This window comes from Hymenobacter sp. BT188, from assembly GCF_014333585.1.
Taxonomy (GTDB): domain Bacteria; phylum Bacteroidota; class Bacteroidia; order Cytophagales; family Hymenobacteraceae; genus Hymenobacter.
This window is the reverse complement of the sequence record NZ_JACSCW010000005.1, coordinates 1-57,671: the sequence shown is the minus strand read 5'-3', so window position 1 is coordinate 57,671 and position 57,671 is coordinate 1. Positions and strand designations below refer to the sequence as shown.

Annotated in this window: 50 protein-coding genes and 1 tRNA gene (1 of these 51 running past the window's edge); 24 read left to right on the top strand and 27 right to left on the bottom strand. The window is 54.6% G+C overall.

Annotated elements, in window-relative coordinates; translation table 11 throughout:
* Nucleotides 1-446, bottom strand: the 5' portion of a protein-coding gene (locus H8B13_RS15015) for a glycoside hydrolase family 25 protein (RefSeq protein ID WP_222841441.1). The gene continues 406 nt to the left of window position 1, outside the view; the window shows 446 of its 852 coding nt (coding positions 1-446); it begins with the start codon at nucleotides 444-446; its stop codon lies off the left edge, out of view.
* A gap of 117 nt (nucleotides 447-563) precedes the next feature.
* Here H8B13_RS15015 and H8B13_RS15010 point away from each other — a divergent pair, with 117 nt between their 5' ends.
* Nucleotides 564-839: a VF530 family DNA-binding protein gene (locus tag H8B13_RS15010; protein ID WP_187311645.1), complete on the top strand. Its 276-nt coding sequence runs from the start codon at nucleotides 564-566 to the stop codon at nucleotides 837-839.
* Between the two features lie 47 nt (nucleotides 840-886).
* The gene (locus tag H8B13_RS15005) at nucleotides 887-1,210 is read left to right on the top strand and encodes a hypothetical protein (RefSeq protein WP_187311644.1); all 324 of its coding nucleotides are present in this window, start codon (nucleotides 887-889) and stop codon (nucleotides 1,208-1,210) included.
* Nucleotides 1,211-1,293: 83 nt separating this feature from the next.
* Here H8B13_RS15005 and H8B13_RS15000 read toward each other — a convergent pair whose 3' ends face one another.
* Nucleotides 1,294-1,677, bottom strand: coding sequence for an Hsp20/alpha crystallin family protein (locus H8B13_RS15000; RefSeq protein WP_187311643.1), 384 nt, complete (start codon nucleotides 1,675-1,677; stop codon nucleotides 1,294-1,296).
* 239 nt (nucleotides 1,678-1,916) lie between these two features.
* On the opposite strand from H8B13_RS15000, the gene H8B13_RS14995 reads away from it, so the two are divergent.
* The gene (locus tag H8B13_RS14995) at nucleotides 1,917-2,600 is read left to right on the top strand and encodes an alpha/beta hydrolase (protein WP_187311642.1); all 684 of its coding nucleotides are present in this window, start codon (nucleotides 1,917-1,919) and stop codon (nucleotides 2,598-2,600) included.
* 61 nt (nucleotides 2,601-2,661) lie between these two features.
* Here the strand turns inward: H8B13_RS14995 and H8B13_RS14990 are convergent, their stop codons facing one another.
* Nucleotides 2,662-3,294: an Hsp20/alpha crystallin family protein gene (locus H8B13_RS14990; protein ID WP_187311641.1), complete on the bottom strand. Its 633-nt coding sequence runs from the start codon at nucleotides 3,292-3,294 to the stop codon at nucleotides 2,662-2,664.
* 236 nt (nucleotides 3,295-3,530) lie between these two features.
* On the bottom strand, nucleotides 3,531-4,556 hold the full coding sequence (locus tag H8B13_RS14985) for a Gfo/Idh/MocA family oxidoreductase (RefSeq protein WP_222841440.1): 1,026 nt from the start codon (nucleotides 4,554-4,556) through the stop codon (nucleotides 3,531-3,533).
* A gap of 623 nt (nucleotides 4,557-5,179) precedes the next feature.
* Between H8B13_RS14985 and H8B13_RS14980 the strand changes: the two genes are divergently transcribed.
* The 8 genes from H8B13_RS14980 to H8B13_RS14945 all read left to right on the top strand — a co-directional run bounded on the left by H8B13_RS14980 (nucleotide 5,180) and on the right by H8B13_RS14945 (nucleotide 16,422).
* Complete coding sequence (locus H8B13_RS14980) at nucleotides 5,180-6,784, top strand: family 43 glycosylhydrolase (RefSeq protein ID WP_187311639.1); 1,605 nt, start codon at nucleotides 5,180-5,182, stop codon at nucleotides 6,782-6,784.
* Nucleotides 6,785-7,031: 247 nt separating this feature from the next.
* Complete coding sequence (locus tag H8B13_RS14975) at nucleotides 7,032-7,538, top strand: GNAT family N-acetyltransferase (RefSeq protein WP_187311638.1); 507 nt, start codon at nucleotides 7,032-7,034, stop codon at nucleotides 7,536-7,538.
* Nucleotides 7,539-7,904: 366 nt separating this feature from the next.
* Nucleotides 7,905-9,251, top strand: coding sequence for a DNA/RNA non-specific endonuclease (locus tag H8B13_RS14970; protein WP_261990404.1), 1,347 nt, complete (start codon nucleotides 7,905-7,907; stop codon nucleotides 9,249-9,251).
* 609 nt (nucleotides 9,252-9,860) lie between these two features.
* Entirely contained in the window at nucleotides 9,861-13,583 is a 3,723-nt protein-coding gene (locus H8B13_RS21595) for a T9SS type A sorting domain-containing protein (protein ID WP_187311637.1), read from the top strand.
* A 160-nt stretch (nucleotides 13,584-13,743) separates the two neighbouring features.
* On the top strand, nucleotides 13,744-14,112 hold the full coding sequence (locus tag H8B13_RS14960) for a BlaI/MecI/CopY family transcriptional regulator (RefSeq protein WP_187311636.1): 369 nt from the start codon (nucleotides 13,744-13,746) through the stop codon (nucleotides 14,110-14,112).
* The gene (locus H8B13_RS14955; RefSeq protein WP_187311635.1) at nucleotides 14,112-15,491 is read left to right on the top strand and encodes a M56 family metallopeptidase; all 1,380 of its coding nucleotides are present in this window, start codon (nucleotides 14,112-14,114) and stop codon (nucleotides 15,489-15,491) included. The genes H8B13_RS14960 and H8B13_RS14955 overlap by 1 nt, the downstream gene beginning before the upstream one ends.
* Before the next feature lie 136 nt (nucleotides 15,492-15,627).
* Complete coding sequence (locus tag H8B13_RS14950) at nucleotides 15,628-16,101, top strand: hypothetical protein (RefSeq protein WP_187311634.1); 474 nt, start codon at nucleotides 15,628-15,630, stop codon at nucleotides 16,099-16,101.
* A 63-nt stretch (nucleotides 16,102-16,164) separates the two neighbouring features.
* Nucleotides 16,165-16,422 (top strand): hypothetical protein, encoded by a 258-nt coding sequence (locus H8B13_RS14945; protein ID WP_187311633.1) that lies wholly within the window; start codon nucleotides 16,165-16,167, stop codon nucleotides 16,420-16,422.
* Nucleotides 16,423-16,591: 169 nt separating this feature from the next.
* Here the strand turns inward: H8B13_RS14945 and H8B13_RS14940 are convergent, their stop codons facing one another.
* On the bottom strand, nucleotides 16,592-17,446 hold the full coding sequence (locus H8B13_RS14940; protein ID WP_187311632.1) for a pirin family protein: 855 nt from the start codon (nucleotides 17,444-17,446) through the stop codon (nucleotides 16,592-16,594).
* Between the two features lie 342 nt (nucleotides 17,447-17,788).
* Between H8B13_RS14940 and H8B13_RS14935 the strand changes: the two genes are divergently transcribed.
* Nucleotides 17,789-19,903 (top strand): M13 family metallopeptidase, encoded by a 2,115-nt coding sequence (locus H8B13_RS14935; RefSeq protein ID WP_187311631.1) that lies wholly within the window; start codon nucleotides 17,789-17,791, stop codon nucleotides 19,901-19,903.
* A gap of 315 nt (nucleotides 19,904-20,218) precedes the next feature.
* A complete protein-coding gene (locus tag H8B13_RS14930; RefSeq protein ID WP_187311630.1) occupies nucleotides 20,219-20,656 on the top strand; it encodes a hypothetical protein in 438 nt (145 codons plus the stop codon).
* A gap of 5 nt (nucleotides 20,657-20,661) precedes the next feature.
* Here H8B13_RS14930 and H8B13_RS14925 read toward each other — a convergent pair whose 3' ends face one another.
* The 4 genes from H8B13_RS14925 to H8B13_RS14910 all read right to left on the bottom strand — a co-directional run bounded on the left by H8B13_RS14925 (nucleotide 20,662) and on the right by H8B13_RS14910 (nucleotide 23,913).
* Nucleotides 20,662-21,372, bottom strand: coding sequence for a haloacid dehalogenase type II (locus tag H8B13_RS14925; RefSeq protein WP_187311629.1), 711 nt, complete (start codon nucleotides 21,370-21,372; stop codon nucleotides 20,662-20,664).
* Nucleotides 21,373-21,479: 107 nt separating this feature from the next.
* A complete protein-coding gene (locus tag H8B13_RS14920) occupies nucleotides 21,480-22,418 on the bottom strand; it encodes a proline iminopeptidase-family hydrolase (protein WP_187311628.1) in 939 nt (312 codons plus the stop codon).
* Between the two features lie 75 nt (nucleotides 22,419-22,493).
* Nucleotides 22,494-23,261 (bottom strand): creatininase family protein, encoded by a 768-nt coding sequence (locus H8B13_RS14915; protein WP_187311627.1) that lies wholly within the window; start codon nucleotides 23,259-23,261, stop codon nucleotides 22,494-22,496.
* Between the two features lie 61 nt (nucleotides 23,262-23,322).
* The gene (locus tag H8B13_RS14910) at nucleotides 23,323-23,913 is read right to left on the bottom strand and encodes a DUF4269 domain-containing protein (RefSeq protein ID WP_187311626.1); all 591 of its coding nucleotides are present in this window, start codon (nucleotides 23,911-23,913) and stop codon (nucleotides 23,323-23,325) included.
* Nucleotides 23,914-24,048: 135 nt separating this feature from the next.
* Here H8B13_RS14910 and aspA point away from each other — a divergent pair, with 135 nt between their 5' ends.
* Nucleotides 24,049-25,455, top strand: a complete 1,407-nt coding sequence (aspA, locus tag H8B13_RS14905; protein ID WP_187311625.1) for an aspartate ammonia-lyase — start codon at nucleotides 24,049-24,051, stop codon at nucleotides 25,453-25,455.
* A 58-nt stretch (nucleotides 25,456-25,513) separates the two neighbouring features.
* Here aspA and H8B13_RS14900 read toward each other — a convergent pair whose 3' ends face one another.
* From H8B13_RS14900 to H8B13_RS14885, 4 genes are all read right to left on the bottom strand, one after another.
* Nucleotides 25,514-26,437, bottom strand: coding sequence for an alpha/beta fold hydrolase (locus H8B13_RS14900; protein WP_187311624.1), 924 nt, complete (start codon nucleotides 26,435-26,437; stop codon nucleotides 25,514-25,516).
* Nucleotides 26,438-26,648: 211 nt separating this feature from the next.
* Nucleotides 26,649-27,365 (bottom strand): 3-ketoacyl-ACP reductase, encoded by a 717-nt coding sequence (locus tag H8B13_RS14895; RefSeq protein WP_187311623.1) that lies wholly within the window; start codon nucleotides 27,363-27,365, stop codon nucleotides 26,649-26,651.
* 178 nt (nucleotides 27,366-27,543) lie between these two features.
* Entirely contained in the window at nucleotides 27,544-27,810 is a 267-nt protein-coding gene (locus H8B13_RS14890; RefSeq protein ID WP_187311622.1) for an acyl carrier protein, read from the bottom strand.
* A 310-nt stretch (nucleotides 27,811-28,120) separates the two neighbouring features.
* Nucleotides 28,121-28,687 (bottom strand): GNAT family N-acetyltransferase, encoded by a 567-nt coding sequence (locus tag H8B13_RS14885; RefSeq protein ID WP_187311621.1) that lies wholly within the window; start codon nucleotides 28,685-28,687, stop codon nucleotides 28,121-28,123.
* Nucleotides 28,688-29,124: 437 nt separating this feature from the next.
* Between H8B13_RS14885 and H8B13_RS14880 the strand changes: the two genes are divergently transcribed.
* Nucleotides 29,125-29,670: a hypothetical protein gene (locus tag H8B13_RS14880; RefSeq protein ID WP_187311620.1), complete on the top strand. Its 546-nt coding sequence runs from the start codon at nucleotides 29,125-29,127 to the stop codon at nucleotides 29,668-29,670.
* A gap of 84 nt (nucleotides 29,671-29,754) precedes the next feature.
* Here the strand turns inward: H8B13_RS14880 and H8B13_RS14875 are convergent, their stop codons facing one another.
* The 4 genes from H8B13_RS14875 to H8B13_RS14860 all read right to left on the bottom strand — a co-directional run bounded on the left by H8B13_RS14875 (nucleotide 29,755) and on the right by H8B13_RS14860 (nucleotide 33,554).
* Nucleotides 29,755-31,110 (bottom strand): TPM domain-containing protein, encoded by a 1,356-nt coding sequence (locus H8B13_RS14875; RefSeq protein WP_187311619.1) that lies wholly within the window; start codon nucleotides 31,108-31,110, stop codon nucleotides 29,755-29,757.
* 197 nt (nucleotides 31,111-31,307) lie between these two features.
* Complete coding sequence (locus H8B13_RS14870) at nucleotides 31,308-31,595, bottom strand: hypothetical protein (protein ID WP_187311618.1); 288 nt, start codon at nucleotides 31,593-31,595, stop codon at nucleotides 31,308-31,310.
* A 14-nt stretch (nucleotides 31,596-31,609) separates the two neighbouring features.
* A complete protein-coding gene (locus tag H8B13_RS14865) occupies nucleotides 31,610-32,881 on the bottom strand; it encodes a M48 family metallopeptidase (RefSeq protein WP_187311617.1) in 1,272 nt (423 codons plus the stop codon).
* Between the two features lie 91 nt (nucleotides 32,882-32,972).
* On the bottom strand, nucleotides 32,973-33,554 hold the full coding sequence (locus tag H8B13_RS14860; protein WP_187311616.1) for a hypothetical protein: 582 nt from the start codon (nucleotides 33,552-33,554) through the stop codon (nucleotides 32,973-32,975).
* A 338-nt stretch (nucleotides 33,555-33,892) separates the two neighbouring features.
* Between H8B13_RS14860 and H8B13_RS14855 the strand changes: the two genes are divergently transcribed.
* The gene (locus H8B13_RS14855; protein WP_187311615.1) at nucleotides 33,893-34,888 is read left to right on the top strand and encodes a ScyD/ScyE family protein; all 996 of its coding nucleotides are present in this window, start codon (nucleotides 33,893-33,895) and stop codon (nucleotides 34,886-34,888) included.
* 262 nt (nucleotides 34,889-35,150) lie between these two features.
* Nucleotides 35,151-36,602, top strand: coding sequence for a Gfo/Idh/MocA family protein (locus H8B13_RS14850; protein WP_187311614.1), 1,452 nt, complete (start codon nucleotides 35,151-35,153; stop codon nucleotides 36,600-36,602).
* A 310-nt stretch (nucleotides 36,603-36,912) separates the two neighbouring features.
* Here the strand turns inward: H8B13_RS14850 and H8B13_RS14845 are convergent, their stop codons facing one another.
* From H8B13_RS14845 to H8B13_RS14825, 5 genes are all read right to left on the bottom strand, one after another.
* Nucleotides 36,913-37,596, bottom strand: coding sequence for a RibD family protein (locus tag H8B13_RS14845; protein WP_187311613.1), 684 nt, complete (start codon nucleotides 37,594-37,596; stop codon nucleotides 36,913-36,915).
* A 58-nt stretch (nucleotides 37,597-37,654) separates the two neighbouring features.
* Complete coding sequence (locus H8B13_RS14840; protein ID WP_222841439.1) at nucleotides 37,655-38,026, bottom strand: DUF5615 family PIN-like protein; 372 nt, start codon at nucleotides 38,024-38,026, stop codon at nucleotides 37,655-37,657.
* Entirely contained in the window at nucleotides 38,026-38,259 is a 234-nt protein-coding gene (locus tag H8B13_RS14835; RefSeq protein WP_187311612.1) for a DUF433 domain-containing protein, read from the bottom strand. The genes H8B13_RS14840 and H8B13_RS14835 overlap by 1 nt, the downstream gene beginning before the upstream one ends.
* A gap of 725 nt (nucleotides 38,260-38,984) precedes the next feature.
* The gene (locus H8B13_RS14830; protein ID WP_187311611.1) at nucleotides 38,985-41,369 is read right to left on the bottom strand and encodes a ribonucleoside-diphosphate reductase subunit alpha; all 2,385 of its coding nucleotides are present in this window, start codon (nucleotides 41,367-41,369) and stop codon (nucleotides 38,985-38,987) included.
* A 502-nt stretch (nucleotides 41,370-41,871) separates the two neighbouring features.
* Entirely contained in the window at nucleotides 41,872-42,831 is a 960-nt protein-coding gene (locus H8B13_RS14825; RefSeq protein ID WP_187311610.1) for a ribonucleoside-diphosphate reductase small subunit, read from the bottom strand.
* A 482-nt stretch (nucleotides 42,832-43,313) separates the two neighbouring features.
* Here H8B13_RS14825 and rplU point away from each other — a divergent pair, with 482 nt between their 5' ends.
* Nucleotides 43,314-43,619, top strand: a complete 306-nt coding sequence (rplU, locus tag H8B13_RS14820; protein WP_133274414.1) for a 50S ribosomal protein L21 — start codon at nucleotides 43,314-43,316, stop codon at nucleotides 43,617-43,619.
* A 94-nt stretch (nucleotides 43,620-43,713) separates the two neighbouring features.
* Complete coding sequence (gene rpmA / locus H8B13_RS14815) at nucleotides 43,714-44,004, top strand: 50S ribosomal protein L27 (protein ID WP_133274413.1); 291 nt, start codon at nucleotides 43,714-43,716, stop codon at nucleotides 44,002-44,004.
* 121 nt (nucleotides 44,005-44,125) lie between these two features.
* Here rpmA and H8B13_RS14810 read toward each other — a convergent pair whose 3' ends face one another.
* The 4 genes from H8B13_RS14810 to hemW all read right to left on the bottom strand — a co-directional run bounded on the left by H8B13_RS14810 (nucleotide 44,126) and on the right by hemW (nucleotide 47,476).
* A complete protein-coding gene (locus H8B13_RS14810; protein ID WP_187311609.1) occupies nucleotides 44,126-44,896 on the bottom strand; it encodes a cyclase family protein in 771 nt (256 codons plus the stop codon).
* 24 nt (nucleotides 44,897-44,920) lie between these two features.
* Nucleotides 44,921-45,613 carry an alpha/beta fold hydrolase gene (locus tag H8B13_RS14805; protein ID WP_187311608.1) on the bottom strand — a complete coding sequence of 231 codons (693 nt, stop codon included), beginning with the start codon at nucleotides 45,611-45,613 and terminating at the stop codon, nucleotides 44,921-44,923.
* Between the two features lie 221 nt (nucleotides 45,614-45,834).
* Nucleotides 45,835-46,308: a hypothetical protein gene (locus tag H8B13_RS14800; RefSeq protein ID WP_187311607.1), complete on the bottom strand. Its 474-nt coding sequence runs from the start codon at nucleotides 46,306-46,308 to the stop codon at nucleotides 45,835-45,837.
* 28 nt (nucleotides 46,309-46,336) lie between these two features.
* On the bottom strand, nucleotides 46,337-47,476 hold the full coding sequence (gene hemW / locus H8B13_RS14795) for a radical SAM family heme chaperone HemW (RefSeq protein ID WP_187311606.1): 1,140 nt from the start codon (nucleotides 47,474-47,476) through the stop codon (nucleotides 46,337-46,339).
* A 247-nt stretch (nucleotides 47,477-47,723) separates the two neighbouring features.
* Here hemW and H8B13_RS14790 point away from each other — a divergent pair, with 247 nt between their 5' ends.
* The 5 genes from H8B13_RS14790 (at nucleotide 47,724) to H8B13_RS14770 (ending at nucleotide 56,694) form a co-directional block, all read left to right on the top strand.
* On the top strand, nucleotides 47,724-49,592 hold the full coding sequence (locus H8B13_RS14790; protein WP_187311605.1) for a POTRA domain-containing protein: 1,869 nt from the start codon (nucleotides 47,724-47,726) through the stop codon (nucleotides 49,590-49,592).
* 135 nt (nucleotides 49,593-49,727) lie between these two features.
* A tRNA-Met gene (locus H8B13_RS14785) sits at nucleotides 49,728-49,800 on the top strand.
* A gap of 1,492 nt (nucleotides 49,801-51,292) precedes the next feature.
* Complete coding sequence (locus H8B13_RS14780) at nucleotides 51,293-51,550, top strand: hypothetical protein (protein ID WP_187311604.1); 258 nt, start codon at nucleotides 51,293-51,295, stop codon at nucleotides 51,548-51,550.
* Between the two features lie 237 nt (nucleotides 51,551-51,787).
* Nucleotides 51,788-54,493: an FG-GAP-like repeat-containing protein gene (locus H8B13_RS14775; protein WP_187311603.1), complete on the top strand. Its 2,706-nt coding sequence runs from the start codon at nucleotides 51,788-51,790 to the stop codon at nucleotides 54,491-54,493.
* Between the two features lie 167 nt (nucleotides 54,494-54,660).
* A complete protein-coding gene (locus H8B13_RS14770; protein WP_187311602.1) occupies nucleotides 54,661-56,694 on the top strand; it encodes an ATP-binding protein in 2,034 nt (677 codons plus the stop codon).
* Between the two features lies 1 nt (nucleotide 56,695).
* Here H8B13_RS14770 and H8B13_RS14765 read toward each other — a convergent pair whose 3' ends face one another.
* A complete protein-coding gene (locus H8B13_RS14765) occupies nucleotides 56,696-57,427 on the bottom strand; it encodes a LytR/AlgR family response regulator transcription factor (protein WP_187311601.1) in 732 nt (243 codons plus the stop codon).
* Nucleotides 57,428-57,671: the final 244 nt, after the last annotated feature.

The following is a 57,671-nucleotide window of genomic DNA, read 5'->3' as shown; positions in this document are numbered from 1 at the left end:
TCGTAGTTGGGCTGAAAGTAATGATAAGCCCCACGGTAAACGCCCGCGGCCCGCGCTTCGCGCCAGTTGCGCTGGAAACGAGCATCGCGCAGGGTAATGCCCTCAGTGGCTTTAATGAAGGCAAAACGCACCTGGTGTTCTGCCACTTCCGGCCAATCGATGCGGCCCTGATACGATGATACATCAATACCATGAACCGTGTAACCGGTAAGCAGGGGCGTTTTCTCGCGGCCCGTCAGCTGATGAGCCGTATACTTAGCATACGTCAGCCGTGCATAGCGGTTGATCTGCCGCCAGTTGCGCCCGTAAAAAACTAGCGCCGCCAGCAGCAACCCCAAGCTGATCAGCAGGGGCAAACGCCACCGAGAAGCGGCGGAGCGGCGGGGAGCAGTAGGGCGTGGTCGGGGTCGGTTCATCAGCGTGGCCATCACAAAGGTAACGCACATACCTGCCTGGCTCGTACCTAAGCTAGTGGTTCCGGCACAGAAAAAGCCCCCCACCCACCACAGGTTGCTTATCAATGACTGCTTTTCCCGACCTTTCGCTTCTTAACGCTCCGCCACATGGCTACTTCCAACCTTTCCGACGCCCGCGATGAATCGGGCCACCTCATCCGTGAGCTACACGGCATCACCCTGGCCCAGATTCTGGAATACCTGGTGGCGCATTATGGCTGGCCCGGTTTGGATGAGCGCATTCATATCAATTGCTTCGCCGTCAATCCCAGCATCAAATCCAGCTTGGTATTTTTGCGCCGCACACCTTGGGCCCGCACCAAAGTGGAAGAGCTTTACATCAAGACACGAAGTCAGGAGGTTTTGAGCAAGAAAACCAAGTGAAGTAAGACCGGGGGGCAATTATTCATCTAGCGCTTTTAAAGTAAACAATGGCTGACGTTTCGCAGAAATCGAGTTCTCAGGCGCTGTTGATTGGCTTCGTGTGCTTTGTGGTGTTTGAAACCGTGACGTACTATGTCTTGCGTTTCGCTACCTCCGGCCTAGGCATGAGCGACCAGATGCAGCCCGAGAATACCATCGTCAGCAATTGGGTGAAAACCGTAGTATTCCTGCTGCTGCACTTGCTAGTAATAGTAATAGCGGTGCTGGTGCTCAGCAACCGGCTGCCGCGCCGGTATCGGGGGCAGGTGATGGGCTGGTTTTATCTGGCGCTTGTTACCGGGTTTATGCTGCTGATACCTCTTTTTGATTAGCACAAAAAAGCCACTGCGGTTAAGCAGTGGCTTCAGTGAAAAGGTGTCGGTCGGTCCCGACGTTATAAGCAACTAAGCGGAGCCTAGCGCAATTTGATATCGATTTCGCGGCGACGGCTCGCCGAATCTTGATAGGGAATGCGGACGCGCAGCTCGTTTTCCTCGTGCACAGCATCAATGCGGTCGAGGTCGAGGTTAGCGGGCAAATCCAGCGTTTGAGCAAACAGCGGAGCGCTCATTTTGTCATCCTCCTCGTGTCGGTAGTCGCAGTACACGGTCAGACGGTTGTTATCGAGCAATACGTGGAAGTTCTCGGGGCGCACCGAAGGCGCCGCCACCCGCACTACCACACCCTTCGCCACCTTATCGACGCGCAGCTGCGCCTGGGCCGTGCCACCGCCCAACGTGTTGAGCAGGTTAAGCTGGGGGGCAATATTGCGAATGAATTCTTGGCTTATCAACTTCATGGTCAGGTCTCTTTCTTGATTGTGATGGGGTTATTTCAAACGATGTACCAACGTCTATTATGCGCCACCAACGCCGGGTTTCGGCCAGATTGGCGCCTTAGAAGCCGTCTGAAACCTGTTTAAACGGCCATAGTGACAGGTAATAGTGCGGTGCCTAAGCACAACTTTGGGTGCCTCCCAACCATGGCTCGCGTTGCTTCCGTATAGAATACTTTGTCGTACTGCCCCTGTTAGACTATATGCAGCTCCAAACGTTTAATACGACGCGCACCGCCCGCTACTATTGCGTGGGCGAACCCGGCCCGACGATTCGTCACGTCTGGTTTTGCCTGCACGGCGAAGGCCAATCCGTTGCCGATTTTGCTGCCCAGCTTGTTAACCTCGTGACGCCCGAGCGCCTGCTGATTCTGCCCGAAGCTCTCTCACGCTACACCTTGCCGCCCGCTCCCGATGGCACGCTGAGTACGGGCGCTACGTGGTTTGCCGCCTCCGACTTGTTGCCCGACCTCGCCGACCTCACCAATTACCTCGATTCCCTGGCCGAAACGATACTGGCCGCTTGTCCGCCTGATACCACCGTTACGGTACTGGGCTACGGGCACGGTGGGGCGGCCGCCTGTCGCTGGCTGGCTAGTAACCGTATCAACTATGAACGCCTGATTCTGTACGCCGCCATCTTCCCACCCGAAATTGACCGTCGCGCCACCCTTGTTGGCCTACCCGATCGGCCAGTAAATGTGGTAGCCACCACCGTGGACATGTACACGCCTGAAGCCGCCGGCGAAGGCCTTGTGCAGGATTTGCTTGATGTGGGCCTTACGGCGCAGCTGAGCTACGTGGCGGAAGATGGCCTTACGCTGGCAGCTCTGGGCGCTGGCGCCGAGACTATAAACTATGAACCGAATCCTAACCCTACAGAATAAAAAAGCCCCCTGAAGTAATCAGGGGGCTTTTTTCGTGAACTGATTATTGCTGAGAACTTACTTAGGCATTCCGCTTGCCAGAACTCTGGGCTTCCGCCGAGTCGCTATACGACGATCCATCGGCTTGGCCTTGATCCTGCTGCATATTGTATCTGTCATTGCTAGACTGATTTTGTCCGTCGCCCGACTGCACAGAGATGTCGCTGGCTTGCTGGCCCATACGCTCCGACATCTGGCCGCTGCCTATATTTTGCCCCCCACGAATATTGATTTGGTGACGCATGGTTTTCTGGGTGTCTTTCGGCACCATTACCCGCAGCACCCCATCCTCAAATGATGCTTCTATTTGGCTGGGGTCTACGGTATCAGGCATTTGGAAGGACCGCTGAAACGACCCATAGGAACTCTCCACGAGGTGGTAGCGCCGGTCGTTCTGCTCATTTTTGAACTGCCGCTCGCCCGAAATAGTCAGGCGGCCCTGCTGAAAATCAACCTTAATGTCTTCGCGCTTCATACCTGGTAGCGCAGCCTCAATTTGGTAGCCACGCTCCGTTTCGTAAGCATCTACCTGGGGAGAGAAACTGGACAACCGTCCCCGAGAAGCTACGGTGTCGTTAAAAAACCGGTCTAGCATGGCACTAAAAGGTGACTGGCTCAACCCTGAAAACGAGTCCTGATATTGCTGAATAGCCATGGCGGTAACAAAGTTTGAGAGGTTAAACCATTGTTTTGAACATGAACTTTTTACCGCTCTTTTTTGCGCTAGGTTACATTAAAATATGCCTTTTTAAGCTCGTCAGGGTGTTTTTCAGTAGAATTCCTGTCAGCTCTGTGGGTTCTCACTAGTGGCCGTAAAACTACGCAGTGCAGTAGGCCACCCGTTACTCGTGACGTGAGAAGAAAGCGGCTTATTCGGGCACCTCACACTACCTATAATGTATCGTCGTTTTGCTCCAGCAACTCCATCTGCCAGCGTATCTCTTCCAGCTTAATAGGGTAAGGAATTCCATTCCGAATAGTTTGATACAAAGCCTTAAACAGCTGCATGTAGTCGCCCTTTGGGGCCGGGTAAGAATGAGTGGTAAATTGACCGTCGGCACTAGCTAACGTGAGAACACCTTCCTGGCCGGGCGCTTCCAGACCATACGCAGCATCCTGGGGGACAATTCCTTGCTGAAGTTGGGTTTCCTGCACATCGGTGCGGGCCTTGCTGAAGCTACCTTGCGTACCATGAAGCACGAAGGAGGCTTGCGGCTGCGCTACCAGCAAGCTACTGGTCAGAAATACCTGCAAGCTATTGGGATAGTGAAGGTGAAAACTGAAGTAATCCGGTACCTGCGAGCCGGGCCGAAACATGCCAGTAGTTTTGCGGCTGAAGGTGGGCTTACCAAACAAACTAATGGCCTGATCTATCAGATGCGGACCAAGGTCATACACAAGTCCGCTGCCCGGAATGGGCGTTTCCTTAAATGCTTTCGTATTTAGCGCCGTTTTGTAGCGGTCGAAGCGGAAGTGGACTTCGATGAGCTGCCCGAGCTGTCCGCTGTCAATTACCTGCTTTACGCTCTGGAAATCACTATCCCAGCGCCGGTTTTGGTAGGCCAGCACGTGCCGGTTCATGCGCTGACCAAGTTCTTCCAACTCCTTTACTTCGGCCGAAGAAGTCACCAGCGGCTTCTCAATCAATACATGCTTGCCCGCCTGTAATACCTGCCGGGCTAGATCGAAGTGCGTGTTGCTGGGCGTATTCACTACTATAAGCTCAATTTCGGGGTCAGCGAGCAGGGCTTCCACACCGTCGTAGCTAATCAGGTTCGGATAATCCTGCTGGGCCTGCTTCTGGTGGCGCTCTGTCACGGCACGCAGCACAAATCCGGGGTGAGCAGCCAAAAATGGCGCGTGAAATACCTTGCCCGACATGCCATACGCCAGCAGGCCGGTTTGAATAGAATTCATTGTCATAGTAGTAAGGTAGTAAGCATGGGCAAGCCCATAGTTAGTCGATAGCTACGATAAACGGTCTAAGCTGGCTGATTTATACTTCGTAAAGGAGAGGGAAGAATAATGATTATTAGTTAAAATAATTCTTTAATGAATGCAAAAAATAGTATAGATTATTATCTGTCTTATACACAGCATGTTAAAAATTCGGGCGTACACAGCTCGACAGCCATTATTGGCAGAATGTTTGCGAAAAAAGGTTGTAAAGCGCTATATTAGACAAGATTCGTTTTCCTATGCCGCCGCTTAGCCTTGCTGGGCGGCCGGTGAAGGAAAATCAAAATCAAGAGTTGGATTTATAAGAAAAATACAGTTGGACATCACACCTGTATTTTACCCGCAAAGAAAGTTCACTCACGCTGCCCTTCATACTTTCTGATCCTGGCGCTCCCAAGCTGATGACTACCTAAGGTTATTGGCCGCTGCAATGCACTTCCAATCTGTTTTTTCTGCTTCAAATACGCTGAGCAACCTCTCAGAGTACACATACCGCTAGTCAGGTTTGGGCCACCCGCCCGTCAAACCGTGCCTTTCCAGCGGCCGAGAGAATTTATTTCCCACCCTCTTTTTCTCTAGTTGTGTCTTTCGATCTAGAAACAGGTGCCTCTGATGCCAGTTCGCCCAGCGAATGGCCTCTTCCTTACCCCGTGGCTAGCCAGCCGGTGGTAAATACTGCGCCGCTAATTGAGGCCGCGCCCGCAGTCATCTACGATAAGCTCATTCTGCCCGGCGACTTCCCCGATCCAACGATTACCAAAATTGGTGATACGTATTGGGCCAGCGCTACTTCCGCCGAGTGGGGACCAGTTTTCCCCCTGCTAAAGTCTACGAACCTCGTTGATTGGGAAGTGGTGAGCTATGTGTTTCCGGATAGGCTGCCTGAGTGGGCCGACTCCAACTTCTGGGCGCCGGAAATCAGCCACGAAAATGGCAAAACATACATCTGCTACACCGCCCGCAAAAAAGGGAAAGGTAGACGTGGTCAGCTATGTGTAGCCATTGCCAGCGCCGACGACCCGGCCGGCCCCTACACCGACCACGGCCCGCTGATAGGTCAGCGCAAAGGCTCCATCGATGGCTTCCCGCTGCGCGATGAGAATGGCGTTCTCTATATGGTGTGGAAAGAGGATGGCAACGCCTACAAAAAGGACACTCCTATTTGGGCACAGCGCATGAACGAAAGTCGTACGGCGCTGATGGGCAAAAAAGTTGAGCTGTTCCACAACGATACTCCCTGGGAAGGCTGCCTGGTAGAAGGCTCCGCCATCGTGCGGCAGGGCGAATACTTCTACATGTTTTACGCAGGGAATGGCTGCTGCGGCAAGTGCTGCACCTACGCTACGGGTGTGGCCCGCTCCAAAAAGCTGCTAGGCCCTTGGGAAAAATGCCCCCAGAACCCCATTCTAAAGAAAAATAAAACCTGGAAATGCCCCGGCCACGGCACCGTGACGAAGTACGAAGGCCGTTGGTTTCTGCTGCACCACGCCTATTACACCGACAGCCACGAGTTTGTGGGTCGTCAGGGGTTGCTAAGCGAGTTCACCTGGAACGCCGAGGGATGGCCTGAGTTTGTGAATAACAGCCCCCAGGCCGAACCCTTGCGCGATTTGCGGGTACTGAATGTGAATGATGATTTCCCTGGTAATCGCCTATCGGCCGCTTGGCAGTGGCCGGTAAACGAGCAGCCTACCGTGGGTGTCAGCGACGGTCAACTGCTGCTGACTGCTCGCCCCACGGGCATCGGAGCGGTGGTAGCGCAACGCACGTTTACGGCAACGTACAAAGCAGCCGCTACCCTTGATTATGGCGCTTTGGCGCCCAATACCTACGCGGGGTTGGCGGCTATCGGTGACCCTCAAAATGCCCTAGCGCTGGTAGCTGGTAATGGCCATTTGCAGCTGTGGCATATGAAGGGCAGTAAGCATCTGACCCTGACTGAAGTAAAACTGGAAGATTGCAAGATGCTCTGTTTGCGCCTGGAGGCATGGGGCGGCAGCCGCTTCCGCTTCGCTTTCAGCACAGATGGCGGTACTGCCTGGCAGCCCGTCGTGCTAGATAGCTTTGCCCTGAATGGCACGTATCTGCCTCCGTGGGATCGGGGCGTACGGGTAGGGCTTCTGGCTCAGGGGCCCGACACCTCCACCGTGGCCTTCGATAATTTTGCGCTGCGCAACTGCCGCTAAGAAGTAGCTTTATTATAGTTGTATCATTATCATTCTGTTACCATAAAAAAGCCCCCCAGAGCTAAGCTGGGGGGCTTTTTTATGGTAATGAAACCGACGCAGAAGATAAAGCAATTGTGCTGGGTTGCAGCTGCCAGCCGGTCGAAACTGAACGGAGGCATTTTGGGACTGTGGTTTATTTCCTGCCTGTTTTAGAAGTTATTAGTAACTACGTTTAAAGCAAAAGCCCAAACGGCTGCCCTTACTAATGCTAACCATTCGTCGCGCCACCACTACTGACCTGCCCAGTATTCTGCTGCTAATCAGCCGTGTGGTGCCGCTCATGCATGCCGCCGGCAATTATCAGTGGGAAGCGTCCTATCCTAATGAAGCGGTGTTTCGGCAGGATATTGACCGAAAACATTTATGGGTTGCCGAGTTGGGGGGCAAAATTGCTGGTGTGGCGGCCCTCACCACCGATCAGGACCCGGAGTACGCCCAAGCCGATTGGGATGCCTCGCTGCCCGCCCTCGTCACACACCGGCTGGCCGTCGATCCGGCCGCGCAAGGCCAAGGCGTAGCCGCTGCTCTGCTTCAACAGGCAGAGCAGTTAGCCATAGAGCAACAACTGCCTGTGCTGCGCGTCGATACGAATTCGGAAAACCGAGCCACCCAACAACTCTTCCCCAAATTAGGCTACCGCTTCGCCGGCGAAATTACGCTGGCATTCAGGCCTGGCTTGCGCTTTTTCTGTTACGAAAAGCAGTTAGCGTAAGCCTTCCCAAAGAATTTTTCATCGGATTTCAGGTCACTTTCAATTGGCAGTGAAGTAAGCTACTGCCATCGCGCCTCTGTGTCTAGATGGTTTCAACTGGCTGAACCGCGTCCGGCCAAGACCCTCTCTTAGTACCTTTTCACTCCAGTTAGAATATCTGCGCCTATTTAGAACTTATGGAGGAGCAAAGAGGCAAAAATTACATAAACTCTATTCATTTATATTATCCCATTATTTTTTTGTTACGAATTCAAGGAATTTATATTTTATTAATACCTAAGTTCTATTTCAATTGTACTTTTGTCACTGGGTTGCACAAGGTTGCGCAACTGGAACCTAGTCGAATGCTTTTCTCTTAGCTCGAGTATGCCAAAATTTCTACACAGTCCATTTCGCTTTTTGTTGCTGTTTTCGTGTCTGGCTTTCCAATCGGCTCCTGCCGGTCAGCAAGCGGCCAGCCTTACCGCAACTAACCCCCAGGAATCCTTCGACACTGGAACGAAGACGGATTATACTGCCGGAACGGTAGCCTTAGCTACCGGCACCTGGACGCTGACTGATGCCGTGCTCGGCAATACAGAGGCCGACCGTAAGAATGGCGCCCAGTCCGTGCGTTTGCAGCAAAACGGGAAGCTCACCATGGAGTTTTTTGTGCCCAATGGTGCCTCCACCATAAACGTACAGCACGCCATTTACGGTACCGACGCCAGCAGCAGCTGGGAGCTTTGGGCGCAGGCGCAATCGTGCAACTGCAACAAGTGGACGAAAGTGGGCAACACGGTATTTACTACCAGCAGCACACTCCAGGCCACCGCTTTCACCGTCAACATTGCCGGCAACGTCAAGTTCGAGATTCGCAAGACGTCAGGCGGGCCAAGCCGCCTGAACATCGACGACTTTGCCGTAACCGATTTCGGCGTTGTTCAGCCCTCGATTGACAACGACCACCTCGCTTTGGGCAACCCCAGCGGTGCTGTCACCGACGTCAGCTATCCTGGAAATTATCTGATGGTGAAGCCTCAGTATAAACTGAGCTACAACCGCGATCAGGGCAAGCCTAACTGGGTAAGCTGGCATCTTGATGCTTCAGATCGGGGGACTGCTCCCCGGGTAGACGTTTTTGGACCCGACCCGACTCTTCCTGAAGGCTGGTATCAGGTGCAGGCGACTAGCTATTCCGGCTCGGGCTTCGACCGCGGCCACAACTGCCCTTCCGCCGACCGCACTTCCAGCCCAGAAGATAACGCGGCGACCTTTTTTATGACCAACATGATGCCTCAGGCTCCCGGTAACAATCAAGGTCCCTGGGCAGATTTAGAGGAGTATTCCCGCTCTTTCTTGCCTAGCGCAACGAATCCTGCTGGTAATAGTGAGGTATATATTATCTGCGGTAGCTATGGTGTAGGCGGCACCGGTAGCAACGGTGGCGTAACCAATACCCTCGACCAAGGTCGCATTACCGTCCCAAATCGCACGTGGAAGGTAATTGTCGTCATTCCTATTGGCGATAATGATGTGGCCCGCATATCAGCCTCCACGCGTGTTATTGCCGTGGACATGCCCAATACGCAGTCACTTAATACTAACTGGGGCACGCATCGCACCACGGTTGACGCCATCGAAGCATCTACTGGCTATGACCTGCTCTCGGCCTTGCCTATAGAGGTACAAACAGCCATTGAATCGAAAGTTGACACTGGCCCAACTAACTAAGTCCATTCTTCCAGACCTTTTCAAAACGACATAATCGTCTATATGACAAGTTTTTATAAAACTACTGGGAAGTTTGGGCAGTTGCCGGCTTTCCTGACTTGCTTACTTTTCTTCGTTACGCTACAGAGCTGGGGCCAGACGCCCGCTCAATTAGCCACTGGAACTTACACTCAGACATTTGACGAGATAGGGAGCGGTGCAGCGGTTACTGTACCTACAGGTTTTCTTTTCTCAAGCGAAGCTGCACCCACCTACACGAGTGCCAGTAACTATAAGGTTACTACCGCCGCCGCTAACGGCACAAGTTTCACTGCTGGTGGTACCTATAATTTCGGTGCTGCAACTGTCTCTACGGACCGTGCGATTGGCTTCTTATCTAGTGGCTCAGTCCTTCCCCCTCGCCATATTCTACTCGCAATCCAGAATACAACAGGTGCCGTAATTCAGGATTTAAACGTCCAGTTTTTATTTGAAAAGTATCGCACAAATACCCGAGGCTACGAATGGAAGTTCTTTACTAGTACCGACGGAAACACATGGACAGCACGGACGGATGGTGATCAGGCCTTTGCTGGCGGAGTAAACACATATCATTATCCACCTGTTTCGGTGTCCAAATCAGCGCCATTAGCTGGTGTCAACATCGCGCCAAATGCTACTTTCTATCTGCGTTGGACCTACCAAAGCTCAGAGGGAACACTTATCACCAACGCGCAAGGTATTGGTATAGATGACGTTACTTTAACGGCAACGTTAGAAGGGGGCACCCCACCTACTCCGGCAGCCAGCATCACTACTACAGCTTCTGCTTTTAATAGTCCTTATTGCATTACGGCTACAGCAGGCAGCGCTCCATTCAATGTGGCCTATACCAGCAGCGGCACCTTCACGGGCGGCTTCAAAGTGCAGCTGTCAAACGCTTCGGGCGAATTTCCTACTAACGTAACTGATAACATTATCGGTAGCGGCACTAGCTCCCCAATTTCGGCAGCTATTCCTAAGGGTACGCCAAGCGGCACTAAATATCGGCTGCGGGTGGTAAACGATGCACCCGCTACTTATGGCTCGAACAACGGCTCTGACCTGGTCGTAAACTTAACCTCTGACAGCAACCCGGTTACCGTGACGCCGGCCACGGCTCAGACGATAATTACTACCGGTACAGGTGATGCCCTCACCGCTAGTGCCGCTGCTAATTCTACCTTCACCTGGCTTTATGGCACTAGTGCAGCCGGGCCATATACTTCGGCTATCGGCGGGGCTACTTCGGCTACTTACACAGTACGGGGGGCAGATTTTCCCGGCGTGGGCACTTACTACCTGGTTGCGCAAGCAACTGTCACTACCGACTGCGGTACGGCTACGGGCCTGAGTGCACCTATTACAGTAACTGTCTCAGCGCCTCCTACTACGCCTGCCTTGCTCGTATCAGCTTCTACTCTTTCTGATTTTGGTAGTCTGGCCGTGGGGGCCGGAACCGGGCTGAAGAGCTTTATGGTGGAAGGCAATAATTTAAAAGGAGGCATCATCATCACACCGCCGGCTGGTTTTGAAATCCGGACGGGCAACAACCCATTCGCCTGCTGCACTATCGAACTGCAGCCGGCCGGTGGCAATGTGCCTAGCACTACGATTGATGTTCGCTTCGCTCCAACGGCTCCCCAAGCGTATAGCGAAACGATTCCGGTGCAGAGCGCCGGCTTGCCGGATCAGGCAGTAGCAGTTACCGGCACGGGCGTTAATCCCATTTATCCGGCTACGCTAAGCACTACGGCCATCACCGAGCTTACCCCGACCAGTGCCAACACCGGCGGCACGGTAGCTGCCGATGGCGGCAACGCGGTAACAGCTCGCGGCATTGTGTGGGCTAAAACTCCTAATCCGACTATTTCAGTCACTACCAAAACGGCTGATGGCGCCGGTACGGGTGCTTTCGCCAGCGCTATAACTGGCTTGGTGCCAGGCACTACTTACTTCGTGCGTGCTTACGCAACCAATAGTGCAAGCACTGCTTATGGCGAGGAGATTTCCTTCACTACCGTAACGGTGCCACTGGCCGCCGAGCCAACCACTCAGCCCACGCTCACCGCCAGCCAAGTAGCCAGTACCTCGCTTCAATTGAACCTAGCAGGCGGCGATGGCAAAAAGCGCCTAGTGGTAGCCCGCCGCGGAAGTGCCGTAGATGCCGTGCCCACTGATGCTACCACGTACATTGCGGATACAGAGTTCGGTAAAGGGAGCGTGCTAGGCGTAGGCAACTTCGTAGTGTATAACGGCACCGGTGACAACGTGACCGTAACGGGGCTCCGCGCCAATGCTACATATCATTTTTCGGTCTTCGCCTTCAATGATAACGACACGCCCTACGCCGAAAACTACTTAGTAACTGCCCCAGGTACTTTAGTTCAGGCAACTTCAGCTGCTCCTGCCGCTCTGCTGCTGGAAGAAAACTTCGATTACGCAGCTGGCTCTCTGCTAACAGCTAACGGCTGGGCAGCACACAGCGGCGCGGGTACTAACTCAATTGCCGTTACGGCAACCGATGGCTTGTCTTATTCCGGCTACAGCGCCAGCAGTGGCAAAGCAGCCGCGACAGTTGGTAATGGCGAAGATGTTAACCTGAAGCTTACAGAACCTGTGTACGCCGGTACGCCAGTATATACTTCTCTGTTGCTCAATGTAATCAGTGCGGGTACTGCTGAATACTTTTTTCATCTGGGCCCCGCAGCAATAGGGTCTACCTTCAAAGCTCGATTATTTACACGGGCTGGCTCTACGTCGGGCACAGTACAGTTTGGCATCAGCGGCAATGGCTCTACTATTAAGTATACAACTGAGAGTTATCCGTTGAACACCACCCATTTATTAGTAGTTAAATATGACTACGATGAGGCTGGCAGCATAACCAAGCTGTTCGTTAATCCGGCGGCCGGTGCGGAGCCCGCAACAGCGAGTGCTGAAGTTGCCGAATTAGGCAGCTCTCCTGCCAACATTGGCGCAATGGCAATCCGCCAAGGCACCAACGTTCCGAAACTGACAATCGATGGCATTCGGGTGGGCAACAGCTACCGGGTAGTGCGTACTGGCCTTATTTGCCTGGAGCCAGTGCCCGCCTTTACGGCGGCTACGGCTTGTGTAGGCTCCGCCACAGCCTTCACGGACGCTTCTACTGTCGTTGAATCCAACGCTACATATGCCTGGGATGTAGAGAGTGATGGCAAAGTGGATTATACAACCGTTGGCAACATCAGCCACACGTACGCCGCCGCTGGTACCTACACGGCTACGCTGGTTATTACGCAGGGCGCTTGCTCGGCTACCTACACCCAGAAAGTAACGGTGCGTGAGCTGCCAACCGCAACCTTAAGCGGCACCGCTACCGTTTGTGCCGGTACCTCTACTTCGTTGAGCGTTGCACTTACGGGTACTGGTCCCTGGAGCCTGACGTACACGGACGGTACCACGCCGGTTGCGGTTACGGGCATTACCAGCTCTCCTTATGTAGTTTCGGTTAGTCCTGCTGCTACTTCCACGTATTCCCTGCTCGCGGTATCGGATGCCAACTGCACGGGCGCTGCCTTCACAGGCACGGCTATTGTGACGGTTAATCCGCTACCGGTGCCGACCATTACTGCTACACCTTCTAATACGGTGTACACTGGCGGCGTTGCCACCAACCTGTACCTCGGCTACGGCCCGCAAAGCCTGACGTTGACGGCCGCTGGTGGCACGAAGTATAGCTGGAGCGGGCCGACTGGCCTCAGCAAAACCGATATTGCTAACCCCGTATTCACGGCTGGCAAGCCCGGTACTTTCGTCTACACCGTGACGGTCACCAACGAGTTCGGCTGCGTTGCTACCAAGGCCGTAACTTTAAAAGTGGTTGATGTGCGCGGCGGCAAGAAGAATGCACAGATTCTGGTCTGCCACAAGGGTGTCAATACTTGGGAAGATATCAAAGAAGTGGAAGGCCACCTGCTCATACATAAGGAGCAGCTGGGCAGCTGCGACGGCAATACGCTCACCGCTTCGGCCGCAGCCACTGCGGTGGCTACCGAATATGCTGCTACAGCTCATGTGTTTGAAGCATATCCTAACCCCTTCACAGAGCGTGCTACCCTGCGCTTCCGCGCCGCTGAAACTGGTAAAGCGCAGCTGTTGGTCTACAATTCGGTAGGCAAGCTAGTAGCTACCATATATGATGGCGTGGCAGAAGGCGGCCGTACCTATGAGTTTACGGTAGAAGGCGCAGCCTTGGCCGAGGGCGTGTACACCTGCCGCCTGACTACCAATGGAAAAGTAGAGACCAAGCGCCTGGTGCTGGTGAAGTAGCCCACTCTGCGCATATAGGCGCAACATTTTGTTCCTAAGAAAAAAGCCCCCCAGAGTCTGTCTGGGGGGCTTTTTTGTGACGCATTTATTTATTCTGAAAAAATCCTGCAACTAATTACGAACTATTCGTATAATTACGAAAGTTTCGTAATAACCATTTATGGAAAGACTAACTCACCCTGAAGAAGAGGCCATGCAGGTGCTGTGGCAGCTCAATGGCGGCTTTACCAAAGACGTGCTGGACTTGCTGCCCGCGCCCAAGCCGCCTTACACTACGCTGGCCTCCACCATGCGCAACCTGGAGCGCAAGGGCTATCTGCGCAGCGAGAAGCTGGGCAACTCTTACCGATTTGCCCCCCAGATTGCCGCCGAAGAATATCGTAAGCGGTTTATGAGCGCTTTTGTGAGCGAGTACTTCAAAAACTCCTACAAGGAAGTCGTGTCCTTCTTTGCCAAGGATGAGAAGATCAGCGCCGAGGAGCTGAAGGAGATTATCGGCATGATTGAGAACGGCCAGCGCAAGGACTAATGACGGCGCTGCTTTTGTATCTGCTGAAGGCAAATGGGGCGCTGCTGCTGTTCGCGGGCCTGTACTATGTGGGGTTGCGGCGGCTCACGTTTTATACCCTCAACCGGGCGTATTTGGTGTTTGCGCTCCTCTTTTCGGCTGTGTATCCAGCCTTAGATGTAGGGGCCATATTTGCCCCCCACGAACGACTCGGTGGCTCATTGCTTACTATCGTGCCTAATTGGTCGGGCGCTTTGGCTGCCCCGTCAACGCCTCTGTTCGGCTGGATGGATGCTCTGATTGCCATCTACTGGGCGGGCGTAGCGCTGATGGGCTTGCGCCTGCTGGGTCGGTTATTCTCGCTCTATCGTTTGCACCGAGCGGCTGTGCCCCGAATGGTGAGTGGCGTGCTAGTGCGGTGCCTGCCGGGGGCCAGCAGCCCGTTTTCCTTCGGGCCATTTATTTACCTGAACCCTGACCAATACCCGGCCGCTGAGCTGCCCGCCATTCTGTACCACGAGCATGTGCACGTGCGGCAGTGGCACAGCTTGGATATAATGCTGGCGCAGGTAGGGCAGGTGTTGGGCTGGTTTAATCCGGCGGCGTGGTGGCTGGAGCGGGCCATGCAGGAAAACCTGGAATTTCTGACCGATGACGCGGTACTCCGCGCCGGCGTAGTACCGCCGAAAGAATATCAATACAGCTTGCTCCGTCTCAGCGGCTTGGCATCGAGTGCCTCGCTGGCCAATCATTTCACACTTCTAACCCTTAAAAATCGAATTGCTATGATGAACAAACCTTCCTCTGCCAGCGCGCATCTGGCGCAATATGCACTCGTGCTGCCGCTTGCCGTCGCGCTGCTTACCTTCACTACTTTACGCGCCGGGCAATATGCTTCCTCTAAACCGGCAACCGTGAAAGTTGAGGGTGTGAAGTATTATCTGGATGGGAAGCCCACTGTGAAATCGGCCGTGGAAAAGCTGAATACGACCCCAGACGTCATTGCCAACGTGCAAGTATTAAAGGGTAAAGCAGCCCAAGCGCTGACCATAGATGCCGCAACCGATGTGGTAGCAGTGACTACTAAAGGAAATGAGCGCCTGCCTGCCGTGCAAGCGTTGGATGCTAAAATTATCAGGCTGCTGCCGGAAGCCGATAACAAACCTGAGGAGAAAGTGGTGCCCATCAGCAACCTGCACCCGGACGCGCTGGCTTATATCACACAGCATTTCCCGGGTCATCGCTTGGTTGAACTGCTGGAGGTAAAGGAGAAGGGTACAAGCGAAGTGCGCTACAAAGCTGTCATTGCCATGGGCCGCCGTCCTAAGTATGTCGTGTTTGACACACAGGGCAAGGCGCTAGGAAGCTTTGACGCGACCGGCAAACCGCTGACTAACTAGAGTGCCGCAGCAGAAGCAACTCGCCAAGAATTAAAATTTATAGGTATTTCCTTTTTATTCACTTCTTAGCATGAAAAACGGAAAGAAATCTCTTACAAGCCGTATAGCTAAGCGCTTGTTTATTAGCCCATTGGTTGTGGCATTAAGTTTAAGCGCCGCTGCCCCCGCTGCCTATGCCACCGTCCCAACTACCGTGGTACAGAATGCAACAGGCTTGCCCGATGGTGTGTTGTATTATGTAGATGGCCAGAAAGTGAGCAAGGAAGTGGCCGAAAAGGTGAATCCTGCTAGCATCGCTATGGTGAACGTCCTCAAGGGCGCTACTGTCCGCCAGATAGTGGGCAATGTACCCGAGACGCAGGTTATCTTGATTACGACCAAGGGCAACGAAAACGCGGCTCCGGTGGTGGAACTGAATAAAAAGCTGAACCGTAGCGTAGATCTTACTAATAAGCTACTGCTCGTAGATGGCCAGCAGGTGACGCTGACAGAAATGGAGCGCCTGCTGCCGAGCCAACTTCAGCAAGTAACGGTGTTGTCGGCGGACGATGCTGTGAAGGCTTACGGCGAAAAAGGCAAAAATGGCTCGGTGTCGGTAATGACTAAGTAGCTGCTTTGGCAAACCCCGGCACTGACCTGCCGCGTAAACGGTGGTGCTACTTACCCCCCTGCTATGCCGCTCCACCGCCTTTTATTCGATAAGCTCAACAAAATCTATGAGCCGTCCGCCACGATTGATGACGTGTTTAAAGGCCACGATATCACCTTCGTGACCAACGAAAATGGCGAACCCGTCATGCTGTTCATCGGCAAGCGCCGTCCCGATGGCGTGATTATCGGCGAGCGGTACAAGCGCACCATCAAGCGGGCCTCTGGTGATGCTCAGGCGGCAGCAAGCCATTGGGACTTGAAGGGAAAATCACACATGTAAAAAGCCCCCTAGGCATATCTGGGGAGCTTTTTTATTGCCTTTCAAAACTCACGACCGTCATGCAGAGGGCAGCGCAGCATCTCGCTCGCGGTAGTAGGAATAATAATCTGACACCAGCACGCGAGATGCTGCGCTGCGCTCTGCATGACCGGCTTTTAAAAGCAATTGATTAGCCCTCCCAAGTGCCGAATTTGCCAGCGCGGTAGTCCTGGTATGCCTGTTGAATTTCGGCGTCAGTATTCATCACGAAGGGACCAGCAGCCACTATAGGCTCTTGAAACGGTGCGGCGTGCCCTAGCAGCACCACGGCATCGGTGAGGGCTTCGAGATGCAGGTCGTCGCCGTCGTAGTTGAACTCCAGCAGGCGACGGGCTTCCGTTTGCTCGCCGTTTACGCGCACCTGGCCCCGGATGGTGTAGAAGAAAATGGTGCGCTCGGCGGGAATCGTCAGCGCCAATTTGCCCCCCGCCTTCATTTCCACGGTGGCCAGCTGCATATCGGTGAGGGGCTGCATGGCCCCGGCCGTGCCCAGCCAGTTGCCCGAAACAGCATTGATAATAACCCGGCCTTCGTCCTGCACTATCGCCGGGATATCGGCTTTTTGCAGGCCGGTGTACTGGGGCTCGGTCATTTTGTGCTTGGCCGGCAGATTTACCCACAATTGCAAAATCTCCAGGTCGCCGCCGGTGCGCTTGAAGGCGGGCGACGATATCTCGGCGTGAATCAGGCCGCTGCCAGCCGTCATCCACTGAATACCGCCGGCCTCAATCACGCTTTCGTGGCCGCCGGAATCCTGGTGCATAATGTCGCCAGCCAGAATAAACGTGACTGTTTCAAACCCGCGGTGGGGGTGAGGTCCGAAAGGCAACCCACGATTGTTGGGCCGATATACCTGCGGGCCGTGGTGGTTCAAAAACAGAAAAGGATCGAGATGATCGACCGACTGCGTGGGCAGGGCCCGGTAGGTAATCAGGTCGGCGATAGGAGCGCTAACGGCTTGGTGCTGTTGCTTGATGGTACGCATGAGGTGAAAAAGTCAGTGGTGAAGTGGCGAGTTGGCCTGCGGGAAGAAGTACCAGACAGCAGCCCGATAAGTTTACGGTAACTGACGGTTCGTGAAGTTACGATTGGTGAAGAAGCCGCGAAGTGATACTACGAGACGAGTGAGTGGCGCCACGATTTTTTTCGTCCTAGCACCAGTGCTTTCTGCCGTTGGGTTACGGGCCACGGTAAAAGGCTTTCTTTGTAAATCACTAAAGCCTCGTATGCAGGATTTGCCTGCGGGGAATATGCAGCCCGCGCCGCGTCACTTAGTCTTTCCCTGACCTCATTCGGCATCCAAACCTTGTCACCTCTATTCTATCGCATGCAAATTCATTACTACACGCTTCCCCGAACTCTGGCTGCCACCGCCGCTCTTTTGCTGGCCGGCTGCGCTACCAGCACCCCCCCAACCGACACCGCGGCTGCTACCGCTACGGCAGAAGCTACCGCTGCTGAGCAGCCCAGCATTAAAGGCGTCGGTATCGATGTGGCCGACATCGACCGATCGGTGGACGCCTGCGAAGACTTCTTTCAGTTTTCGGGCGGCAATTGGCTTAAAAACAATCCGATTCCGGCCTACGCTTCCAGCTGGGGGCCGCGCAACCTGCTCGGCGACCGCACCCAGGCCCTGCTGCGCCAGCTGCTGGAAGAAGCCGCGGCCAACACCAGCGCCGAGAAAGGCAGTAATGCTCAGAAAGTGGGCGATTACTACGCCTCCGGCATGGATTCAATGGCTATCGAGAAGGCTGGTACCGCTGCCCTGAAGCCTGAATTGGCACGCATTGCCGCTACCAAAGACCTCAAGAGTCTGCCCGCTACGGTAGCCACTCAGCATCAATTGAGCACGGGGGCCTTTTTCCGGGCCGGCGTTTCGCCCGACCGCAAGAACAGCACCGTGTACGCCGTCAACCTGAACCAGGGCGGGCTGAGCATGCCTGACCGCGACTATTACCTGAAGGATGACGCGCGCTCGAAGGCCGTGCGGGATGCCTTCGTAACGTATATGACCAATACGTTTCAGCTAATGGGCGACCCAGCCGCAACGGCCGCCAAGAAAGCCGCCGCCATTCTGCGCCTGGAAACCCGGCTCGCCAAAGCTTCCAAAACCCGCGTAGAATTGCGCGACCCCAACGCCAACTACAATAAGATGACGGTGGCGGCCTTCCACCAGCAGTTTCCCGCCGTTGGCCTGCCTACTATTCTGGCCCAAAACAAGCTCGGAGCCGCCAAGGAGGTTATTGTTGGGCAGCCGCAGTTTTTTCAGGAGTTGAACGCCGTACTGAAAACCGAGCCGCTCGCTGACCTCAAAACCTATCTGCAATGGCAGCTAGTGAGCTCCGTAACGTCGGCGTTGCCCAAAGCGTACAGCGACGAAGCTTTCCGGTTTGCGCAGGTACAGAGCGGCGCCAAGCAGCAGCCGGTACGCTGGAAGCGCATGCTGGCCGCCACCGATAACACCCTGGGGGAAGCCTTTGGCCAACTCTACGTGGATAAAGCCTTCTCGCCCGAAGCCAAGCAAAAGGCCCTAGATATGGTGGCCAATGTGAAGGAATCGATGGCGGAGCACATACAGAGCAACACTTGGATGAGCGATGCCACCAAGGCTGAAGCCCTGAAAAAGCTCAACGCGCTGCGCGTCAAAATCGGCTATCCGGATAAGTGGAAGGACTATTCGGCGCTGACCATCTCGCGCGACTCGTACCTGCAAAACGTGCTGAACGCCCGCAAGTGGAACTACCAGCAGAACGTGCAGAAGTACGGGCAACCCATCGACCGCAATGAGTGGGGCATGACGCCGCCCACCATCAATGCGTACTACAACCCGCCGATGAACGAAATCGTGTTTCCGGCCGGCTACCTCCAACCGCCTTTCTTCGACCCTAACGCCGATGACGCAGTGAACTACGGCGCCATCGGGGGCGTGATGGGCCACGAAATCACGCACGGCTTCGACGACCAGGGCCGGCAGTACGACTCCCAGGGTAATTTGCGCGACTGGTGGACGAAAGAGGACGCCGAGAATTTCACGAAGCGCGCCGCCATCGTGGGCCGACAGTACGACGCCTTCTCGCCCCTCGACTCGGTATATGTAAACGGCAAGCTGACGATGGGCGAAAACCTGGCTGACTTCGCCGGCCTCACCATTGTGTACGCCGCTTTGCAAAAGCAATTGCAGAAGAAGTACGGCAACGGCCCGCGCCCCAAAATCGACGGCTTCACGCCCGAGCAGCGCTTTTTCTTGTCGTGGGCGCAGCTGCGCCGCACCAACATCCGGCCCGAGGCCCTGCGTCAGCAAGTGCTCACCGATCCGCACTCGCCGGGCCAATACCGCACCATCGGCCCGCTCATGAACATGCCGCAGTTCTACGAAGCCTTCGGCTGCAAACCCGGCCAGAAAATGGTGCGCGCCGAAGCTGACCGGGCCAAGATCTGGTAGCGTTTTGTGTTAGTAATTGATAAAAAAGCCCCCCAACATAACATTGGGGGGCTTTTTTGCCTTCTATAAATAGCACATCGTGCAGATAAATAGCACGTCATGCAGAGCACAGCGAAGCATCTCGCTCGCTTCGTTGAATTACTCTTGCAACGTCAGCAGGCGAGATGCTTCGCTGTGCTCTGCATGACGTTCTTTGGAAACAACTGTAATCGAAAGACTTCGCATTGCTCTGCATAAGTGATTCTTTGGACGGGCTTCAGAGTCATGACGCATTACCTGATGACGGCTATATTCGCCCTCCAAAATTCCGCAATTATGGCCGCTGAGAAGCTACCCGATCTGCTCGAAACTACCTACCGATCCGACCTGAACCTGTTCGTCGGGCGCTGGGGCTACCAACCTCCGGTGGAGGCGTTGCCTCATACGTATAAACAGCTTACCCAAAGTGCATTAGCTACCGGATGCCGCTTCTGGCTACAGGATATCCGGCGGCGTACGCTCAACGATCCGGCCATCACCCGCTGGTTGTTCACCGAGTACTTTCTGGATATGGCTGCGCAGCTGGGCGGTCGCCTGTACGTGGCTTATCTCACGAGTCCAACGCTGCTGGAAACCATTATCAACGGGCCCGGCTACGAAGTGCCCGATGGTTCCGACAATCAGCCTTTTGCCGTGTCTTTCTTTAGCAACGAGGGCGATGCGATGGAGTGGCTCAGTCAAGCGCAAACCCGGGATTCGCTGATGCAAGCTTAACGGCGCTAAGGCCGCTGGGGGGCTTTTTGGTCGATAATCTGCTTGGCTACTTCCGGCAGTGTTTTCCCTTGATAAGTGGGCGATGGCGCCAGCGGATACAACGTCTGGCCTTTGCGGGTAATGAACCCCGCCGATAGTCCGGCGTGCAGCGCACCCGCAATATCCCAGCCGTGGGCGGCAATCAGGGTAGCGGAAGTGGGCTCTGCTCCGGCCTGGCGCGCGGCGGTATGATAGACGTCGAGCTGCGGTTTGTAGCGGCGCTGATCATCCACACTCAGGCCCTGCTCGAAGTAATGAATGATGTCGGCGTAGCGCAGCTGCTCGTCGAGCACGCTGCGCGTGGAATTGGTAAGCGCCACCAGCGAATAACCGGCTTTAGCGAGCATTTTCAGACCTTCGGGCACGTCTTTGTGCGCCGGCAGCTCTGTCATGAGAGCCAAAAGCTTATGCTTCTCGGCCGACTTCAGTGTTCTTTCCTGCAGCATATTGGCCGTCATATCCAGGGCCGCGTCGCCGATGGTGCGAAAGTCGTGGTAGTGGTTGGTCACCGTATCGACCAATGAATACTGTAGCAGCAGCCCAAACCATTGCTGAAAAGCTGCTTTGTTGTTGAAGGCTTTGATGAGCGCGTTTTTCAACTTGCTCATGTCCAGCAACGTTTCGTTTACGTCGAAGAGGATAACCTTGGAATTGCCGGTAGAGCGGGGCTGCTGCATAAGTGAATAACGACTGACCAAAGGAACGAGTAGACCTGCATACGTAGCAGCCCTTTACGCAGACTGCTACTACTCGTTTTCTGGGTTTAACAGAATAGAAATACGGCTTACTTCTGCTTGCGCAAAAATGCCCGAACAGTCTGGAAGTATTGCTCCGGCACTTCCCAATAAGCCTTGTGGGAAGCATTTTCAAAGACTACCAACTGCGAATTGGGCGTTTGCTTCTGGAAATAAGCCACCGTGGCGGGAGCAGCTTCATCGTAGCGGCCGCATAAGTAAAGCACTGGCACCGTGAGCTTTTTGAGGTCGTTGGCGCGGGAGTAGTTTTTCAGTGAGCCAGTGGCTTGGGCTTCGTCGGGTCCCCACATGGTTTCGTATACCTGCATGCCGAACGTTGGATTTGGCGGCATTGGGCCGTTGCGGTACAGGTGCTGGCGGTTGTAGAGCGTAACTGCTTCTTTATACGCTTGTTTGCTGGGCTCATCGGTGGCGGCATACAGGCGCATCGCCTTTTGCTGAGCGGGCGGGAGCTGAGCAATGTAGCGCTCCGCATCCTGCACCCAGCGCTTGGTATCCAGCAATGGGCTCGACTGAATAAGGCTGACGACAGTGGGGGGCTTTTTGGTGAGCAAATACTCGGTGGCCAGCGTGCCGCCCCAAGAGTGACCCAGTAAATGCAACTTCGGGTAGCCCAGCGCCGCTACTACCTGCTCCAGTTCGGTTACAAACCGCTCCAAGGTCCACAGCTGCGGATTATCCGGTTTATCCGATTTGCCGCAGCCTAGCTGGTCGTACATAATGACGGGCCGCTCATCGGCCAAGGCCACAAAGCCCTCGAAGCTGCCGCTCCCCGACCCCGGCCCGCCGTGTAGGAGCAGCAAGGGCGTTCCCGGCTTGTCGGCTCCCATTATTTTGTACCAAACTTTGCCCCCTGGCACACTGATATAGCCTTCTTTCATAGTTGGTTGGGCCTGTAAGGCAAAGCCCAGCGCCCAGAAAACGGTGGCCAGTAGCAGCGTGCGACGTGACAGGAGTAAGTACTTCATGAGATCAAAAAGTAGGGCGGAAGTGGTGCCGGCTCAAACTTGCACAAAGTTCGGCAGACGAGATAGCGGCGCCATCTATTCGTACAAGTCCTGCGGGTCGGCGGCGGCCAGATCTACCAGGAATTGCCCAATATTAGTGGTCACCGCTTCTAGAAACGCCTGGCCTTTTTCGGTGGTCGCCTCAGCTGGGTCGCCCACGCCCGTGTCGGCCGATACCTTGCTCCACTCGCGCTGCGCCCACGCCCAACCTTGCTTGAAGGCCTTGACTTTGAATTGCTTGGATGCGCCGTCGCCAGCTTCTGATAGCGGACGAACTAGCTGGGGGGCAATATGCAGCATGGCGCTGGTTTCCATAGCATCGGCGTGGTCGCCTGGGGCGGTGAAGAACTGGCTGCGGTCGGCGGCCTTAAACCAGTTGAGCGTGCAGAGAAAAACGCTCGGAAACTCTGCTTGCAGCTCGCGCAGCATCTGCCGAAAGTCGTTGCCGCCGTGGCCATTCAGCACCACCAGCTTCGGAATGCCCTGCCGCGCCAGCACCTGCACCATATCGCGCAGAATGAGTAGTTGGGTGCTGGGATTCAGGTTCATATCGAGGGTGATATCTAACTGGCCAGTGTTCACACCGAAGGGAATGGTGGGCAGCACCACCACTTTTGCCCCCCGGTCCCAGGCTTTGCGGGCCGCTTCGGCCGCCACGTAGTCGCACTGGTAGTTGTCGGTGGCGTAGGGGAGGTGGTAGTTGTGCGCCTCGGTGGCGCCCCAGGGCAGCACCACTACTTCGTACTTCGTTTCTTTCACCTGCTGCCAGGTGGTTTCGGCAAGGATATAGGGGCGTGGAGTCATAGGAGAAGGACTAGAAAAGAATGCTGCTTGGCAGCTATAAGATGAGGTGGAACGCTGGACATCAACCTACGTCAAGCGGCGCGGGAAGATTAGCTATCCACATGCGAATTTCCTCTATGCTTTTGCCTTCTAGTGTCAACAAGCCCTCGTATGGATCGCCGCGCAGCTGCAAGAGGGTCGCAAAGGCAGGCTCCGTTTTCAGGCCTTTTTCTTTCAGCTGGCGCACGGCCCTGCGCCACGCTTCACCCCCGGCTTGCAGCACCACGTCTTCCACGACCATATGCCGGAAGGCGTGTTGAGCTTCCGTAGGACAATCCTGCCCAAAAATCTCCACCTCAAACTCCTGGTAACGAAAGCGGCACACCACCGACGCACGGTGGTTGATGATTTTCTGCGCTAGCGCAAACTCGGGAAGGTGGGCATAGTGGGAGCGGAGCAGCTCAGCGAAAGAAGACACCTCAGCAGGAGCTACGGCACACAGCACGTCGAGGTCGCTGCCGGCAATGTCAATGTCCAGCGGAATGGTGCCGGCCAGCACCGGATCAAAATGGCGCAGCGTGGTCAGTACGCCTAGTTTTTGCAAGGTGGCATAGGCTAGTTGCTGGCGCGGGGTGCCCGTTTGTAAGTAGTATAAGTCCTTCCAGTTTGTCATTGTAACCAGATTATTAACGCTTTCGGGCTGCTAACTGATAGAACACAGGCAGTAGCGCGCCGCGCCACACAATTGCCGACCTCCTCCGTTACTTTGCGTAGACAAGCTACCCTTAGAAATCCACCCCACCCAACTATGCAAACTTCCCGACTCGAACACGATTTTCTTGGCGAACGGGCCATCCCGACTGATGTCTACTACGGTATTCAGACCCTGCGCGCGCTGGAAAATTTCGACATCACGGGTATTCCACTCCGGTCGGAGCCGCTGTTTGTACAGGCGCTGGCTTATGTAAAAAAGGCTGCTGCCTTGGCCAATCGCGACTTAGGCGTGCTCGACCCAACCATTGCCGAGTGCATCGTGCGGGCCTGCGACCGAGTGGCCGCCGGCGAGTTCGACAGCCAGTTTACCACCGATATGATTCAAGGCGGCGCGGGCACTTCGGTGAATATGAACGCCAATGAGGTGATTGCCAACGTGGCGCTGGAGCTGATGGGCAAGCAGAAAGGAGAGTACCAGTTCTGCCACCCCAACAACCACGTCAACTGCTCCCAATCAACGAACGACGCGTACCCGACGGCCTTTCGTATTGCGTTGAGCAATAAGTTGGTGGGCTACAGCCACGCGCTGGGACAGTTGGCCGATGCGTTTGCTGAAAAAGGCGTCGAGTTTCGGAATGTGCTTAAAATGGGGCGCACGCAGCTCCAGGATGCCGTGCCCATGAGCATGGGCGACGAGTTTAAAGCCTTTGCGACCAACCTGCGCGAGGAGCTGCTGCGCATTGAAGACAGCCGCAGCCTGATCAGCGAGATTAACATGGGCGCCACGGCCATCGGTACGCGGGTAAACGCGCCGGCCGGCTACGCCGAAACCGTAACCGAGCACCTGCGCCAGATTACGGGCCTCGACCTGATACTGGCCGGCGACCTGATTGAAGCCACCTACGATACGGGCGCCTACGTGCAGCTATCGGGAGTGCTGAAGCGCACGGCCGTGAAGCTGTCCAAGATTTGCAACGACCTGCGCCTACTGTCCTCGGGCCCCCGCACGGGCATCAATGAAATAAATTTGCCCCCCTTACAGCCCGGGTCCAGCATTATGCCCGGCAAAGTGAACCCCGTAGTGCCGGAAGTAGTCAACCAGACGGCTTTCTACGTTATCGGGGCCGACCTGACCGTGACGATGGCCGCCGAGGCGGGCCAGCTACAGCTTAATGTGATGGAGCCGGTTATCTCGTTTGCCTTGTTTACCAGCATCTCTTACCTGACCCGCGCCTGCCACACCCTGCGCGAGAAGTGCGTAGTGGGTATTACGGCCAACAAAGAGCACGCGGAGCGGCTGGTGCGCAATAGTGTGGGCATCGTTACGCAGTTAAACCCGGTGCTGGGCTACGAAACCGCCTCCGAAATTGCGAAAGAAGCCCTGCACACCGGCAAATCGGTGTATGACGTAGCCGTGACCGAGCGCCAGCTCCTGACTCAAGCCAAATGGGACGAAATCTTCACCTTCGAAAACCTGATCCGGCCGCACTTTATCCAGTAGCTGAATAAAAAGTTGTGGCCCACGGTAAAAATGAGGTTTTATCGTGGGCCACAACCTGTTAGCGTCTTTTAGGGCCCGCCAACCAGATACCACCCGCTACAAGGGCCACTATGCCCAACACGGCGGCTGTAGTACTCAGGCGGTGGGGCGAAGCCCCAACAGTTTCATGCGCTTCGACTGCTTCCGCAATGGTTTGGCCGCTAGTAGCGCGCAGAATCAGGCGAGTGGTTTCCTCGGGCTGATCCCACTGCGGAAAGTGCCCACAGTTGTCGAACCAGCGCAAGCGAGCATCCGGAAATTTGGCTAGCGCCCGCTCGGCCTGGCTCGGAAAACACACTCTGTCTTGACGGCCCCAGCCAATGATGAGAGGTGCCGTGATAGTGCCTCGCGGCGCGCCTTGCTGCTTTTCACCGTAGGCCAGGCTGTACAGCAGCTCATTGAAGGAAGGTGCGTTGGCGAAGGTCCGCATCTCATCCAAGGCTACATGGGGGGCAATTTTCCAGGGTTTCGCTGAGAACTGGGCAAACAATACCGTGCGGCTCGCACTGTTGCCGGTTAACTGCGGCATTACCGGCTGCAAGGCACGCACTAGCTTGGTTGAGACGGCCACAGTATGATAAAAGACCGGAATCTCCCAGCCTTCCCAGAACCCGCCCGGATCCAGAGATACGACTGCGCCTACCACGCCGCCCCGGCGCGCCAGCTCCAGCACCAGGCGCGCGCCCATCGAGCTGCCCACCACGTCGATACCCAGTAGGTTTTGAGCGCGCAAAAAGTTCGTCACCGCGTCGGCTAGCGTGCCGATGGTGACTGGCCCATCCAGAGGGGGTGTATTGCCGAAGCCTGGTAAGTCTACAGCAATTACGTCGCGCTCGGCAGTAAGGCCGTCGAGGATGGTTTGCCAGGAGCGCCAGCTGCCGCCGATGCCGTGTAATAGTAAAAGCGGCTGGCCGGTACCGCGCCGGATGTGGTGCATATCCATGAGAAAAGCGTAAGGATGAGAAGGTTAGAAAAAGCCCCCCAGCCACTTATGAGTAGCGGCTGGGGGGCTTTTCGTTCGAGAATCTCGCGTAGGTCGAAGCTGAAGCGCTGCTTTTTCTTACGCGGTAGATGTAGGCTTAGATGCCGGTGTAGAAATTAATGCGCGTGCAGAAGCGCTCGACTCAAAGACTAGTAAGTTAAGAAAGGTCTCTCTACGGATTCGTCGACCACATACCGGCTTCCTTGATAAACACCCGCCGGTTGAGCTTCAGCTGCGCGATGATAAGCTCGGCCAGATCTTCAGGCTGGGCTACTTTATCGGGGTTGCCATCGGTGAGCTTGTTGCTGACGGCCAGCTCGGTAGCAATGGTGCTGGGCGTGAGCGCCGACACACGGATATTGTGCTTACGCACCTCCTGCATCAGCGACTCGGTGAGACCCATGACGGCAAACTTCGAGGCGCTGTAGGCGCTGGTGCCCGCTGCGCCGCGCTGCCCGGCCGTAGACGAAATATTGATGATGTCGCCGGTCTCGCGGGCTATCATCTGGGGCAATACGGCGCGCGTGGCATAGTACACGCCCATCAGGTTTACCTGAATAATACGCTCCCATTCCGTGGGGTCGAAGTCCAGGAACTTGCCGAAAGTGCCGATACCAGCGTTATTAATAAGAATATCGATGGGGCCAAGCTCCTGCTCCACACGAGCAGCGGCAGCTTCCACGGCGGCGCGGTCGGTGATGTCGGCGGCGACTACGGCAGTTTTGCCCCTCAGATTCTTAATATCGGCGGCAACGGCCTGAAGCTGCTCCTCGGAGCGGGCCAGCAAGCCCACATGTACGCCTTCCTGCGCCAGCGCTAAGGCTACCGCGCGTCCAATTCCTTTACCTGCGCCCGTTACAAGGGCAACTTTTCCTGTTAATGATTCCATGCAATTTCAGCTAAAAGGGAGAGTGATACACTGCATAACCACCGAAGCCAGCAGGTGTTTGGTCGCCTGCGGTAAGTAGCTGGTATACGTCGGGTTCAGTTTCTAGCGAAAGGAGGAATGCAGAGAAAAGTCGCTCTCAGGAGCAAGCACAAATGCGTCAGCATGCAGGCGTAGTAGTCTAGGCCATAAGCAGCGAGCAGCCCCATTTTTGCCCTACCAACTGATCGTTGAGGCAGCTGATGAGCTGGTGCACGGTTTTTACTTGCTCCAACTCTGTATCGGGAATACGGACGTGGTAGAGATTTTCGAGGCGAATAACCAACTCAAAAAAGTCGATTTGATCCATACCCAAGTCCTCGCTAAAGCGGGAATCGTTGGAAGGTTTGGCTGTCAACGTGGGCTTAATGGGCAGGTAGCTATACACCTGCTGCTGAATAGGTAGCATACGAAAGAAAGAATAGAAATTAGGGCAGCGTGCGCCGTTGCAAAGCCGCTTGTAGATGTAGATAAGGAAGCTGCTCCCACGCCTGTGGCAGGAGGCCATTCGTAAGCTATACGACGTATCAACTAACTTTTTACCTTGTCAAGGCGCCTGATATTTTCCCTGATACATGAGTGAATATCCCGAAAAATGGCAGAAGCTCCGACGTGGGGCACGTAACCAGTAAGCCAGTATAAAAAAGTCCCCCCGGAATTATTCCCGGGGGGCTTTTCATGATGAATTTATATGCAATAGCAGATGCAGCAGTAGTTGCCTATTCCTTGCCAAACCGCTCTAACATCACCGTAGGCTGATCTTTGTACGTGGTGCGATGGTAGGGTAGGTAGCCAAACTTCTCAGCCAGGCGCAAGGATGCTTTGTTGGCCGGATGAATAATGCACACGGTGCGCATGGGCCCAAAGTGCGCGTCGCCCCAGGCAATGGCCGCCGCTACGGCCTCCGTAGCGTAGCCCTTGCCGTGGGCGTGAGCAGCCAGCACCCAGCCAATCTCGGGCGTGCCGTGGTTTGGGGGCACGATGTCGCGCTTGGGATCAGCAAAGCCAACGGCACCAATAAAGGCACCGGTTTCTTTTTCCTCAATGGCCCAGAACCCGTAGCCCATCAATGCCCAGTGACCAATGCTGCGGAGCATAGTGGCCCATACTTCTTCCTCCACCATGGGGCGGGGAGTCAGGTAGCGGTAAAACTTGGGGTCGGCCCACATGGCCACATACTGCTCAAAATCACTGGGTTTGTACCCCCGCATAAGCAAGCGGGCCGTTTCCAGCACGGGTACCTGATGAAGCGGAGGGTTGAGAACCGGGGTAGTAGTTGCCTGCATAAAGTATAGGTAGTATCGACGCGCGGGCTAAAGTAATAAGCGCAAACATAGAGACGACGCTTGTGGGGTAAGGCGGGCGCCGGGCACGCGCCCTAGTAATGCCCGCTCCCCACGCATTTAGTTTTTCTACGAAGCCATTAATAATAGCTCTTCCGCCTAGTTCGAAATCGAACGCTCTGTCCGGGAGCGAACAGTTTTCAGGAGAGGTGTTCGATGTATATTTGTTATAAGTATCTGTTTTATAATAATTTATATAAATGGCACGGGTGTTGGAAATTTATCTATGCCTCTACAATTCAACTGTTCACAACCGCACACACGCTGCTTTTTCCAGCAATGGACTCGGTAACCAACAGGGTGATCATAGAAGGAAATAGCCGCTGTTAAGCGGTGTATCTGGTAAAGTATCCATCATTTCCAACCCCAAACTTTTTATCATGAAAAGCTCCTTCACTTCCGCCGCCGCCTTCGCCGCCCGTTTTGCTTCTAAGCCTGCGTCAGCTCAAGCCCAGCCGGCAACCTCTACTTTGGGTTATTTGCGTCGGGCCACCTTGGGTGTGCTCTTGTTTGGTGGTGCCCTGTTCGCCGGCCCTGCTGTAGCGCAGCAGCAACCCGTAAGCATTGATAAAGTAGAACCCACCGTCTTCCAGGTGCGCACCCAGAATTTGGCCAAGCAACACGGGCAGCTACAAGTGTATAGCCTCATCACTGGCCAGAAGCTGTTCGATCAAGCGTTTGACCAATCGTATTATTACTGCCGCCTCAACTTTGATAATTTGCAGCCCGGCGAATACCTAATGTGCCTGAAGGTGGGAAAAGACAGCTATCGGTACACGTTGCGCGTGAAATCAAATGGGGAAAACGAAGAAGTAGCTGTGCGTAATGTGAAAGTTCGGTTGGGCAAGCAGAGCCAGCAGGTGGCCGCAATCAATACCTCGGTGCCAGTAGCGGTAGTTCCTACGCTGGCAGCGGGCGGATTATAAGAGCCGCCCAAGAATAGTTTACAACAAAAAAGCCCCCCAAACACGTTTGGGGGGCTTTTTGCTGAAGATAAACTTCCGAAACGCTTACCAGGAACCGCTGTTATTGTTGGTGTCGTCGAAGCCAGCGCCGCCCGTGTCATCGGAAGCGGTGTCGTCGTAGGACGACGTCTCATCGGCGGAGAAGAAGTCGGGCTCAGAACTATCGGCGGGTAAGTCGGAGAAATAATCGGGGTTCGTTTCCTCCACATTGCCAGTGCCTTCCAGCGCCGGGAAGCCACCGGAAGAGGCCGCACCTCCCGCGCCGGCGGCGTAGGTGTTGGCGGGGTCAAGGTTCTGAGGCGCGTTATTATTGGGATTCGCGATGTTGTTGCCAGCGTGGTCAGTGTGTCCGCCCGAGGCCATCCGATTGCCCAGGTAAGCGCCAGCCGCGGCGGCCGCGCCCGTTGCCAAAATGCCCCCCATGCCGCTGCTCAGACCACCGCCGCCTCTGTTTATGGTGCCGGTGCCCAGAAAATCAGGAGCTGGCTGGCGCGCATGTCCACGGGTGTAGTTGCCAACCGGCCTCGCGGCTTGGGTACCGCCAGCCGATTGGGTGCCCAGGAAGTCAGGCGTTTGAGTAGGGCTTTGATTCTCATTGGAATAAACAGTTCGGGGCGCGGCCGGAGCCTTGCGCCGAAACATCCGCATCACCAGCCACAGGATGCCGCCAATCACCAAAGCTCCAATGGCTATGGTGCCCATGCCCAGCCCCGGAGACGAAGGCTCAGGCGACGCAGCAGAAGGTCGAAAAGGCTCGGAGGCTGGCTCGGAAGCCGCGGGCAGCTCATTGTTCAGGCTTGATTCATCGGTCATGAGTCCTGGCCCTGCCGTAGCACCCGGTGATGCTGCTCCCGGAACCGCCGCAGTTGCTGCCTGCTGCTTGCCATCGGGGGCATAGTTAGGGTTGGCGGCCAGCATCAGAGAGTTGAGGCCGGCGCGCAGACCAGCAAAGTAGCGGCCCTGCTTGAAGCTGGGGGCCATTTCCTGGCTGATAACGCGATTAGTCAGCTCCGGGGTAATCTGAGCGCGCAGCCCACTGCCCGCCTGAATTGTGACCTGGCGCTCCTGGCCGGAAAGCAGCAGTACAATGCCGTTGTTTTTACCGCGCTGACCCACGCCCCAGGCTTCACCTAGCGCGCGGCCGTAGTCGGCCACCGTGCGGCCGCCCAGCGTGGGCACCGTCACGACAACAATCTGGGTGCCGGTGCTATCGGCGTAGCGCCGCAGACCGCCTTCCAGGGTTTTGGCGTCGGCGGGGGAGAGAAGCTGCGCTTGGTCAGTTACGAAGCGAAAAGGGGTAGGTCGGGGCGGCAGTCCATCGGGGGGCTGCTGCGCGCCCAATACCGGCCCACTCAGGCCAGCCGACACAAACAGGAGAAGGATAAATAGGAAACGAGGCATAGAGAATAGGGTGGAGTGAGAGATAGAAATTATTCTACCTGACTTCTACGTTTCTGCCGACTAAGTGGCCGTAGTTGCCTGACGCTTAGTTTTCCACGTCTTTGCTCTGTACACTTCACCTTCATTTCTTACTATAACCAATGCTCCTCTTAGGGCCTTGGAAGCTGTCAGTATTCCACCCTGAATACCAATGCCAGCTACTGCACGGGCGCCGAAGTACCTGATTGAGAAGGAAGCACCACTTCGGCCAATGCTTTTAGGTCGAGGTCGGGTACAAAACTATCGCACAGGGTGAGTATTGAGAATAAGTAGCGCCGTAGCTCGGCGGGCTGGGGCTGCGGCTGACGTAACGCAGCCTGCACTAAGTGCAAAGACAGGTCGGCGAGGATAAGCTTTTTGCGCTCCAGCGGGTCGGTGGCTTCTACGGCCGCGGTCTCGCTCAACGCGTGCGCTTGGTGGACTAGTTGAAGAATAGCGTTTTGCATAACCGGATAAAGATTTAGTCAGCCTGTAAATGTTCTGCCTTCCAGCGCATGGCCGTCAGCACGCGGGTATGGCCGCTCGGATGGTCGAAAAAAATCATCTCTTCCAGCGGACCAGGGTCAATTTTGCGATACTCCGACAGCTTCATGGCCGTGGTGGCGAAGCCGTCGGGCTGGCGGGCCGCGTTCAGGCCAAATACGTCAGCCTCCTGTTCCTGCGTGCGGATAATGGTGTTGAAAGCGGGCGTCGCCAGAAACATAAACACCGCAAACAACGCCACCAGCAGGGGCAGTCCACCCACGTCAGCAATGCCAGCAATACCCCAGCGGGGTCCGTAGCGCCCAATAAGCCGATGAAAGGCCCAATCCACAAACCGCAGACCCACGCCGATAATCAGGACGAGGAAGATCAGCATTTTGGGAATGTGGTTCAACACGTAGTGGCCCAGCTCGTGGCCCATTACGGCCTGCACTTCGGCGGGCGTGGAGCGGTTGAGCAAGTTATCGTTGAGCGAAACCCGAATGGTGCTGCCTAGTCCGCTTACGTTGGCGCTGATGCGCTTGCTCTGCCGGGAGGCATCTACGAGGTACACATTGTCGGCCGGCACGCCATTGGCCCGCGCCATGCTCAGAATCTGGTCGCGCACGGGGCCGGCGGGCAGTGGGGTGTACTTATTGAACAAAGGCGAGATAAACACCGGTGACACGAATATGGATATCACCAGAAACACGGAAATTATGGCCGTGCCCCACGCCCACCAGCTCCGCCCCGTGCGCCGAATGGCCGCATACAGTGCCAGCAGCACCAAACTCCCGAACACCAGCGATAGAGCCAGGCCTTTTAAGTCATCCGTTAACCATTCGCTGAAGCTCTGGTTGGATAGGCCGTATTGATGCTCGCGGAAATAGTCGTCGTAGAGGCTGAGCGGGAAGTTAAGCAGGTAAGCCAGCAGCAGATACAGCGCCGCATAAGCCAGCGTAGGCAGCACCTTGCCGGGCAGCCGCGACGTCCAGCCCTTGATAACTCTGGATAGGCCCAGCGCCAGAAATATGGCCGCCACGCCCAGCGCATACACCAGCCCCCAGATCTGTAGCCAGTAGCCGCCCTCGAAGTAAGCATCGGAGCTGGCTTTTTGAGCGGGCGTGAGCGTGTTCAGGTAGTGCTGGGTGGCGGCTTCAATGTTGAACGCGGCGACCGAATCGGTGACGGCGGGAGCGGCCAAAGCCGGAGCCGCGAGCAGACCCAAGGCCAGTATTGTTAGAAAATGCCGTTTGAAAAGAAGCGTCATGGATTTAGCTGGAGGAGGGGACTAATTCGGCTACTGTATGCCGTAAAGCAGAAGGGAGTAATTCAGGTAATATATAATAATTGCAATTTATTTACCGTATGTCCTGACAATCTTCTTCCGAATAGCCAGTAGAAGGCCGAAGTCGCAACCGAACATATTGCTGCAGCCACGTCAGATAGAGGTTATACACCACATTGGTAAGCCCGATAAGCAAGGCCCAGCGCCCATAATCCTGCGCGGCGGCATACAGGCTGGTCAGCAGAAAAAACAGAAATAACACCAGGTGAAATCGCTCCTGATGAGAGGTTGCGCGCACCAACGCGGCCCTGTTGGAGTGGGTGCGTACGCGTTGGTATTGCGGATACTGCCGACGAATCAGGCGGTGAATAAAGTCGCCGTGCTGGGTGAAGCGGTTGACCACGTGCACACCCAGCTTGCGGTAGGCGGCAGGCGTGCGGCTAAGCTGCAAGTGCCGAAACCCCGAAGCAGGTATTCCAAAAGCCAAAAGGCTGACTATAAGCAGACCATACAGCCGCGGCTGCTCCATGTGCTGGTAGCAGAACACACTGATTGGCGTCAGGCTCAGCACCGACCAGAACACATTTGGCACCGCATTGTACCAGCCTAGGCGAATAGTGGAAGGCGCTGGCGTTTTCTTACCAATGGGGTGCATGGGGCAAGGGGAAGCATAAGCTAAGCTACATAAGATGCAGGCTCGGTGTTACGCCTTCGACGCGCAGCAGCAGATGCTTCAGTAAGGTTTGGGTGCTGGCATACAGACGGTCTGGGTACTGTTGAGCTGAGCGACTGGGGGGCTTTTTTCTACGCTTCTACAAAGAATGCACTAGTGTGTAGCGCGCACGGACCAGGTGCAAAATCCAGCACCAAATGGATTGAAAAAATTCTATGAAATCTGGGTTTATCTTTATTAATTAGGTGCAGCAAGCTGATTATCAGCCATTTAATTTAAAATAATCATATTATCTTTTTTTACTCCAAAAGCTAATTGCCATGAATTACAAACGTTACTTCCTGAGTGCAACCATAATCATGACCATCATTACGGGCTGCAACGACATTGATGGCCTCGATGGATTGCTGGCTTCTCAACGACCTATTCTAACGGATGATCTGGTGAACCCGATTGGGATGAGTGTGGCGCCAAACGGCCGTGTGTGGGTGAGTGAATCGGGAACAGGAGGTAACGACGGCCGCGTATCGGTGGTGTCCGGCACCGGGCAGGTGTATCCGGTATTTACTGGTTTTCAGTCTGATCTGCGGCCGGATGGGGAGGTAACGGGTATTGGCCACGTGCTCTATCGGGATGGCATCCTGTATATTCTGGGGGGCTATTCTGGCAAATTGTACCGCGTCGATGTATCGGGCTACCGGCTCGGCGATCCGGTGCGCCCGGCCTCCAGCCTGACGTCGGAGGATATCGGCACGTTTGTGCTGTCGCAGAATCTGTCCGACCCGATTGATTCCAATCTCTACAACATGACCTTCGGGCCCGATGGCAGCCTGTACATCACGGACGCGGGCGCCAATGCTATCATCCGGCGGGATAAAAACAACGGAACGCTGAGCGTATTTGCCCGCTTCCCCAACATTACGCCCCAGACCCAAGCCGTGCCCACGGGTATCGTGCACGATGGCAGCCGGTTCCTAGTGAGCCTACTCACGGGCTTTCCTTTCGCTGCCGGTTCGGCCAAAATAATGCAGGTAAGCAACAGCGGCGTCGTGAGCGACTACCGCACCGGCTTCACCACTCTCACCGATATCGACTTGTCGGCCAACAAGGCCCCCGTAGTGACTCAGCTGGCCGAGTTCGTGTTTCAGCCCCCAACAAACGTAGGCTTCCAGCCCAATACCGGCGCCGTGCGCAACGAATCGGGCACCGTTCTGCTGGGCGGCCTCGACCGCCCCACCGACATCGAGCGCATCAGCGGCAATACCTACTATGTCCTAAGCAATGGCAACGGCACTATCCGCAGAGTAACGTTTTAAACGTGCTTTATTACTTGTGATAGATACTGTTATAAGCGCAAAACGCCCAGCCAACAGGTTGGGCGTTTTTGCGTGTACTCCTGTACGCTAAAGCGCTTGCCTACACAATTATCAAGTCAGCGCCAGACCGCGCGAAATTCATACATTCCTGTATCTTTCGTTCGTGGCCTTGCCCGCGAATGCCCGCTCGATTGACTGAGCCTGGGGGGCAAATTTGCTCGGCTGGCTCGTTTCCACCCACCCTTACTTAATCTACGTATCGATGAGCCAGATCCCCGAGTCGCCATCCCGGCGCGAGTTTATCAAGCACAGCGCCGTCGCTGCCGCCGGTATCATGATCGTGCCGCGCTTCGTGCTGGGCGGCAAGGGCTACACCGCCCCCAGCGACCAGCTGGTAATTGCCGGTGTCGGCGTTGGCGGTAAGGGCGAGAGTGATCTGGCCATGTTTGTCAAAAGCGGTAAAGCCCGCATCGGCTACCTCTGCGACGTAGACGACCGCCGCGCGGCCAACGCCCGCAAAGCCTATCCGCAGGCTACTTACTACAAAGACTGGCGCCGGATGCTGGATAAGGAAGCGAAGAAGATCGACGCCGTGTCCATCGCCACACCCGACCATAACCACGCCGTCGTGACGCTGGCAGCTATGCAGCTGGGTAAGCACGTGTACGTGCAAAAACCACTCACCCACGACATCCATGAGGCCCGCGTACTCACCGAAGCGGCCAAACGCTACAAAGTAGTAACGCAGATGGGCAACCAGGGCGCCTCCAACGACGGCGTGCGCCAGCTCCAGGAGTGGTACGATGCCGACATTATCGGCGACGTTCACACCGTGTACTGCTGGACCGACCGGCCCGTCTGGCCCCAGGGCATTGCCTGGCCCACGACTAAAGGCACCGTGCCCCCGGAGCTTGATTGGGACCTCTGGCTCGGCACGGCCCCGTACCGCGACTATGTGGATAAACTGGTGCCATTCAACTGGCGCGGCTGGTGGGAATACGGCACCGGCGCCCTCGGCGACATGGGCTGCCACCTGCTGGAAGCGCCCTTCCGCGTCCTAAACCTGCAATACGCTAATGCCGTGCAGGCCAGCGTGGGCAGCGTCTACGTCGATGAGTTCAAGCGCGGCTACTTCCCCGAGAGCTGCCCGCCCTCCAGCCACGTCACGCTGACTTTTCCCAAAACCAACAAAACCAAGCAGGATATTACCGTGCACTGGATGGACGGCGGCATCCAGCCTACTCGCCCCGACGAGCTAGGCCCCAACGAACTGTTTGGCGACGGTGGCAACGGCACGCTCTTCGTCGGGACCAAGGGCAAGATGATGGCCAGCACCTACTCCGCCGATCCGCGCCTGCTGCCCACCTCCCGCACCAACGAAGTAAAGGTGAAGCAGACCATAGCGCGCGTGCCCGGCGGCGCCGACGGCCACTACGGCCAGTGGGTAGAAGCCTGTATTGCCGGCCACGGCAAAAAGACCGTCAGCTCGCCCTTCGAGCTGGCCGGCCCGCTCACCGAAGCCCTGCTTATGGCCAACCTCGCCATCCGCGGCTACGACCTCCAGCGCCCCAAAGCCAATGGCCAGGGCTTTGACTACCCCGGCCGCGGCATCGAGCTGCTCTGGGATAATCAGCAGCGCAAAATCACCAACTTCGACGAGGTCAACCAATTCGTGAAGCGCGACTACCGCGCCGGCTGGAAGCTGGGCAGCTAATAGAGAGGCCAGAAAGTGGGCTTCATCCAGCACCAAAAAGAACGTCATGCAGAGCAACGCGAAGCCTCTCGCATGCTGATGTTGCCACACTAATTGTCATGCTGAGCTTGTCGAAGCATCTCTACTGGTTAGTAACCTCAACGAAGCGGGAGAGATGCTTCGACAAGCTCAGCATGACGTTCAATTTGATTAGTGCTCACACTAAACACGCGAGAGGCTTCGCGTTGCTCTGCATGACGGGCAGGAGTGACAAGAGTTTGAAAAGAAAAAGCCCCCCACGCTGCCAACCGGCTCCGTGGGGGGCTTTTTCTTACGCTGCTCCTGCTTCGTAGCGCAGCCACAGAATCCCGTCGGGGCGCTGCTCGGCGCTTAGGAGCTTGAAGGGCGTGGCGGGGCCCGGCGCATCGCCTTGCTCGAAGATGGTGGGCGAGGTGGGCGCGCCATCCACCACGGGGTAATGCAGCAGGCTTAGCTCATCAATCAGACCGGCTTTGAGCAGGGAGCCGTTCAAGTGCCCGCCCCCTTCCAGCAGGATGGTCTGAATGGGGAATAGCTCGCCCAGCTTGCGCAGGACCAGTGCAAAGTCGATTTCCTGGGCGCCACCGAACAGGTACGACACGCCTTTCGCGCGCAGGTACGCCAGGTATTCGTCGCTTACCTGCTCGGTGAGGATGCTGATGATGTGGTCGTCGTCGATGGCGGACGATTCCCAACCTAGCTTTCCGTGGGCATCGACGGCGACGGCAAACGACTCGGCCCCGTGCGCGGCCACGAAATCGGTGCGGGGCAGGGGGGAGGCTACGGGCTTCAGGTCGGGGGCCAGGCCGTGGGTGAAGTCCTTTTCCATGGTCACGCGCCCGCACAGCCAGGCCTGGGCCTCGAAGGTGGCAGCCGTCGTTTCGTACTCCTTGGTGTTGGGCGAGTCGCCCCAGCGGCTGAGAATGGTGCGCCCGTCCAGGGAACACATCATGTGGCAGATTACCCGAGGTTTCATAAGTAGCAGGAAGATGTACGTCTTGCTGTACGTAAGTTGAAACCGCGGCTGCTAATGATTATCGGTGAATCACTAACTGCTCCCGCGACAACTCCAGGTAGCTATGCCATTGCAATGCCTTCGTTAGCTCCGGTAGATACCGGCGAAATAGCTCCACTAGCTCATTGGTGCTGATGTTGCCCGTAGAAACCAGCAGTAGCTTGTAAGGGCGACTATGCAGAATAAAGCTATTCACAAAGTCAGCATCCTTGGTAATCACAATGCGACTCTCACGCACTGACAGCTCATTGATGCCATCGTCGGGGGTGTGGTTGGCTTCCGGCAGATCGAGCGTATGTAGCGCGTCGAAACCGGCTTCGTGGGCAAGCCAACGTGCCAGATGCTTAGGCAACTGCGCATCTACCAGTATCTTAATCAGCGACGCCGCCATTAAGAAGCCATCCGGTAGAAGGTCTTGGTTTTTAGTAGTTCCGCGGCGTAGGCTTGGCAAGCGCGCAAGTCCTCTACTTCTAGGTCTTCATAGTCAGCCAATATTTCGGCGTCCGTCATGCCCGAAGCCAGCAGTTCCAGGATGTTTTGCACTGGATAGCGCAACCCGCGTACGGTGGGCTGCCCATGGCAGATAGTGGGGTTGACAGTGATGCGGGAAAGTAAATCAGCCATAGAACCAAAGTACGGAATTTCTGAAAGAGGCGCGGTTCCAACTTGCTGCTGATGGGACAAGTGGAGTACAGCCTCCACTTCAAAGCTGGTCACGAGCTACAAGCTCGCGCTAGTGGGAGATGGTATAATTTGCCATACAAAAAACACTAGTTTGTCGCCACTTTCGCTGATTTTCATCCGTTGCAAAACGGCTTCTAAGCTAAGCTAAGCGTCTTCTGTAAATTTACAGAAGCAAATGTTTGCTATTAATCTGTATTTCGAACTTACTTTAAACAAGGAAGAAGCTAGAACACTCCCGTTCTAGCTTCTTCATACTAGTTCATAACTATCTACAGAAACCAGCTGTTGAGTAAGGCAAGAAACGCCTGAACATAAGAGCCTAGCAAAGGCTCCCATGCATCAAAAGCTCTTCCTAATGCGCTTACTACTCCTAGTCCAATAATCAGATTGGAGCAGATGTCGCGAAAGGAAAATTTCTTACCAAACTTAGAACTGTTTCCCCGCTTTGTAACGGCCATAGGACACAGGATTTAGTTTGGAAAATCGGGGCGTCTCGCTCCTCCCAATGAGAGGTACCGCGCCAACGGTACCTCTTTTTTGTTTAGTCGCTTCTAAGTCACAGGACACCACTTTTGCTGTGACTCTAGGGGCTATGGTCTCATGTTCCGGGTTTTAGTGCTGATATAAAAATGGGCAGGGAAATACTCCCTGCCCATTCTTTTAGATTACGAACCGCAAGCCTCGCAAGCGTCTGGATTATCCAGCGAGCAAGCCATGTCCGAAGCATTCTGGGCGGCTACGTTCAGCGGCTCCAGAGTCTCGGCGGCTTGTTTCTGCACCGTGAACTTGATGGCGTCGGCGGCGGCTTTCGTGCGCAGGTAGTACATGCCGGTTTTGAGGCCCTTCTTCCAGCTGTGGAAGTGCATGCTGGTGAGCTTGCCGAAGTTCACGTTCATCACGTGCAGGTTCAGGCTCTGGCTCTGGCAAATAAATGCCCCCCGGTCGGCCGACATATCGATAATGCGGCGCTGGGAGATTTCCCACACCGTCTTATACAGGTCTTTGATGTGCTGCGGGATGCGGGCGATGTTCTGCACCGAGCCGTTGGCGGCAATGATTTCGTTCTTCATCTGCTCGTTCCAGATGCCGAGTTTGATGAGGTCCTTGAGCAAGTGCTTGTTTACCACCATAAACTCTCCGCTCAGCACGCGCCGCACGTAGATGTTGGAGGTGTAAGGCTCAAACGACTCGTTGTTGCCGAGAATCTGGGCGGTGCTGGCCGTGGGCATGGGCGCCACCAGCAGGGAGTTGCGCATGCCGTGCTCTATTACCTGAGCGCGCAGCGTTTCCCAATCCCAACGGCCCGAGTCGGGCGTCACGTTCCAGAGGTCGAACTGAAACTTGCCCTGGCTCATGGGCGAGCCGGCGAAGGTTTCGTAGGGGCCATTTTTCTTGGCCAAATCCATGGAAGCCGTGCAAGCCGCGAAGTAGATGGTCTCGAAGATGTCCTTGTTCAGGCCCGTGGCTTCGTCGCTCTCGAAAGGCATGCGCAGGGCAATAAACGTATCGGCCAGCCCTTGCACGCCCAGCCCGATGGGGCGGTGGCGGCGGTTGGAGCGCTCGGCCTCGGGCACGGGGTAATAGTTGATGTCAATAACCTTGTTCAGGTTCTTGGTAGCATGGTAGGTTACATCATACAGCTTCTGGTGGTCGAACACCATCTGGCCCTTCTGCTCGCCTTCCTTCACGAAGCGTGGCAAGGCCAGCGAAGCTAGGTTGCAGACCGCAATTTCGTGCTCGTCGGTGTACTCCATAATCTCGGTGCACAGGTTCGACGACTTGATGGTGCCCAGGTTCTGCTGGTTCGACTTGCGGTTGGCCGCGTCCTTGAACAGCATGTAGGGCGTGCCGGTCTCGGTCTGGCTTTCCAGGATGGCAAACCACAGCTCTTGCGCCTTGATGGTCTTGCGGCCGCGGCCTTCCTTCTCGTATTTTTTATAAAGACGCTCGAAGTCCTCGCCCCAGGTGTCGCCGAGGCCGGGGCACTCGTTGGGGCACATCAGGGTCCAGTCGCCATTATCCTCCACGCGCTTCATGAACAAGTCGGGCGTCCAGAGAGCGTAGAACAGGTCGCGGGCGCGGTTTTCTTCCTTGCCGTGGTTTTTCTTCAAATCCAGGAAGTCGAAGATATCGGCGTGCCAGGGCTCGATGTAGATAGCGAAGGCGCCTTTGCGCTTGCCACCGCCCTGGTCCACGTAGCGGGCCGTGTCGTTGAACACCTTCAGCATCGGGATGATGCCGTTGGAAGTGCCGTTGGTGCCCTTGATGTAAGAGCCCGTAGCGCGCACGTTATGAATGCTCAAGCCAATACCGCCCGCCGACTGCGAAATCTGAGCGCAGTTTTTCAGCGTGTCATAAATGCCCGTGATGGAGTCGTCCTTCATAGTGAGCAGGAAGCACGACGACAACTGCGGCTTCGGTGAGCCGGCGTTGAACAGGGTAGGGGTAGCGTGGGTAAACCAGCGCTCCGACATCAGCTCATACGTCTCAATAGCCGATTCAATATCGTCCTTGTGAATCCCGATGGCCACACGCATGAGCATGTGCTGGGGCCGCTCTACTACTTTGCCATCCATACGCAGCAGGTAGGAGCGCTCCAGGGTTTTGAACCCGAAGTAGTCGTAGCTGTAGTCGCGGTCGTAGAGGATAGCTGAGTCGAGGGTCGCCGCGTGCTTGTGGATAACTTCCCACACGTCTTTGGCAATGAGCGAAGCGTTTTCGCCCGTCTTGGGGTCCTCGTAGGTGTACAGCCGCTTCATGGTGCTGCTGAACGACTTAGAGGTCACCTTATGCAGGTTGCTCACGGCAATGCGGGCCGCCAGAATAGCGTAGTCGGGGTGCTTGGTGGTGAGCGAAGCCGCCGTTTCGGCCGCCAGGTTGTCAAGCTCAATGGTCGTAACGCCGTCATAAATCCCGTCGATGACCTTTTTGGCCACTTCAATCGGCGAGACATACACCATGTTGAGCCCGTAGCAGAGCTTCTCGATGCGCGCCGTGACTTTGTCAAATTTCACGGATTCGCGCCGGCCGTCGCGTTTAATTACCAGCATAAGCGTGTGCGTTTTGGTAGTTGGATATGAGTTTGCCGGCTCTGTGAGAGCAGGCAGTATAATCGGGAAATTGGGGTAAGCCGCGAATGGATGTGGCTAATCGTTGCGGAAGATATTTCTTACAGTTGGGTAGGACAAGACTTATCAACAGAAGTTATCCACATAGTCCAAAAATGTAGCACTGGGGGGCAAAATTGATGAGCAGCGCTAGGGGATTGGTGCTAAATTTTGGGAGTGAAATTGGGTTGTAGTGTTGAGGGAAATTTGGTAGGCGGCGCTAAGGAGTGGCCTCACCCCCTAGCCCCCTCTCCTAGGGGAGAGGAGGACCTAGCTTTTAGTTTTTCTAGAATATTAGCTCTTTTTAGTTAGTAGCTTTTAAAACTAGTTCCTCCTCTCCCCTAGGAGAGGGGGCTAGGGGGTGAGGCCCCATTGAACGAGAAACCAGCCAACAAAAAAGCCCCCCAGCCAATGCCGGAGGGCTCTTTCATTGAAAATCAATACCTTAAAAATCCTCGTCGAGTGAGAAGGCGTTTTCGGTGCGCTCGCTCATTACGCCGGCTTTCTGGTATTCAGCCACGCGCTTCTCGAAGAAGTTGGTTTTGCCCTGTAGCGAAATCATCTCCATGAAGTCGAAGGGGTTGGAGGCATTGTAGATCTTGCTGTAACCCAGTGACACAAGCAGGCGGTCGGCTACGAACTCGATGTACTGCGCCATGTTCTTGGCGTTCATCCCGATAAGGTTCACGGGCAGGGCATCAGTCACGAACTCCTGCTCGATAGTCACCGCGTCACTAATGATGCTGTGCACGCGCTCCTCGCTGAGCTTGTTCTGGAGGTAGCCATAGAGCAGGCAAGCGAAGTCGCAGTGTAGGCCTTCGTCGCGGGATATAAGTTCGTTGGAGAAGGTGAGGCCGGGCATCAGGCCGCGCTTCTTCAGCCAGAAAATAGAGCAGAATGAGCCAGAGAAGAAAATGCCTTCCACAGCGGCGAAGGCGATAATGCGCTCAGCGAAGTCTTCGGAGTTAATCCATTTGAGGGCCCACTCGCCCTTTTTCTTCACGCATGGCACGGTTTCGAGCGCGTTGAAGAGGCGGTCTTTCTCCTTGGGGTCTTTAATGTAGGTATCAATCAGCAGTGAATAGGTCTCGCTGTGAATGTTTTCCATCATAATCTGGAAGCCGTAGAAGCAGCGCGCTTCAGGCATCTGCACTTCCTGCATGAAGTTGACGGCCAGGTTCTCGTTCACAATGCCATCGGAGGCCGCGAAGAAGGCCAACACGTGCGAGATGAAGTGCTTCTCGTTATCGTTGAGGTTTTCCCAGTCTTTCTGGTCTTGGGAGAGGTCTATTTCCTCGGCGGTCCAGAAGGAAGCCTCTGCCTTTTTATAGAATTGCCAGACATCGTCGTTCTGGATGGGGAATAGCACAAAGCGGTTGGGGTTCTCAACGAGCAGTGGTTCCATAACAGATAGCGTATTGAAGGTGAAACGTGACCAAAAATATGATCAGGTAGTGGCTTGCCAACCCTGCGCTAAACAGAATTGTTTGGCCTGACTCACCACAAAATTTGGGCGGTCATGGGATCAAATATAAACCCGACCTCCGGCAAAACGCCCCCCGAAAACCATTTTTATTCTATTAATTTTTACCTATGCTCACTGATGAGCTGTTGATAACGCTTTTGTGGAAAGAAGCAATTTTTGGCCTAAAACACCCGAATTTTGAATACTTATCAACATTTCGAATGTGGACAATCCAACTTATCCACAAAAAGTGTATTCGCGTGCCCAGCGCGTGCTGTTAAAAGACTGTTTGCAGCGCGCTATTAGCTTAACAGAAAAGTCGTTTTGGCAGCCGACCAAATGAAGACTAGTGAGTTAGGTTTGGTTTTGAATCCTAAACCTGTTACTTTTGCCTTCCCATTTTTAAAACACGCGAGACGCCGATGTACGCAATCGTCAACATAGCTGGCAAGCAGACCAAGGTCGAAGCCGAGAAATTTGTTTATACCCACAAACTAGCCGGCAACGTCGGAGACGTAGTTGAGCTGGGCAACGTGCTCCTGACCGACAATAACGGTTCGCTCACTATCGGCGCTCCGTTCCTGGACGTGAAAGTGAAGGGTACCATCTTGGCACAAGTAAAAGGTGACAAGGTATTGGTGTTCAAGAAGAAGCGTCGTAAGGGCTATAAGAAGCTCAACGGCCACCGTCAGGACTACACCAAAGTAATGGTCAACAGCATCGGGTAATTGAATTGACTGATTGCGTTGCTAAGTGAGAATAGTCTTCCACTCTTAGCACCAACAGACAAGTCAACACCACTAACGCACAACACATACAACAATGGCACATAAGAAAGGCGTCGGCTCATCTAACAACGGCCGCGAATCGCATTCTAAGCGCTTGGGCGTGAAGATTTTCGGCGGTCAAGGCATTATTGCTGGCAACATCATCGTTCGTCAGCGTGGCACTAAGCATCACCCCGGTCAGAACGTGGGTATCGGCAAGGACCACACCCTGTTCGCTATGGTAGACGGCACCGTGCAGTTCCGCAAGGGCCGCAAGGACCGCTCGTTCGTATCGGTAGTACCCGTTATCGACGAGACGGAGCTGACCGAAGCAACTGCTGCTTAGTCTGAGCTACTAGCCAATCGGACGCCACGCATTTCGTGGTTAGACGATAGAATAATCAAAAAGCCCCCCAGACTCTACCTGGGGGGCTTTTTACGTTCGTGTTGGTAGCTGGAGCAAGTAGCTAGCTCAAACGGTAGAGCACTGGCTTGCTTGGGCTGGCATCTAGCTCAAGGCTAGTAATCTGAAGGTTAAGCAGATATAAGCCGTCTTTCAGCTCATCAGGCACGAAAATTAGCTCTGTAATCGTACTGGTGCGTCGGGTATGCTCTGGGTATTGCCAGAAAGCGTGATGAGCAAGGAGCTGGCCGCCATCTTCTTCCCGGTCTACACTAGGCAAGTCCAACAGAAGGTGTTCGATGTGATGATCGGCAAGGTACTGGACTAATGCTGGCTCTATATAGGTAGGATTGGTGCCGGAATATTGGCGGGTGCGCTTGGCTTTATGATTGGGCAGCGTCCGCAGAATAATTGCTTCCGGTAACACCTCAGAGCCAGGAAAAATGCCTCCCAGTGCCGATTGTGCGTCTGCTAGCATCACGACTTGGTCGCCGTTGGCCTGCTGGCGCGGCTCCACGGAAATAAGCCGAGCCACAAACAGAAAGCGCTTCAGGCAGCGATTAATAGTCGCCTCCGGATTGGTGGAAATGTGGCCGTAGCACTCCGTATGTGTGCCGTTGCCGTGGGGCGTGAGGTGAACTCGCTTATAGTTCGTGCTGCCGCCCTCGGCTACACTCCCCACAAAATCGCCTACTCGGATGGTGTCGAACTGCACCGGCTCGGCCCAAAAGCAATTCACTTGGTTCGAGCCAGGTGCTAGAGGCAGCGAAATATCTAGCGGTGCGCTGGGGTCGAAGGAGAAGGTGTGGCCGTGGTAGGGGTAAGTAGCAAGCATTCGGGGGAGCGAAATGGGAGGGAATTACCGCACTATATCAATACGCTTTTCGGCTGCGGCTTCTTGTTTTGCCTGCTGCTTGTGGAGTAAGTCATTCAAAATCTGGCTTATCTCTTGAGCGTGCGTGAGAACCATAAAGTGCGTGCCGCCGGGAATAAGGTAATCGACGGGCGCGGGAGAAGGTGGAAAAACTCGGTCGCGGGAGCCCAGAATCTGTACGCAACTACCAACGCCGGTGCTGTCCCAATGTAGGAGCTGCTTAATGGCCCAACTGGTATAAGCAGAGTCCATGTCGCGCAGAATGGCCTTGAATATTTTGTATTCTAGGTTGTCATCGATCCCAAAGTACCAACGCCCGGCCCACGGAAATAGCTTGAGCAAGGATGGAGGCACCAATTTATACACCCGCGTCGCCCGAATGAGTCGGAGTAATAGAGGCAGCCGGTCAGCATCCGGAATGCTGGACACTAACACCGCGCAGGCCCGCGGTCGGATACGGCAGATTTCCTGCGCTACCACGCCACCAAATGACACGCCTACCACAAAGCAGACCTGATCCTCGGGAATTGCCGCCGCCATCCGTTGCACGTAGTCCGGCAACGGCTCATCGCCTATCGGCTTCAACCATTCCAGCACCTGAGACGGACCGTGCAGCAAAGGGCGCAGCTTATGAAAAACACGCTCATCAGCCCCCAAACCAGGAATCAGGTAAAACATGAGCAGTAGATGGGTTGAACGGAATTTTGAATAGCCGCTGAATTAATCACTAAAAATAACGTCATGCAGAGCGAAGCATCTCGCGTGCTGATGTATGAGTAGTACTCTAGATAAACATGCGAGATGCTGCGCTGCGCTCTGCATGACGACCAAGCTTAGTAACCAACCACTAGACTGAGAGAAAAAAGTGTTTTTAACTCTATAGCAAACAGCACATACGCTTAAGGTTCGAGCCGCAGATACACACCTTCCAAGTAAAAGATATTGTGGGGGGCAATTTCATCGTCATCCTCCTCATCTTCGTCGCCTTCTTCCTCTTCTTCACCCTCCCCTTCATCATCTTCATCTACCAACGTAGCCGGATACGTGCAGGCGAGCTTCATAGCCACGTTTGGAAGGGGGACGGGGGGCTTTTCTTCGGTGGTGTACTCCAGGAGGCAGGGCCATTCCGTGACGGTAGCCAGCGCCTCGGCTACTTCTTCTTGCAATGACTCCGCTCGCTCGCCAGCTAGGCGAAGCAATAGGTCTAAGGCTGGAAACTGTAAGCCTAAGTGAAAGAAATGCAGGCTGTTGTCGAAGTAAGTAGTAGCCCAAACCGTTACGTCATCGGTCGTATCGAAAACGATGGCAGTGATTTGGACGTGCTCCACAAAAAAGTCAGCATCGTCGGCGAGGGCATCAATCAGGCGTTCCATAGGCACAGATTACGCTGATTTTATTGATTTAGCCAGCGGCCTGAAATAATTCTAGGGTGATGTGGTCAGCCAGCAGTTTTCCCTGGTCTGTAAGAATTAACACCTCATCGTCCAGCGTGGCCCAACGGTTTTGCTCTAAATCCCGCAAGTACTCAGTGCGTTGGGCGCGTAAGTCTACCCCAAATTCCTGGCGCAGACGCACTAAGTCGCAGCCGCGGGCAGTGCGTAAGCTGGTCATCAGGTATTCATTGGCGCGGTCGGTGGGCGAGAGGACTTCGCGGGTAGTGGGTACCTCATTCTGCTCCAGCAGGCTCGTGACGTAGCGCGTGTTATTCGCTACCGCAAACTCCCGACTTGTGCCATCAAAAGAATGGGCGCTGGGGCCTAAGCCCAAGTAAGGCACCCCACGCCAGTAATTTGAGTTGTGCCGCGACTCGCGGCCGGGGAGGCAAAAGTTGGAAATCTCGTACTGCTCGTAGCCGTGCGCAGTTATTTGGGCCAACAGCATTTCGAACTGTCGGGCCACAAAGTCATCGGGTGGCGGGGTGAACTGCCCTTTGCGCAAGCGCCGCCCAAACACCGTATCCGGCTCAATGGTAAGCGCGTAACACGAAAGATGAGGTACGTCCAGCGCAAAAGCCGCTGCCATATCCTGCTCCCAAATACGGTGGTCGGGAGCCGGCACGCCATAAATCAAGTCCACCGAGATATTCTCGAAGCCCGCATCCTGGGCCAGTCGCACGCACCGCGTCGATTCTGCGGCAGAGTGGGCCCGGTTCATCAGGCGCAGGTGGGGCTCGTGGAAGCTTTGCAAACCAATACTCAGGCGATTGATGGGCGACGCAGCTAGCTCCCGGAGCTTATCAGCAGTAAGGTCGTCGGGGTTCGCCTCGAGGGTAATTTCGGCCTGGGGGGCAATTTCAAAATGTTGGTGAATGGCGTCAAACAAAGTGTCTAATTCCGCCGCTATCAGCAGGGAGGGAGTGCCACCTCCAAAATAAATGGTGTCGAGCGTGGCCTCAGGACCTAGGTAGTCGCGGCGCAACTCTACCTCTCGCACCAGCGCGTCTACCAGCTTGCCTTTCAGCGCCATAGAAGTGCTGAAATGGAAGTCGCAGTAGTGACAGGCTTGTTTGCAGAAGGGGATGTGGAGGTAAAGGCCAGGCATTCAGAAGAAAAGGTAGCGTATGTGGTAACACCCAGAGATGCATAATTAGTTTAGGTGATTGTGCCTTGGCCCAATCGAAAAGGAAGCGGCGCCTTCCGCACCATTTCCTGGTCCGTTCTGCAAGGTACCCAGATCGTAAATCTCCATTGCGCGAGTCGCAGAAAGAGGACATGACGGTAGCCCTGCTATCCGCATTCCAACCACAGGTGTCAAAATTAAATGCTTCCAGTCCACGTTCTTTGCCCTAATGTGTGCCCGCATCTTTTTTTACTGTGTGCTGAGTCTGCTACTCGGTTGGCCCAGCGCGATACAGGCGCAGGTAACGCCCACCCCGGCCGCGCCCAACCAGCCTGCGCTGCAGACGCCACCTGTGCCACCGGCCCGCCCTGACACCAGCACTACGCGGCTGCGCAAACCACTGCGGGGGGCAAAATACATTCAATTTAATACCGAGGAAGCAGACCGACCCACGCTCGTACGCTACCGGTTTCGGCCCAACGCTCCCGACTCGCTTACGTCTCTGCGCACCATCCGCGATGTGGTGCTGGCCATGCAGGCCGACGCCTACCTCACTGCCTCCGCCGATACCATGCGCTGGAGCCGCGACACGGTGCAGGTGCGCCTTTATGTGGGCGAGCAATTTCGGTGGGCACGCCTGCGCAATGGCAACCTGGGCGACGGGCTGCTTACCAAGGCCGGCTACCGCGAAAAATTCTTCCGCGACCAGCCTTTCCGCCCTCAGGAATGGACCCAGCTCCAGCAGCGCGTGCTGACCGAAGCCGAAAACCAGGGTTACCCTTTTGCTACCGTGCGCCTCGATTCCGTTGCGCTTATCGGCTCCGACATTGAAGGCCGCGTGGTGCTCGATCGTGGCCCAGTTATCGTATTCGATTCTTTGCAGGTGCTGGGCACTACCAAAACCCGAACCCAGTTTTTGACCCGCTACCTGCAGATTTTTCCGAATCAGCCCTACAGTCAGCAGCGAGTAAATGCTATTGCCCGCCAGTTGCGCCAGCTTCCTTATATACAAGTTAAGGCTGAGCCTGAGGTGCGTTTCGCGCAGGGAAAAGCGCGGGTATACTTACTCCTTGACGATCGGCCGGCTAACCAGTTCGATGCCATTGTGGGCGTGCTACCCAACCCAAGTCCCGGGCCGGGTCAGAACAAGGTGCAGCTTACCGGCGATGTGACCATCAGCCTGCGCAACATTCGCGGCGGGGGCAAGCAGCTAGGCCTGCAATGGCGCAAAGTAGACGCCGCCTCTCAGCTCCTAGACGCGCAGTACGTGCACCCTAATTTCTTCGGCTCGCCCTTGGAAGTGGGGGGTAATTTCAATCTTTATCGGCAGTCCGACGCATTTCTCACCCTGCGGCCTCGCCTTCAGGTGACATACCCCACGGTACGGGCCGGGCGCATCAGCTTCTTCACCGAGTTCCGCAGCTCCCGCCTGCTGTCCGATTCCACCTTTCGGGAGCTACGGGCTCTCCCCGAAAATATCGATTCCGAGTACACTTCCTACGGCATCGACTACTCTAAAAGTACCCTCGATGACTTATATTTTCCACGCCGGGGGGCTTTTTTTAGCAGCCTGGCTGCTGTGGGCAACAAGCGCATCAGCAAGAATACCGACCTAAACGACACGCTTTATACGCGGGTGCCTCTGCGCTCCACCCAGGTTACGCTCGGTGGCCGCGCCGAATACTATTATCCGATTGGTCGCAACGGCGTGCTGCTCGGCCGGGTGCGAGGTGAGTCCTTGCTCAACGACCGCCTGTTTCTCAACGACTTATTCCGCTTGGGGGGGCTGGCTACGCTACGTGGCTTCAGCGAGTTTGCTTTCTTTGCCAGCTCCTACGCGGTTGGCACTATGGAATACCGCCAGTTCACCGGCCCCGATTCCTTTGTGTTTCTCTTCCTTGATCAGGCATACCTGCAACGTAAGCTAACTAAAGGCGCCAACGCCGATGCCCCAACGGGTGTAGGAGCAGGAATCAGCTTTCGTACCGGCGCTGGTCTGTTTCAATTGGTGTATTCTGTTGGCCGCTCAAAGCAGCTAAATCAAAAGCTAGCGCTCAATGCTTCCAAAATTCACTTCGGAATTACCAGTCGTTTCTAGACTCAAGTACTTAATCACAGCTTTGCCAGAGAATAAAGCAGCTGATTATCAGTGTAGAAGGCCCGAAAAGCAACTTTTTATGTTACAATACCACCTAATTCCAAAAAAGCCTCTTACATTTGCAGAACCAAACAGTGCGGGGTGGAGCAGTTGGTAGCTCGTTGGGCTCATAACCCAAAGGTCACAGGTTCGAGTCCTGTCCCCGCTACCTAAAAAGGCCTTTCCAGATCGGAAAGGCCTTTTCTTTTTTCAGGGCACCTGACTGTACCTGTTTCCGTGCTTCCAACTCTTTGCTAAGGCGCTTTAATACGTGTACCTAAGCGTAATGCAAAGTCTGAACCCGGGAACCGTTAGCGCATTCACCTTGAGCCAATATTAGGCGGATGGGATTCAGTGCCATCTAAACAACGGGGTTGCTTTGGCCATTCTTATAGCCAAAGTAAGCCCTTGTAGAACTCCAGACACTACGCTGTATACACCACTGATCCTCTCTCAGGCGTATACTCATGAGCCTCCAGATGAACCAGCACCTGATCCATTGTTAGCTCCCCACGCACGAAGGCCTCGAGTAGCAACTGATGATAAGGACCCGGAGTGAGAAAGGCGTATGAAGGAAAATGGAATGCTAACGAGACCGCCAAGCGATGCGCTTGATGTGAACTCAGGGTGGAAGTAGAACGCATGATCAGTCCAGTATTATTACGGAATACAAAGATCGATAATACGTATTTTTCTCGCAAGCTGAACTGAGCAAGTATTTATACGGGCAAACGCATTCCATCACTGCCGATGGAACCGCCCCCTTGCAACAACAACGTGTACATAACTGAAGTGTAAAAGCCTTCTCTAGAGGCCCGTGAGTGATAGTGCTGAGTACAGACGCTCTTATTAGTGCCTGTTACGTATTTCTACCTATAACAAGGAAATATCGAGCCAAAACCATTAGCGTAAAGGTTTATCCTCAAGCCCACGAGTTTAAGATGTCTAATCAGCTTGTTGCGGTAATCCTCTCAAAACCAGTAGCTTGAAATGGCTGCGGTACCCAAGGCCATAAAAAAAGTATCGTGAGGTAAGTGCGCAATAGCTTGTGTTCTACAAAAGCCGCAACAAATACGCAGCCGAAGATTCAGGGTAAATCACACGTTTAATTATCCTATAAGGCCTATCCAACACTTTTATCTCTGCCGTATAATCTAGTGAGTTCTGCTCGAAGCGGCCCGGTTTTCCTCCCACCAGAACCAACTCATGCAGGTATATCACGAAATTTTGCCGCGTACGTATCGACTTTTCTTGGTACAAGACCCAAATCAGCAACCCGCGCTGCCTCTCTTGTAGGAGGCACTGCAACGAGCAACTCGCAGCGGGAAACGCATAGTGTGGTTTGATTGCCGCTTGCCCCGGCTGGATATGGCAACACTGCGTCTGCTTGCGCACTACCGGAAGCGACTGCGAGCCATGGGGATACGGTTTCGCATCAAGCATGCTCCATTTACCAATATGCCATCCTAAGCCATAGAAGCATACTTTTCAGGTAGGATGCCTCATAAACAGCCACAGGAAAGCAGATGGCTGAAATCCTATCCTGCCCTCCTGCTACTTAAAAATAGGTAACAGCAGTTTTTGGCAGCCTTAAAAGGCCCCAATGCACATCTGCTGTCTGCGTTTACGTGAGCATCTAGTATAATTTTTAACTGCGGATTATGCCCATTCATCCCGAATTAGAAAAGAAGCTTAATAAGACATGTGAACCCTCCACCAGCATCCACGATGTATTTAAAGGATATGATATCACCTTCGTGACTAATGAGCATGGTGAACCCGTGACGTTATTCTTTGGCAAGCGCCGACCTGACGGCCTCATTGCTGGTGAGCGCTACACGCGCACAATCAAGCGGGAAGATGATGGTTTGGCGGTAAAATCCAGTCACTGGGACTTACGTGGCAAGATTATGCGCTAGGAAATATGTAGGCTTAGTCACAAATTTTCTTGCTTGCTTTCAAATGCGAGAACGTTTACATGTATATTTAGTAAAGATCTTCTAACGCTCCTTCCGGCTTGTGCCAGATTGTATGTTGGACAAAGGGGCCCGCGCACCCCACTAGCTTGCGCCACCTCCATACTCCTGCTTTTACAGGCTAGTGGTGTCTTATCTAATGTTAAGTGTCTATGAATCAATTGTTCTACTCCAGTTTTTATGTTACGCATTTCCTCGTTTTCGAGGCACTGTATCTGTGCTGTCGGCTTTTTTGTGGTAGCCACTGTTAGTGGGGGGCTTTTTTACTTAAATTTTATCGCCAGCAGCCGGACGCTTGCTACTCAGACTGCTGGTCCCGCTGGGGGGCTTTTTTCCGGCCGAGAAATATATGCCAAACTTGATGGGGGTAGGCTGGCTAACCGACCCGACGCTGGCTTTGCGCAAGCTACAGCCTCGCCGGCTGCTCCAGCCACCAACGAACTCACGACCGTGCTGGCTGATGTGCAGCGCCGCGCCTACTTTCTGTATCAATCCAGTGAGCACTCAGCTGCCACTATCGCCGATAACCCTGATCAGGGGCTAATTGCTACTTTGGGCGCTGCGGCATATACCGTGGCCGCTTCCGCCGACCGCGCCAAGGCTTCCCGGGCGTGGCAGCTAGGCTTAAAGCTACGCGGCATCGGTCGAGGCGATAAGCTGGAATTTTTGCCGGAAGACACTTCCACCGGTACCACCTGCCAGGAAAATAAGGCGGCATATACCCACGGCGCAGCCTTCGCCGTCGATTATGAGAACTCGCCGGCAGGGTTGCGTCAGAACTATACTTTGTTTCAGCGGCCGGCTGGCCGGTCCGGTCCGGTGCAGGTGCAGTTGGCTCTGCATACCAATCTGCAAGTAGCAGCGCACGCGGATGGGCAGGCATTGAGCTTGCGCGAGGCCGGCAAAGAAGTGCTGCGCTATGCGGGCCTACGCGCCTGGGACGCAACCGGGCGGGTACTAGCGTCGCGAATGCAGCTCAGCGCCGATGAAAAAACAGTAGCGCTTGTCGTGGATGATGCGCACGCCACCTATCCGCTCATTATTGATCCGCTCATCAGTACGCCCATCACTATTGCTGAGCCTGGCCCGAAGAAACGCACCACCTTCGGCCATCGCATAGCGGGAGCCGGCGATGTAAATGGAGATGGCTATGACGATGTCCTCATTGCGGCCAGTGATACCTTTAATAAATCAAGTGTTGTTTACCGGAGCCGGGTATACCTCTATCATGGCAGCAAAAACGGATTGGTTACCGCCGATCCTACGGTCTTAGTTGCTCCTGCAAATACGCGCGCCTTTGGTCAGAACATGGCAGGAGCAGGGGATATTGATAACGATGGGTACGACGATATATTAATAAGCGCCGAAAGCATCAGTAGTGGGCCGAGACGGGTATACTTCTATCGAGGCTCCAGCACTGGCCTCATCATCGAAGATCCCACCTTGCTGGCTTCCCCCGGTAGCAATAGCGGCGATTATTTTGGTAACAGTGTAGCGGGCGTCGGCGATATCGATGGCGACAGTTATAATGATGTAATGGTTGGCGCTTTTGGCAATAATAACTACCAAGGACGAGCTTACCTGTATCGAGGTACTAGCACAGGGTTAAACATAGATCCTGTCATCATAGCCAACCCAGCCAACACAGGTGAAGATTGGTTTGGCGTCAGCGTGGCAGGAGCTGGTGATGTGAACAAGGATGGCTACGCTGATGTGGTGATTGGGGCTCAGGGGGCACTCAATAACCGGGGGCGTGCTTACGTATACCACGGCTCTGACGCTGGATTGGTCACACCGCCCACCATACTAAATGAGCCTCATGGGGTGAGGCTCAGCCAATTCGGTGTAAGTGTATGTGGAGTAGGAGACGTAAATGGCGACGGCTATTCCGATATTCTGGTAGGGATTATAGCCGGCTTGGGTGGCACCCCGAACCGTGCTTACTTCTACAACGGCGGCCCTGACGGGATTAACACTACCCATATAACGCTTGATGACCCCATGGCAAAGCCGGGGAGCTTTTTTGGGCTAGACATTGCCAGCGCTGGGGATGTGGATAAGGATGGGTATGCTGATGTACTGATTGGAGCCTATGGTTCCGAGGGGAATAAGGGCAGAGCCTATCTTTATCATGGGTCCAGTTCTGGGCTGCACACCACAAGCTCTATTACATTGAAGACACCGGAAAGCACAACGACTGCCTTTCTATTTGGGAGTGTAGTAGCTGGGGTCGGGGACATCGATGGGGATGGGGATGACGATATAATGATCGGCGACCCATACGCGAATAGAAACCAAGGCCAGGTCTATCTTTACCAGGGTTCCAGCATTGCCCCCTTACCAGTTGAGCTAGTAAGCTTTACGGCTGTAGCCAGCGGCCCATCTGCGGTGAGCCTAACCTGGGCTACAGCCTCAGAAAAGGAAAACGCCAGCTTTACGGTGGAGCGCAGCACTGGGGGGCAAATTTTTGCCGCCATCGCCAAGCTGAATGGCGCCGGCACAAGCACTACCTCGCACCGCTATACTTTCCGCGATGAGCACCTGCCGCCCGAGGCAGCGGCGCTCTATTACCGCCTTCGCCAAACTGACTTTGACGGCACGGTGAGCTATTCACCCGTGCGGGCTGTAAAACGCCCTCAAACCGAAGTCGCTTTCCACGTGTACCCCACGGTAGCGATAGCTGGTAAAGTGCGTTACAGCTACAATGGGCCCGCCAGCACCGCTACGCTGGAAGTACTAAATCAGAGTGGGCAGGTAGTTCGCTACCATGCTCTATCTAGCACTGAAGAGGGCGACTTGTCACTGGCAGGCTTACCCGGCGGCGTATACACCGTGCGATACAGTGCGGATGGCAAGCTCTATTATCGTCGCTGTGTGGTAGAGTAACCGATCGGCTGATCATTTAATCGCTATAACCTTCCAACGTTTTCCTAGCGAATGGAGCTTTATACCGGCTTCTGTTCCCGCGTATTTCCCCGCTTGGCCTAAACAAAGAAATAGTCGTTGAATTTTGCTACAGACTATCTTGTAGTAGAATTTTCAACTCTCATTTTATGGCTGTTTCTCCTTCCTCGACCAAATCTCTTACGCTTGACCAAGTTCACGCCCGCAATCAGGAGCTTGAGCAGGCATTAGCGCGGGCCTTAGCTGCCCGGGATGAAGCTGAGCAGCAATTGAATGAGCAGCGTTGGTTTCATGAAACTATCCTGAACGCGCTACCGGTGGAGGTAGCCGTGTTTGATACGGAGCGTCGCTACCTCTATGTAAACGAGCAGGCTGTGCCCGATTCGGAAGCCCGTAGCTGGATCATCGGCCGTACAGTGGAGGAGTTTTGCCAACAGTATGGCTACCCGCTTGAGCTGGCTGAGTATCGGCAGCAAATGTTTGGGCAAGCCATGGAAAGTGGCCAAGTGGTAGAGTGGGATGATATTACGCCGGGCACTGAAAAACCCCGTATTCATCACCGTGCTTTCAACTATGTCGCTTCAACTGAGGGGAAGCCAGCACTTATGCTCGGCTATGGCCTTGATATAACAGAACGTCTTGCCGCCGAGCGAGAAATGAAAAAAGCTAAGGAAGTAGCGGAAGCTGCTGCCCGGGCCCGGGAGAATTTTTTGGCCAATATGAGCCACGAAATTCGCACCCCACTTAATGGGGTGCTAGGGTATGCCAATCTGTTAGCAAAAAGCTCCTTACAGCCTCAGCAAAAAGAGTTTGTGCAAGTGATTCGCTCGTCGGGGCAGCATTTGTTGGGCGTACTCAACGATGTACTGGATATGGCGAAGATTACTTCGGGCAAAATGGAGTTTGAGCAGGTCGCCTTTAACCTCTGCGATTCGATGGGGCAGGCAGTGCAGCCACTAGCGCTGCAGGCAACTCAAAAAGGACTGGGCTTTTACGGGCAGCCCCTGCGTATGACTTGCCCCGTGCCTTGGGTAATAGGTGACCCACACCGGTTGAATCAAATATTGATCAACCTCACAGCCAACGCAGTAAAATTCACCGATAAGGGCAGCGTTTCGGTGGGGGGCTTTCTTAAGTCTGAAACCGACACTCACCTTACCGTGGAGTTCCGCGTAACCGATACGGGCATCGGTATTCCCGCTAATAAGCTGGCTCATATTTTTGAGGACTTCAACCAAGCCTACGCCGACACTACCCGCCGCTTTGGTGGTACCGGCTTGGGATTGAGCATCAGTCGAGCGCTAGTAGAGCAATTGGGCGGCACGCTCACCGTAGAAAGTGAGGAGGGGCGCGGCAGCACCTTTGCTTTCAGTCTTACATTGCCCCGCGCTACTCCGTCCAAGGTAGTTGAAGCAGTTTCCGCGCCGGAGTCAACCTCCAATAGTCTGCGCGCCAAGCGCGTGTTGCTGGTAGAAGATAACGAAATTAACCGCGACGTAGCCCGCCTATTTTTGGAGGGCTGGGATATGGTGGTGGATGAAGCTGTTAATGGCTTAGTAGCGCTAACAATGTTTGAAGAGCAGCACTACGACATCATACTGATGGACATTCAGATGCCCGGCATGAATGGAATGGAAACAACAGCCATCATTCGCCAGCATGCTGATAAACGAAAGGCTGCTGTACCGGTGTTAGCCCTAACGGCCAATGCTTTTCAGGCTGATAATGAGCGCTACCTCGCAGCCGGCATGAATGATTGTTTGGCCAAACCATTCGATGAGTCGGCGCTGGAGGCCAAACTCACGGCTCTGCTCGCTGCTGCTCCTCCCAAGCCCTACGACCTGAGCCAGCTTCGAGCCTCGGCACAGGGCAGGGAGGCTTTTGTTGTTAAGATTATTCGCTCGTTTCTAACGAACATTCCGGATAGCCTACAGGGATTAAAGGAAGCTGCTGCTGCCAGTCAGTGGCCACGGATAGCCGAAATAGTACATCACATCAAGCCCAACTTGGCAGCTTTAGGAATTACCGCAGCTGAGCCAATGGTCGCAAGACTAGAAGAATGTCGTCATCTTCTGGGCGCATCACCAGCCGAAGCCTCCGAGGTGCATGCTACAGTTGTCGAACTGGTAACCTTGGTAGAGCAAGTACTGGAAGCGTTGCCGGAGGAGCTGCCGCAAGAATAACTCAGAGGTTGCGGAGAGAACGATAAAAATCGTCTTGGTACGACTTGCCAACAGGTACTTCATACGGCCCCACCTGTAGCATATTGTTTTCAATAGAATCAATGCGCTGAGTATTGACGATATACGACCGGTGCACACGAACGAAGTGCGCAAGCGGCAACCGCTCGCTAATGGCCTTCAGCGTCAAGTAAACTATATGCTTCTGAGTGGGGGTCACGATAACCGAGTAGGTAGAAAGCGCCTCGATATATAACACCTCATTAAAATCGAGGCGCAGCATGCGGTTATTCACCTTCACAAAGATGTCAGTATTGCTCTTTGAAATAGGTGGTTCGGTGCTGACAGGAGAGGGAGTAATAGCAACCCGGCGTTCGGCAGCTAAAGCAATTGCCTGACTGAACCGGGCATAATCGACGGGCTTAACCAAATAGTCGGTCACTTTCAACGCAAAAGCATCCACGGCAAAGTCACGGTGGGTAGTGACTAAAATAACCTCAGGCTGAGGCTCTGGCAGCAAACGCACTAAATCTAGGCCGCTAAGGTGAGGCATCTCAATGTCGAGCAGTAGGATGTCCGCCTGTTCACCGCTCCGAAGAAAGTTGAGCCCTTGTATTGCGTCAGGGAGGGAAGCCGCTACCTCTAGCGATTCAGTCATTTCTACAAAATGCTCCAACATGAGGCGGTTGATTTCATTATCGTCGATAATGACGCAACGGAGTCGGGCATCGGGCATAGGCAACAGCTTGATTTACGGGAGAAAGCAGAATCCTAGATGGGAGATAGGCAGAGCTAGTACCCTTACTCAGTAAGTTTATTAATTGCTCCTCAGGGCACAAAGTTTTATTCGATAAGTGCCATGCTTGTGTTCAACGGGAGAATGATTACCGAGGTTCACTACTCATTATCCTATGTTCGCCTACCCGCCCTAACTTGAGGCTGCTGAGAAGGAAAAGGGAGGAATAAGATTCCGCCATTAT

Coding starts and splice junctions, on each gene's coding strand:
- H8B13_RS15010 (WP_187311645.1), top strand. CDS start 564: ATGGCTACTTCCAACCTTTCCGACGCCCGCGATGAATCGGGCCACCTC.
- H8B13_RS15005 (WP_187311644.1), top strand. CDS start 887: ATGGCTGACGTTTCGCAGAAATCGAGTTCTCAGGCGCTGTTGATTGGC.
- H8B13_RS15000 (WP_187311643.1), bottom strand. CDS start 1,677: ATGAAGTTGATAAGCCAAGAATTCATTCGCAATATTGCCCCCCAGCTT.
- H8B13_RS14995 (WP_187311642.1), top strand. CDS start 1,917: ATGCAGCTCCAAACGTTTAATACGACGCGCACCGCCCGCTACTATTGC.
- H8B13_RS14990 (WP_187311641.1), bottom strand. CDS start 3,294: ATGGCTATTCAGCAATATCAGGACTCGTTTTCAGGGTTGAGCCAGTCA.
- H8B13_RS14985 (WP_222841440.1), bottom strand. CDS start 4,556: ATGAATTCTATTCAAACCGGCCTGCTGGCGTATGGCATGTCGGGCAAG.
- H8B13_RS14975 (WP_187311638.1), top strand. CDS start 7,032: ATGCTAACCATTCGTCGCGCCACCACTACTGACCTGCCCAGTATTCTG.
- H8B13_RS14970 (WP_261990404.1), top strand. CDS start 7,905: ATGCCAAAATTTCTACACAGTCCATTTCGCTTTTTGTTGCTGTTTTCG.
- H8B13_RS14960 (WP_187311636.1), top strand. CDS start 13,744: ATGGAAAGACTAACTCACCCTGAAGAAGAGGCCATGCAGGTGCTGTGG.
- H8B13_RS14955 (WP_187311635.1), top strand. CDS start 14,112: ATGACGGCGCTGCTTTTGTATCTGCTGAAGGCAAATGGGGCGCTGCTG.
- H8B13_RS14945 (WP_187311633.1), top strand. CDS start 16,165: ATGCCGCTCCACCGCCTTTTATTCGATAAGCTCAACAAAATCTATGAG.
- H8B13_RS14940 (WP_187311632.1), bottom strand. CDS start 17,446: ATGCGTACCATCAAGCAACAGCACCAAGCCGTTAGCGCTCCTATCGCC.
- H8B13_RS14935 (WP_187311631.1), top strand. CDS start 17,789: ATGCAAATTCATTACTACACGCTTCCCCGAACTCTGGCTGCCACCGCC.
- H8B13_RS14930 (WP_187311630.1), top strand. CDS start 20,219: ATGGCCGCTGAGAAGCTACCCGATCTGCTCGAAACTACCTACCGATCC.
- H8B13_RS14925 (WP_187311629.1), bottom strand. CDS start 21,372: ATGCAGCAGCCCCGCTCTACCGGCAATTCCAAGGTTATCCTCTTCGAC.
- H8B13_RS14920 (WP_187311628.1), bottom strand. CDS start 22,418: ATGAAGTACTTACTCCTGTCACGTCGCACGCTGCTACTGGCCACCGTT.
- H8B13_RS14915 (WP_187311627.1), bottom strand. CDS start 23,261: ATGACTCCACGCCCCTATATCCTTGCCGAAACCACCTGGCAGCAGGTG.
- H8B13_RS14910 (WP_187311626.1), bottom strand. CDS start 23,913: ATGACAAACTGGAAGGACTTATACTACTTACAAACGGGCACCCCGCGC.
- aspA (WP_187311625.1), top strand. CDS start 24,049: ATGCAAACTTCCCGACTCGAACACGATTTTCTTGGCGAACGGGCCATC.
- H8B13_RS14900 (WP_187311624.1), bottom strand. CDS start 26,437: ATGGATATGCACCACATCCGGCGCGGTACCGGCCAGCCGCTTTTACTA.
- H8B13_RS14895 (WP_187311623.1), bottom strand. CDS start 27,365: ATGGAATCATTAACAGGAAAAGTTGCCCTTGTAACGGGCGCAGGTAAA.
- H8B13_RS14890 (WP_187311622.1), bottom strand. CDS start 27,810: ATGCTACCTATTCAGCAGCAGGTGTATAGCTACCTGCCCATTAAGCCC.
- H8B13_RS14885 (WP_187311621.1), bottom strand. CDS start 28,687: ATGCAGGCAACTACTACCCCGGTTCTCAACCCTCCGCTTCATCAGGTA.
- H8B13_RS14880 (WP_187311620.1), top strand. CDS start 29,125: ATGAAAAGCTCCTTCACTTCCGCCGCCGCCTTCGCCGCCCGTTTTGCT.
- H8B13_RS14875 (WP_187311619.1), bottom strand. CDS start 31,110: ATGCCTCGTTTCCTATTTATCCTTCTCCTGTTTGTGTCGGCTGGCCTG.
- H8B13_RS14870 (WP_187311618.1), bottom strand. CDS start 31,595: ATGCAAAACGCTATTCTTCAACTAGTCCACCAAGCGCACGCGTTGAGC.
- H8B13_RS14865 (WP_187311617.1), bottom strand. CDS start 32,881: ATGACGCTTCTTTTCAAACGGCATTTTCTAACAATACTGGCCTTGGGT.
- H8B13_RS14860 (WP_187311616.1), bottom strand. CDS start 33,554: ATGCACCCCATTGGTAAGAAAACGCCAGCGCCTTCCACTATTCGCCTA.
- H8B13_RS14855 (WP_187311615.1), top strand. CDS start 33,893: ATGAATTACAAACGTTACTTCCTGAGTGCAACCATAATCATGACCATC.
- H8B13_RS14850 (WP_187311614.1), top strand. CDS start 35,151: ATGAGCCAGATCCCCGAGTCGCCATCCCGGCGCGAGTTTATCAAGCAC.
- H8B13_RS14845 (WP_187311613.1), bottom strand. CDS start 37,596: ATGAAACCTCGGGTAATCTGCCACATGATGTGTTCCCTGGACGGGCGC.
- H8B13_RS14840 (WP_222841439.1), bottom strand. CDS start 38,026: ATGGCGGCGTCGCTGATTAAGATACTGGTAGATGCGCAGTTGCCTAAG.
- H8B13_RS14835 (WP_187311612.1), bottom strand. CDS start 38,259: ATGGCTGATTTACTTTCCCGCATCACTGTCAACCCCACTATCTGCCAT.
- H8B13_RS14830 (WP_187311611.1), bottom strand. CDS start 41,369: ATGCTGGTAATTAAACGCGACGGCCGGCGCGAATCCGTGAAATTTGAC.
- H8B13_RS14825 (WP_187311610.1), bottom strand. CDS start 42,831: ATGGAACCACTGCTCGTTGAGAACCCCAACCGCTTTGTGCTATTCCCC.
- rplU (WP_133274414.1), top strand. CDS start 43,314: ATGTACGCAATCGTCAACATAGCTGGCAAGCAGACCAAGGTCGAAGCC.
- rpmA (WP_133274413.1), top strand. CDS start 43,714: ATGGCACATAAGAAAGGCGTCGGCTCATCTAACAACGGCCGCGAATCG.
- H8B13_RS14810 (WP_187311609.1), bottom strand. CDS start 44,896: ATGCTTGCTACTTACCCCTACCACGGCCACACCTTCTCCTTCGACCCC.
- H8B13_RS14805 (WP_187311608.1), bottom strand. CDS start 45,613: ATGTTTTACCTGATTCCTGGTTTGGGGGCTGATGAGCGTGTTTTTCAT.
- H8B13_RS14800 (WP_187311607.1), bottom strand. CDS start 46,308: ATGGAACGCCTGATTGATGCCCTCGCCGACGATGCTGACTTTTTTGTG.
- hemW (WP_187311606.1), bottom strand. CDS start 47,476: ATGCCTGGCCTTTACCTCCACATCCCCTTCTGCAAACAAGCCTGTCAC.
- H8B13_RS14790 (WP_187311605.1), top strand. CDS start 47,724: ATGTGTGCCCGCATCTTTTTTTACTGTGTGCTGAGTCTGCTACTCGGT.
- H8B13_RS14780 (WP_187311604.1), top strand. CDS start 51,293: ATGCCCATTCATCCCGAATTAGAAAAGAAGCTTAATAAGACATGTGAA.
- H8B13_RS14775 (WP_187311603.1), top strand. CDS start 51,788: ATGTTACGCATTTCCTCGTTTTCGAGGCACTGTATCTGTGCTGTCGGC.
- H8B13_RS14770 (WP_187311602.1), top strand. CDS start 54,661: ATGGCTGTTTCTCCTTCCTCGACCAAATCTCTTACGCTTGACCAAGTT.
- H8B13_RS14765 (WP_187311601.1), bottom strand. CDS start 57,427: ATGCCCGATGCCCGACTCCGTTGCGTCATTATCGACGATAATGAAATC.